The organism is Curtobacterium sp. C2H10 (assembly GCF_025407985.1).
Lineage (GTDB): Bacteria > Actinomycetota > Actinomycetes > Actinomycetales > Microbacteriaceae > Curtobacterium.
Window position 1 is genome coordinate 1 of sequence record NZ_JABXGF010000028.1, and the last position, 47,297, is coordinate 47,297.

A 47,297-nucleotide genomic window follows, 5' to 3' on the forward strand; every position below is an offset into this window, starting at 1 on the left:
CGGCGCCACCCGGGCACGCGAGGTCGCGCGATCTGCCGCTCCCGTCGCGCGCGTGCGGCGTGTCGTGCGACCTCGGCGAGCCGCACGTGGCGTGTTGCGCGACCCCGGCGACCCCGGCGACCCCGGCGGCCCTCGCCGCGCCCTCGGGTCAGGACGTCGGCGCCTCCGCGATGAACTCGTCCCGCGTCACCCGCACCAGCTCGCGCGCCGCAGCCGACGCGGCCCCGCCGTCGCCCGCGACGAGCGCCAGCCCGACGGCCTCGTGCCGTGCCGCCGCATCGCGGGTCCAGTGCGTGATGGTGTCCCGCGACTCCGAGGTGCGGGTCCGCAGCAGCGCCTCGACGGTACCGGCGAAGTGTGCGAAGACGGCGTTGCCGGAACCGGTCAGGAGCGCTCGGTGGAAGCGGACGTCGGCCTCGAGGTAGGCGCGGCTGTCCTCCCGACCGCAGGCGTCGATCATGTCGGTGGCGGCGGCGAGCACCGCTGCGGCACCCGGTGTCCCCGCCGTGAGCGATGCGGCGACGGGCTCGACGCCGAGGCGCAGCTCGAGCAGTTCCCGCTGCTGGGCGAAGTACCAGGGCGAGGCGCCGCGCCACCGGATCACGGTCGGCGCGAGCAGCTCCCACGACACGATGTCGAGCACCAGCGTGCCGACGCGCTGGCGGGGTTCGACGAGCCCGAGCGACTGCAGGACGCGCAGCGCCTCGCGGACGACCGACCTCGACACGCCGAACTCCGCCGCGACGGCCTCGGGCCGCACGACGGTGCCCGGGGCGAGCACGCCGTCGACGATCCGCTGCCCGAGCGTCTCGAGCACCTGGGCGTGCAGTCCGCGGCCGGTCGCCATCGTTCCTCCGTGCAGTACGCGGCACGCACGGCGCGTGACACGGTGTCCATCGAATCGGCAGACTGCCCCGGAGGGCGGGTGCCGCGCGGTGGATCGTCGTATAGTCTGATTAATCAGATTATTGATGGTCGACGCGCAGCACGCCAGACCGTCCTCGACACGAAGGCGACGGAGCCGCGCGGCAGCGGCTCCAGGAAGGGGCACCGATGCCTCACGCTCTCCCGGCCGATCCGGCCACGATCCACGCGGCCGCGACCCACGCGGTCACCGTCCTGGCGGCGGAACCAGCCGGCACCGAAGCCGTCGACCCGTCGGGGCCGGTCGCGCAGCTGATCATCGCGGCGATCATCGGCATCGTCGTGATCATCGCCCTCATCACCTGGCTGAAGGTGCACCCGTTCATCGCGCTGACGATCGGGGCGCTCGGCGTCGGGATCGGCGCGGGTCTCGCTCCGGACAAGGCGGTGACGAGCTTCGGCAACGGCTTCGGTGCGACGATGACGAGCGTCGGCATCCTCGTCGGCCTCGGGTCGATGTTCGGCAAGATGCTCGTCGACTCCGGGGCGGCCGACCGCGTGGTCGACACCCTCGTGCGGAGGTCGTCGAAGGCGGCGCTGCCGTGGACGATGGCCCTGATCGGCGCGCTCATCGGCCTGCCGATGTTCTTCGAGGTCGGCCTCGTCCTGCTCATCCCGATCATCGTCCTGGTGGCGAAGCGCAGCTCCGTCCCGATCATGAAGATCGCCGTGCCCGCCCTCGTCGGCCTCTCCACGATGCACGCGTTCGTGCCGCCGCACCCCGGCCCGCTCGTCGCCATCTCGACGGTCGGTGCGAACCTCGGCACGACGCTCGCGTTCGGCATCGTGCTCGCGATCCCCGTCATCGTCCTCGCCGGCCCGGTGTTCGCCCGCTTCGCGGCGCGCTGGGTCGACATCCCCGCGCCCGACATGTTCGGGTCGCGCGGTTCCGACGCGGGTCCCGTCGGCGACGACCCGGCACACGCGGGTCGGGAGGCGCGGCGCGGCCCCGCCACGCAGGACACCGCATCCCTGCCCCACGGCAAGAGCGACTTCACCCGCGTCATCAGCGAGCCACGCAGCCCGTCCTTCACGGTCGCGCTCGTCGGCATCCTGCTGCCCGTCGTCCTGATGCTCGCGCAGGCCATCCGCGAGGCCACCGTCCCGGACGCCTCGGGCTCGTGGGTCAGCCTGCTCGACTTCCTCGGGTCGCCGATGATCGCGATCGGCATCGCCGCCGTCTACGCGATGATCTTCTTCGCCATCGGCGGCGGCATGGACCGTTCCGCCGTGTCGAAGTCCCTCGAGAGCGCCCTGCCGCCGGTCGCGGGCGTCCTGCTCATCGTCGGCGCCGGCGGTGGCTTCAAGCAGGTGCTCATCGACACCGGGATCGGCGGGGTGATCGCCGACGCCGTGAAGGACTCCGGCATCTCGGTGCTGCTCGTCGCCTGGGTGGTGTCCGCCCTCGTGCGCGTCGCCACCGGGTCGGCCACGGTCGCCACCGTCACGGCCGCGGGCATCATGGCGCCGATCGCGCACGACCTGTCCTCACCGATGACCTCGCTGCTCGTGCTCGCGATCGGCGCCGGGTCGGTCTTCCTGTCGCACGTGAACGACGCCGGGTTCTGGCTCGTGAAGGGGTACCTCAACACCACGGTGGGGCAGACCTTCAAGACGTGGACGATGCTCGAGTGCCTCATCTCGGTGTTCGGCCTCGCCGGGGTCATGCTGGCGGGGGTGTTCATCCATTGAGCGACGACACCGCACTCGACTCCCGCGTCCTCGTCGTGATGGGGGTCTCCGGATCGGGCAAGTCGACCGTCGCCGCGATGGTCGCCGAGCAGCTCGGGTGGGACTTCGCCGAGGGCGACGCCATGCACCCGCAGGCGAACGTCGACAAGATGCACGCCGGCACCCCGCTGACCGACGAGGACCGCTGGCCCTGGCTCGACGTGATCGCGGCGTGGATCCGGTCGCACCTCGACGGTGGCACCCCCGGCGTGGTGACCTGCTCGGCGCTGAAGCGCTCCTACCGCGACGTCCTCCGGGCACCCGGTGTGGTGTTCGTGCACGTCGCCGGCGACGGGTCCCTCATCGAGGACCGGATGTCGAAGCGCTCCGGGCACTTCATGCCGACCTCGCTCCTGCAGTCCCAGCTCGCCACCCTCGAGCCGCCGGAGGACGACGAGGCCCACATCACCGTCGCGGCGGACCGGACCCCGCAGGAGGAGAGCGCCGAGGTCATCGAGCGGCTGGCGCTCCGCCGCTGACCATCGCGGCCGCGGCGGCGGCGAGCTGACGGTTCGACGTCGCCGCGGTCCCGTCCTCGAGCACGGACGTGTCCTCGAGGCCGGTGCGGATCGCGTGCCCGCGGGCGAGGGCACGTCGGCTGACCTGCCACGACGCCGCGCCGATGCCGTGGTGGAGCTGGGGGAGGGTGACACCGGCGGCGTCGAGCATCGACTCCAGCTCGGCGTCGAGCGCGAGGGCGTCGTCGACGTCCTCCACGAGGGGCTCGACGACCACCCGGACGAACCGATCGTGGCGACCGGCCCGGACGAACCGATCGGCGTCGGAGCCACTGAGCAGGCACGCCTCGATGCCGACGCCGCGCCGCGCGAGCACCTCGCTGACGTCGTCGATGCCCGCTTCGCCCTGGTTGGCCGCGACGAGGTCGGGCAGTTCGGTCCACGACGACACGAGGCCGAGGCGTTCCCGCGGGTCCGGCACGATCGCCGCGAACGTCGTGACGTTGACCGGGATGCCCGGACACGTCGCCCGCACCGCGCGCAGCATCCTGCCGACCGGACCGGCGGCGAGCGACTCGTCCCCGTCGTCGTCGAACGCGTGCAGGTGCAGCAGGGTGGCGCCGGCGGCGACGCAGGCCGCGGCGTCCCGGGCGATCTCGTCGGCGGTCCGGGGCATCGCCGGGTGGGTGGTGTCCCCGTTCAGCGCGAGTTGCAGGTCGACCATGGTCCGAGCCTACGGATCACGGGGGAGGCCGGGCGGGTCAGGCCTCGGTGACACGGCCGGCCTCGACGCGCCACTGTCGGTCGAGGCGGACGGTCTCGAGCATGCGGCGGTCGTGCGTGACGAGGAGCAGGGTGCCGTCGTACGAGTCGAGGGCCTGTTCGAGCTGCTCGATCGCGGCGAGGTCGAGGTGGTTCGTGGGCTCGTCGAGCACGAGCACGTTCACCCCGCGGGCCTGCAGGAGCGCGAGCCCGGCGCGTGTCCGCTCACCGGGGGAGAGCGCGTTCGCCGGACGGCCGACGTGGTCCGCCTTCAGCCCGAACTTCGCGAGCAGCGTCCGGACGTCGGCCGTCGTGTACTCGGGCACGATCGCCTCGAACGCGTCGGCCAGCGGCTGGTCACCCGTGAAGGCCGCGCGCGCCTGGTCGATCTCGCCGACCGCGACGCTGGAGCCGAGCGACGCCGTGCCCGTCGTCGGCGCCTGCTTGCCGAGCAGCGCCCGGAGGAGCGTGGACTTGCCGGCACCGTTCGGACCCGTGATGCCGATGCGGTCACCGCCGTCGACCTGCAGGGAGACCGGCCCGAGCGTGAAGTCGCCCTGGGTGAACGTCGCGTCGGACAGGGTCGCGACGACCGCCGAGGACCGGGGCGCGCTGCCGATCGTGAACTCGAGCTGCCACTCCTTGCGCGGCTCCTCGACCTCGTCCAGCCGGGCGATGCGGGACTCCATCTGCCGGACCTTCTGCGCCTGCTTCTCACTCGACTCGGAGGCGGCACGGCGGCGGATCTTGTCGTTGTCGGGACTCTTCCGCATCGCGTTCCGGACGCCCTGGCTCGACCACTCGCGCTGGGTCCGGGCGCGGGAGACGAGGTCGGCCCTGGTGGAGGCGTACTCCTCGTAGGCGTCGCGCTTGTGCTGCCGAGCGATCTCGCGCTCCTCGAGGTAGGAGTCGTAGCCGCCGCCGAAGAGCCGGTTGGTGGACTGCGCGAGGTCGAGCTCGAGGACGGCGGTCACCGAGCGCGCCAGGAACTCGCGGTCGTGGCTGACGAGCACGGCACCGCCGCGGAGGCCCCGGACGAAGCCCTCCAGTCGGTCGAGGCCGTCCAGGTCGAGGTCGTTCGTCGGCTCGTCGAGCAGCACGATGTCGAACCGCGAGAGCAGCAGTGCGGCGAGCCCGACGCGGGCCGCCTGCCCGCCGGACAACGCGGTCATGAGCGACTCCGGCCCGACGCCGTCCTCCTCGGACCCGACGGCCAGGCCGAGGTCGGCGAGCACGACGGGGATGCGGTCGTCGAGGTCGGCCGCGCCTGCCGCGAGCCAGCGGTCGAGCGCCGCCGAGTAGGCGTCCGCCGCGGCGTCACCGGCGTCGGGGTCGCCGAGCGCAGCGGCTGCGGCGTCCATCGTCGCGGTGGCCTCGGCGCACCCGGTCCGCCGGGCGATGTACGCGGCGACGGTCTCACCCGCGAGGCGTTCGTGCTCCTGCGGCAGGAAGCCGACGAACGCGTCCGTCGGTGCGAGCGACACGGTGCCGGCCAGCGGCTCGTCCACCCCGGCGAGGAGTCGGAGCAGGGTCGACTTGCCGGCGCCGTTCACCCCCACGACGCCGATGACGTCCCCCGGGGCGACGGTGAGGTCGAGGGAGTCGAAGAGCGTGCGTGCGGCGTACCCGCCGGAGAGTCCCTTGGCGACGAGCGTGGCGGTCATGCCCCAATCGTCCCATCCCCGCGGCGGACCATCGACCGGAGCGGGGCCGGGTCAGCGGTGTCGCGTCAGTCGAGCGTGATCGTCCGACCGAACCGACGGGTGACCGGCGGGGCGGCGACGACGGCGGCGAGGGCGTTCGCCGCGCCCTCCGGCGTGCCGCGCCAGGCGACGTAGGCGTCGTGGGCCTCAGGCGTCGTCCAGCGCTCGACGACGACGACCCGTGACGGGTCGGTGTCGTCGACGAGGACCTCGAGCGACTCGTTGCCGGCGAACGCGCCGGTCTGGGCGAGGGTCTCGCGGATCGCGGCCTCGGTGGTCTCGGTGGGGAGGTCGCTCCGGAGCTGGACCTCGAGCAGGACGGTCATCGACATGGTGCACCTTTCGTCGTCGTTGCCGGATGCAACCGCACCCGGCAGCGGGGTGTTCCGGACTCGCCGTCGACCGGTGCGGCGGGGTGGAACCGATCCGGGTGTCCCGGACACTGCAGGGTATGGACAGCGGGGACTGGGCGATGGCGCTCGAGGGTGACGGCGAGGCGTTCGGGCGGGTGTTCGACCGGCACCGCCACCGGGTGCAGCGACACTGCATGCGGCTCGTGCCGGTCGACACGGACGCGGCCGACTCGGTCGCGATCGTGTTCCTCGAGGCCTGGCGGAACCGGGCTCGGGTCCGCCTCGTCGACGGGTCGCTCCTGCCGTGGCTGCTCGTCACGGCCACGAACGTCGCCCGCAACCAGACCCGTGCGGCCCGGCGGTACCGGGCCGCGCTCGACCGGTTGCCGCCACCCGAACCCGTCCCCGACCACGCGGACCGGGACGATGACGGGGACGCCGTCCGGGCGCTCCGGCAGCTCGGGCACCGCGACCAGGAGATCATCACGCTGTCGGTCCTCGAGGGCTACAGCGAGCGGGAGATCGCCGCCGCACTCGGCATCGCGCCGGGAACGGTGAAGTCGCGCCTCTCCCGCGCACGGACCCGCCTCGCCGCGGCACTGACCGCGAGCGGGCCCACGACCCAGCCGGCCGTCGAACCGAACGGAGCACGATCATGAGCACCTCCACGAACAGGGACACCGACGACCGCGACCGGGCGCTGCGGGCGTTGCTCGTCGACACGGTCGAACACACACCTCGGCGGCGTCGACGGTGGCGGGCGGCGACGATCGCGGGAGCGGTGGTGTGCGTCCTCGGTGGCGCCGCCGCCGGTGGTGCGATCACCGCGGCGGCGAGTCCGGACCCGGCCGCCCTCGAGGCCCAGAGCCAGGCCGCGACGGTGGTCGGAGGGTCGGGCGCGACGTACCTGCGGGTCGTCGGCAGCCCGGTCGGGCGGGTCGGGTCGTCGGACGAGACGATCTCGGTCGGACGCGCTCCCGCCCGTGCCGACACGTTCACCTGGGTCGCCACGTGTCGCACCGGGAGCGGCGAGATCACCGAGCGCGGGTCCGGGGTCGACGGGGGCAAGGCGTCGTGCGCCGCCGGGTCGCACGTCACGGGCTCGTACGCGGCGTCGGAGATCGCCGGGCACCGGATCCGGCTCAGCGTGGACGGGGACCTGGGATGGACGCTGTCGTACGGCTGGCTGCGCACACCCCCGATGCCCGCGGCGAGCGCGGCGCAGGACCAGGCGACCGAGGACGGCGTCGTCACCCGGAGCGAGTACCTCGCGGCCTTCGACCGACTGCAGGGGTGCATGACCGCACGGGGAGAGTCGCTGGGCCGGATCCCGAGGTCGTCGTTGTTCGTGGCGCCGACGGCCCACGACGCCTACGTGCTCGACTGGTGCAGCGCATCGGAGTGGTCCGCGGTCGACACGCTCTGGCAGAACGAGCACCCCGCCCCGTCGTCGGACGACGACTCGTGGGGATGGCAGCCGTACGACCCCGCGGCCGATCCGGAGTACGCCGGCTGAGTCAGTCGAGGACGCGGAAGCGGACCGCGTCGCCCGGTCGGAGCTGGGCGGCGCGGTCGACCGACGCGGGGGTGAGCACCGCGACGACGGGGTAGCCGGCCGTGACGGGGTGGTCGGCGAGGAACAGGACGGGGTGCCCCGCCGGCGGGACCTGCAGCGACCCGGTCTCGGCGCCCTCGCTCGGCAGCTCGCGGGTCACGGCGCGGACGAGCGGCCGGGCAGCGGTGGTCCGCACGCCGACCCGGTCGCTGTCGGGGGTGACGTGGTGGACCTGGCCGGCCAGGACCGTCCGCCACTCCGGGGTGAACCAGTCGTCGCGGGGTCCGGCGGTGACGTCGAGCACGGCCGACCAGCGCGGCGGGGCGACGGCGTCGACGAGCGGCCAGGCATCCGCGGCGTCCCCGATCGGCAGGACGTCCCCGACCGTGACGGGAGGCGGACCGAGGCGCGCGAGGGAGTCCCACGAGCGGCTGCCGAGCACGGGTTCGACGGCGAGGCCTCCGCGGACCGCCAGGTACGTGCGCAGTCCCGCGGTGGCAGTACCCACCCGGAGCACGTCGCCCGGTGCGAGCGTGACGACCTCGAAGCAGGCCGCGCCGCGGACCCGGCCGTCCGCGGACTCGACCGTCACCGGGCAGGGTGCGCCGGTCAGGGACGCGACCACGTGCGCGTCCGAGCGGAGCGTGACGGAGCCGAGCAGCGCCTCCAGGACCGCCGCGTCGGGACGGTTGCCGACCAGCCGGTTGGCGAGTGCGGCTGCCCCGCGGTCGGCCGCACCCGCGGCGCCGAGGCCCGTGTCGCTGAACCCGGGCCGGCCGAGGTCCTGCGTCGACGTGCCGGGGCCGACCTGCAGGACGGTGAGGGTGCTCATGCGCGGCCGGCGTCGACGAACCGGATCCGGGTGCCGGCCGGCGCGAGCGCGGGCGGGTCGCGGTCGAGCGACCACATCGCCACGTCGCTGCGGCCGATGAGCTGCCAGCCGCCGGGCGACGCGCGCGGGTAGACGGCGCTGAACTCGCCGGCGAGGGCGACGCTGCCGGCGGGCACGGACGTGCGGGCGCTGGTGCGTCGGGGCAGGTCGAGCGACGGGGCGGAGCCGGTGAGGTAGCTGAAGCCGGGTGCGAAGCCGCAGAACGCGCTCGTCCAGGTCTGGCCGGTGTGCCAGGCGACGAGCTGGGCGGCTGTGGTGCCGACCAGTGCGGCGACGGTCTCGAGGTCCTCGCCGTCGTAGGTGACGGGGATCGTGGTCACCTCGGGGACGTCGGCTCGGGTGGGCACGACGGGTTCGACGGCCTGGAGGCGCGGTGCGAGTCGCGTGGGATCGGTGCGTTCCGGGTCGAAGCGGACGAGCAGCGTGCGGGCTCCGGACACGAGTTCGGTCACGCCCGGCACGGGTTCCGCCTCGAGTCCGGCGCGGAACGCGGTGACCTCGGCGAGCGTGCCGAAGGTCACGAGCACCGCGCGGGTACCCGCAGGACGCACGTCGAGGGCGGGGCCGGCGTGCTCGACCGGCGCGCTCACGGTGTGGGGGCGAACGGGGTGGTCGCGACCCCGTGCCGGTCGAGGAGCGCACGGATCGCCCGGGCCATCGCGACGGCGTCGGGGGAGTCGCCGTGCACGCACACCGAGTCCGCCCGGACCGGGACGACCGAGCCGTCCACCGCGGTCACGGTGCCGTCGGTGACCATCCGGAGGACCCGGTCTGCGACCGCTGTCGGGTCGTGCAGGACGGCGCCCGGACGGCTGCGCGGGACGAGGGACCCGTCGGGTTCGTACGCCCGGTCGGCGAAGACCTCGGACACGGCGCGGAGCCCGTGGGCGGTCGCTGCGCGGAGGAGCTCCGAGTCCGGCAGCGCGAGGACCGCGAGCGACGGGTCCACGTCGGCCGTGGCGCGGACGACGACCTCGGCCTGGACCGGGTCGGCGCAGGCGGTGTTGTACAGGGCGCCGTGGGGCTTCACGTACGTCACCGCGGTGCCGGCGACCCGGGCCGTGGCGAGCAGGGCGCCGAGCTGGTGGACGACGTCGGCGTAGAGCGCCTCGGGTGTGACCTCGACCGCGCGACGACCGAACCCGACGAGGTCGCGGTAGGCGACGTGCGCCCCGACCGCGACGCCCCGTTCGGCGGCGAGGCGGCAGGTGTCGAGCATGATCGCGGGGTCGCCGGCGTGGAATCCGCAGGCGACGTTCGCCGACGAGACCACGTCGAGCATCGCCCGGTCGTCGCCCATCGTCCAGGCGCCGAAGCCCTCGCCGAGGTCGCTGTTGAGGTCGATGGTCGTCACGCTGTCAACCTACCGGCGGGGTCCGTCACGAACGGTGGACCACCACCGGGCAGGACGCGTGCTGTGCGCACTCCTGGGTGACCGAGCCGACGAGCAGCCCGCGGAACCCACCGAGGCCACGACTGCCGAGCACGAGGAGTGCGGCGTCGCGGCTCGCGTCGAGCAGGACCTCGGCGGGGCGGCCCTCGACGAGGTCGGACGTGACGTCGACGTCGTCGTCGATGAGGTCCTCGGCGGCCTCGAGCGCGGGGGAGGCGGTCGCGAGGGCGTCCTGCTCGGGGGACCAGTGGTCGAACGGGGGTTCGTCGCGGTTGAGGGCCTCCGGCCACTGCCACGTCGTGATCGTCCGGACGGGGAGCCCGAGGCCGCGGGCCAGGGTGATCGCGAACCGCAGGGCGCGCCCGGACTCGGGGGAGCCGTCGACGCCCACCACGACGGCCCCGCCGGCACCGGGCGCACCGCCGTCGTCCGTCCCGGTCGCCGCTCGCCCCCGGTCCACGAGCACGGGGCACGTCGCGTGCTGGATGCAGGCAGCGCTCACCGAACCGAGCAGCAACCCCCGGAACCCCCCGCGTCCGCGGCTGCCGACGACGAGCAGCCCGGCGTCGGACGCGGCGTCGAGGAGCACCTCCGGCGTACCGCCCTCCGCCGAGCGGGTCGTGACCTCGACGGGGAGCGGGCCGTGTCGCTCGACGAGGTCGACGGCCTGCTGCCGGATCTCCTCGGCGTCGTGCAGCGGTGACCAGCTGTTCGCGACCGGCAGGGTGCTCCAGGTGATCGGCCACCGCCAGGACGTCACGACCTCGACCGGGCTGCCGAGTCGTGCGGCGAGGCCGAGGCTGCGCTCGAGCGCGGCGTCGGCCGGCTCCGATCCGTCGTACCCGACGACGATGCGTCCGATGGCTGCTGTGCTCATGTGCCCGTGCTCCCTGTGTTCCCGGTGTTCTCGGTGTTCCTCGTGCCGGGGATGTTCCCCCACGTGAAGGCGATGACGAGCTGGACGATGCCGGAGACGATGAGGACGCCGCCGACCACCGCGACGACGAACACCGCGCCGAGTGCCGGCAGCGTGATGAGGACGAGTCCGCTCACGAAGCTCAGTGCGGCCGCGACGACCGTGAGCGCTCGGTGGCCGGTGTCCGGCGCGTAGAGCAGGGTGATGCCCTCGAGCAGCCACGCGAACCCGATGGCGAAGGCCAGCCACCGAGCGCCGACGGGCGGGTGCACGATGGCGAAGACGCCCGCCACGACGACGAGCACGCCGACGACGACGAGCGCGACGCGTCGCCAGACCGGCGCCCCGCCCGGGACGGCGCGCACGAGGAGCGTTCCCCCGGCGACGACCAGGTAGATGCCGAACACCCAGACCACGGCGACGAGCGTCGCGTGCGGGAGCAGCAAGGCCGCGATCCCCGCTGCGAGCGCGACGGCTCCGAGGACCGCGACGGCAGTCCGCAACCGTCGGTGCGGAGCACGGTTTCCTGACATGGCGTCCACGGCGTCCACCGACCTTCCCTGCAAGGTGCTTCCTGGCCTACACCCCTCGACGGTGTGCCGGTCCGGGAACCGGCGACCGCGATCCGTCCCGGTACGGTCGAGGGCACGACCGACGACCACGACTGCGACTTCTGCGCCGCCCTCGCGGCCGACTCCTTCGAGGTCGTCGTCCGCGGCGACCTCGCCGCGCTCGACACCCGCGAGGTCACCGAGCTCGCCCTCGTCGCCCAGCGCGCCGACCGTGCACTGCGCCAGGTGCTCGGCGCGGCCGTCGAGGGGACGAACCTGGTGATGTCGAACGGCTCCGTGGCCGACCAGGGCGTCCCCCACGCACACCTGCACGTCATCCCGCGCGCCTCCGGGGACGGGTACGAGTTCCGCGAGGACACGAGTCGGTACCCGGTGGCGCCGCTCGACCCCGCCGACCGCGCGGCGATCGCGGCACACATGCGCGACGGCTGAGTCGCACGCGGCCGCCCCGGCAGGCTGTCGCTCGCGGCGGCCCCGTATCCTGCGACGGTGGAAACGACACAGCCGTCCGGCACGACCAAGCGTCGCGTGGAACTCGAGATCACCCGCCCGATGCTCACCTGGTTCGCCCGACCGACCGTGACGATCGACGGCGTCGGGCACCCGGCGCAGTGGGGGACCGGCACGTGGGCGGTCCCGGACGACGGCGGCACGGAGATCGGCGTCTACCTCTACAACCGCGTGTGGCGGTTCGGCGCAGCCACCAGGACCGTGACCGCGACCGACGTGTCGCTCGTGTACCGCGCCGGACCGCTGCCGGTCGGCGCCGGTCGGATGGCCCCCGCCTGAGCATGGCGGGCATCACCTACCCGAGGCCCCTGGTCGCCGGCGGGCGCGTCGAGGTCCCCGCGCCGTCGATGGGCGTCCCCGAGCACCTGCACGGCCGACTGCAGGACGGCGCGGACGCCCTGACGGCACGCGGACTCAGCGTGCACGTGCGGCCGCACGCCACCACCCCGGGGCTCGTCCCGGCCAGCGTCGCCGAACGCGTCGCCGACCTGCACGACGCGTTCCGGGACGCCGACGTCGTCCTCCCGCCGTGGGGTGGTGAGCTCGCGATCGAACTCGTCGGGTCGGTCGACTGGCACGCCCTCGCCGCCTCGCGCGGCTGGTTCGCCGGCTGGTCGGACATCTCGACCCTGCTCCTCCCGCTCACGACGCTGACGGGCCTCGCGACCCTGCACGGTGCGAACCTGATGGACGAGCCGTACGAGCTCCCCGCCGAGTTCGCCCGCTGGACCGACGTCGCAGCGCTCCCACCGGGCGGCACGGTCGAGCAGCACAGTGCCCCGCGTCGTCGCAGCCGCCCGTGGGGCGCCTGGGCCGACGAGGTCCTCGACCGCGACGGCGCCTACGACACCCCGACCCGCTGGCGCGCCCTCGACGGCGCGTCCGAGGTCGCGATCCGCGGACGGCTCATCGGCGGGTGCCTCGAGACCGTGTCACTGCTCGCCGGCACCCCCTACGGCGACGTCCCCGGCTTCGCCCGGCGGGACGCGCCGGAGGGCACGATCGTGTACCTCGAGGTCGCGGAGTCGAACGCGGTCACCGCGCTGCGGATGCTCACGTCGCTGCGGCTCGCCGGCTGGTTCGACGACGCGAACGGCGTCCTCATCGGGCGCACCGAGGGAGCGGCGGTGCCCCAGCTGGACCAGGACGAGGCCGTCCGGCACGCACTCGGCGACCTCGGCATCCCCGTGGTGCTCGACTTCGACACCGGCCACCAGCCGCCGCAGATGCCGCTGGTGAACGGCGCGCTCGCCGACGTCGTGCTCGACGGACCGGTCGGCAGCATCACCCAGCGCTTGGTCTGACGGACGGGAGGCGCGGTGCGGGCCCGACCCGCGCCTCCCGCCCGATGGTGCGTACGCCGACCGGACGACCGGAGCGCCGTGCGCTCCGCGACCCTCGACCGGTAGCACGCCCGGAGGTAGGCTGACGTCGGCTCCGGTGGCCAGCCCCTGCATCCGGTGAACACCGACGAACGATCCTCTTCCGGTCGATCTCGATCCTTCCGCGATCCCTGGCAACGCAGGAACCAGGCCCCATCGCGCGATTGGAACATCGTGATCACGATCGAAGAAGCCAAGCGACTCGCCCGCGAGCTCAGCACCGGTACCGACATCTCGCACTCGAAGGTGCTCGAAGCGGCCGCCCACGCAGCAGGCCTCCGTGACTGGAACACCCTGGCCGCGTTGCACCACCGGCAGGACTCGGAGAAGCACACCGCGCCGAGGGTCATCCCGGTGTTGCGCGTGTTCGACCACGCGGTCGCCCGAGCCTTCTACTGCGACTACCTCGGGTTCGAGTGGGAATGGCAACACCGCTTCGAACCGGACCTGCCCGTGTACGCGCAGGTGTCGCTCGACGGCAAGGTGCTGCACCTGACCGAGCACCACGGTGACGCCACACCGGGAGGGGCCGTCATGCTCGTCGTGGACGACGTCGCCGCCTACCGGGACGTCCTGCTCGCGCAGCGGCACCCGCGGTCCCGGCCCGGCCTGGACTCCGACGATTGGGGACGGACGATGCTCGTCATCGACCCGTTCGGCAACCGGCTCCAGTTCTGGGAACCGAACGCGTCGTCGCGGAGCTGAGCTGGACCAGGACGAGGCCGTGCTCGACGGACCGGGCGGCAGCATCGCCCAGCGGCTGGTCTGACGGACGGGAGGCGCGGTGCGGGCCCGACCCGCGCCTCCCGTCCGACGGTGCGCACGTCCTCACCGCGGGCGCGGCTCGAGCGTCACCCACTCCTCGTCGCGGACGTAGCCGAGGGCGGCGTTCGCCGCCGCGATCGCGGTGTTCTCCGCGGAACCGCCGGTGCGGAACCGGGTGGTGCCCGCGTCCGCCAACGCGAGCACCGACGCAGCCTTGACCGCCTGTCCGAGCCCGCGGCCGCGCAGGCCGGGGTGCACGACCGTGAAGTGGGTCTCGGCGTGGGGCCCGTCCGTGTCGACGAACGTCATCGCGACGAGTTCGCCGTCCGACGTGACCGTGCCGAACGCGGGCCGCGCCGATGAGGGGGTCGCTGCCCCGCGGTCGAGCGGTTCGTGCTGGGTCGCGACGCCGCCGGGGTAGTCGTGGGCCGTCAGCGCGTCGAGCCGCAGGACCGCGTCGACGTCGTCGGGACCGAGCGGCCGCGTCGCACCGATGTCGGCGGTGCGGTCCACGAGCGCCTGCAGTCGCTGCCGGTCGATCCGGTCGGCGTCGAGCTGGGCGCCGAACGACCGGGCGGTGACGCTCCACCCCTGCGCTTCGAGTTCCGCGACCTCGGGCGCGTCCGCTGGCAACACTCTCGTTTCCCCCACGGCTCCGATCCTCGCACGGCCGCTCCGGGAGTGGTCGGTCGAACGCCGGTCCGCGATGACGCCCCTGGTGCAGCCGACTCCGTCGTGGGAGCTTGGGACGATGCACCACAAGGACGTGACCCTGACCTGGCGCTCGAGCATCGGCGACGACGAGCTCGTGGACCTCACCGCGGCACACGGAGGGACGCCCGAGCCCGGTTGGTGGGATCGGGTCCGCCCGCACTCGCTCGGCTGGGTCGCAGCCCGGGACACGCACGGGGCCCTGGTCGGATTCGTGAACGTCGCGTGGGACGGTGCGGACCACGCGTTCCTCATCGACACGAAGACGCATCCGTCTCGTCAGCACCAGGGCCTCGGGACCACGGTCGTCCGCTTCGCGGTGGAAGCGGTCCGCGCTGCCGGCTGCGAGTGGTTGTTCGTCGACTACGGCGAGGACATGGTGCCGTTCTACGAGGGGGCCTGCGGCTTCCTCCCGACGCGCGCTGGACTCGTGCACCTGCGCTGATCCGGTGTCTCGGTCGTCTTGTGAAGTGCTCGTGGTGGGGCGTCATGGTCATCGCACTCGACAGCTGACTGCTCGGACGACCGACCTGGCTCGGTGGGAACTCCTCCGAAGAGGCGTTCCTTCAACCACGAAGGATGTGCACGAGCAGCGTCACTGCCACCGCCACAAACCGCACCCGATGAACCTCGACAACTCCGGGGTGAACTGACCTCCCCAGAACTCGCCTTGCACTTTCCGAGAGAACCGTGCGATCGGCTCGGGGAAGGTGAGCAGAACACTGCCCCAAGCAAGGCAGACCACGGCCGCCAGCCCGATCCAGAGAGCACCCACCAGGCCAACGCTACCCGCTGCGTCGTCGCGCAAGCGGATCGGTCGTCGAAAGTGCTGGAGTCAGCTGCTCGGCGGACCGCTACCGCTCGCCCGCGTGGCGAGCACGGAGCGCGACGACGGTCACGACGACCGCCGGTTCGCACAGATGCCCGCCGACAGGACCCAGAACGACTGCTCGCTGAGCGGCTGTAGGCTCCACGCGAGCCCGTCCAAGGCGCATCTACCCGGTACGGGTGCGTCCTGCCCGCAGCACGGCGAGGGTGGCTGCCCGTTCGAGCCGGGCCGGGTGCGTAGGCCTCACTTCGCTGCGGGCGATGTCGGAGGTCACCAGCAGCGTGGTCGCCGACCCGCGCGCCAGCGGACGGGGCAGCGATTGGTCGCCGACAGGCGTGGACGGCCTCGACCGATGATCCCGCTGTGGTTGACCTTCGGTAGCCGTTCGGCAGCCGGACGCCTCCACGCGGTACGTTGCGGTCGTGCAGGTCGTCGAAGGCGTTTGTGTTCGGTGGAGTGACGACGACGGCTGGGGCGCCCTCCGTTCGGAAGCGCTCGAGTCTGACGTCTTCGTGCACTTCTCCGTCCTGGATGGTCCCGGCTTCCTCTCGCTGCGGACCGGCCAGGCCGTGCGGTTCGCGGTGGAGCCCTACCCTGCCGGACAGGACGGATACTTCTTCCGAGCGCACAGCGTCACGGGCATCTGATCACTGACCGATGGTCGAAGGGACGGCCGTGCGCGAACCGAGCGGCCCCCGTTCACGGTGCTGTGCGGACGGTCGAGCGCCGCTAGTGTTCGGGGACATCGACGTGAGGGAGGGCGCGCATGGCGAGTACGGATGTGGTGACGGGCACGATCGACCCACGGTGGGCGAGGGTCCGTCCACTGGTGTTCCGGACGATCATCGGTGCCGTCGTCGCTGCCGGCCTGGTCGGCATCGTCGCGGTGCTCCTCGGAGACTTCGGCCGGGTCGCGGTGCAACTCCTGCTGACCGTCGTCGTGGTCGTCGTGTTCGCGCTCCTGTCCTGGTACGACGCGGACGTGTCGTCGCGGCGGTCCGGGAGGTTCGCTTTCGCGAGCATCGTCGTCTCGCTGTACTTGCTCGTGACCGGCTTGGCCAAGGTCTGGATCGTGCCGGTCGACCCGCTCGGCGGGGACGGGATCTGGCTCGTCGGCGAACGGTTCATGCAGTGGATCGGCATCGTGTTCGTCGCACGCTTCGCGCTGCTGCACGTGCACCTGCTCATCGTCATCCACCGGCGGTACCCGACCCCGCTGCTGCAGCTCGTCGCGAAGGCGACCGTCGGGGTGATCGCGCTCCTCGCCCTGCTGCTGTCGGTGCCCCTCCTCGCTCCCGACCTCGACCTCGCCAGCGGGTTCTGGCGACTGGTGTGGGTCGTGGTCATCCTCGACCTGCTCGGAACCGTCGTCGTGCCGCTGAGCAACGCGCTGTTCCGACCGCGTGACCACGACCGCGGGGGCCAGGGTGGGTCCTCCGAGCCGTCCGCAGCCGTGTGGCCACGACCGTCCTCGACGCCGGAAGGTGTGGCCTCCACCACGCCACCGGTGGTGGAGTCCACGGGGGTGTCGGGCTCGGAGAAGCACGCTGCAGCCGTTCCGCCCATCGGCGAGTGGACGAGCGTGCCCGGACCTGCCGTCCCTCCAGCGGCATCCGGGCGGCTCGTCGACCACGAGGTGCCTCCGGCTGAGGCAGCCCGGTCGGCCCGAGCGGACGGCGCTTCGACGACCCAGGAAACGGCGCTGACGGTCACGGGCAGCGACGGTCTGCTCTACGAACGTCGACCGGATGGTGCCCGCGCGCTCGCGTGGCCGCGCTACGTCGACGGGACGCCGGTGCCGGCGGCGCCGGACGGCTCCCCGGACTTCAGCGGCGTTGCTCGCCCCTGATCGGCCGGCTCCACACCAGGCGGCGAGACGCTCTCGGTGGAGCGCGAGCAGCCGACGGGTCAGACCTCTCCGAGCACCTTGCGCCAGACGGCCGTCAGCGTGGCGTACTCGTCATCCGAGACGAGGTCGCGTACCCCGCTCGCGAGCACCGCGGATCGGACTGCTTCCTCGGCGCCCGCACGATCCCGGAGGTGCGCCTCCGAGTGTCGCACCGCGCGTCCAGCCTCCTGCGCGGCCTCGATCTCCTCGACGCGTCCCGCTGCGCCAGCGGCCTCGAGCGCGTGCTGCCAAGCGGCCACGAGGTCGGCGTTCGTGACCATCCGCCCGTCAGCGCCTCCCTGGATCGCGAGGGAGGCACTCGGTTCCGGCAGCAGGATCGCCTCGTCGGCTTTCCACGCGATGTCGAGCGACTCTGCCTCGTCGGCGGTGATCTGCCCGGCTCGGTCGATCATTGCCTGCAGTCCGGCATCGCTGATGTCGTTCGTCACGGTGTCCTCTCCGACCGCCGCGCTCGCGTGGTCCGATCCATCTTGCTGGCCGTCCGCGTCTCGCGCTCAGCCGCCACCCAGAGGAGTGCGGGCGGACGACCGGTCGGCCCGCAGCTGCGGGCTCCATCCGCATCACAATGGGAGGGTGGACACCACCATGGTCGACGACGCCTGGCTCAACGCGGTGATGCGGAGCATCGGTGGAACGCCCACACGTCTCGAACCGCTCCCGGGCGGCACGGTCAACCACACGTTCCGCGTCGAACGCGCAGGAGGCAACCCCGTCGTTCTGCGGTACCCGGTCGATCCGCTCCGTGCCGATGAGTTCCCAGTCGAGGCCTGGGCGGCGGACGCTGCCGCCCGAACGGGCATCGCCACTGCGGAACCCCTCGCTCACGGAGTGGAGGGTGGGGTTCCGTTCTCGTTGTCGACCTACGTCGCCCCTGACGACCGCGCGGTCCTGCGGCCGTGGTCGTGGCTCGGCGCCTACGCCCGCACGGTCGCTAGGGTGCCCCTGCACGACGCCCCACTGTCCCTCTACTCCCGATTCGGGAAGGACCTCGACACCGCGTGGGCCGCGCACCTCGACTACAACCGCACTTCCCTCGGGCCGGATGATGTGCTCTTCGAAGACGGCGCCTACGAGCAACGAGCAGTCGTCGATCGCATGTTCGCCCACCTGGCCAGCGGGACCTACGAACACGGCCTGGCACACGGCGACCTCGCGCCCCGCAACCTCATCTCACGCGGCCCGGAGACACCGCCCGTCCTGATCGACTGGGGCGGCGCCGAGACCGGACCAACGCCTTGGACCGACGCTCGGCGGGTCTTCGAGTGGTGCTTCATCGACGAATCGGTCGATCGGCAGGACTACGACGACTTCGTGGAAGCCGCCGGTCTCGGCTCGGACCGGGCGCGGGATGAACTCGCGATGACGACCGCTCTGCACCTCGTCGACGTCACCCGCTGGGCGCTCGACAACCGTGCGGATCTGTACGCCGGGTACGTCCAGCGCTGCCGCGACGGCCTCGATGTGATCCAGGAGCTCATCCGGTAGCCGATCCGTCAGGGACCGGGCGCGAATTCCACTCGGTCGTGTCGCTCGGCGGCGTAGTGCCGGCCGGGGTACCTGAGCCCGCCGAAGTACATGTTCGTGTGGGCGATGATCTGCTCCCCACTGATGCGGACACCGTCGTGCTCTGCGTCCGTCGTCGTGTGTGCGTCGGACACGAGCGTCACGTCGAAGCCGCGCGCGGCCGCGGCCTGGGTCGTCGTCCGGATGCAGTAGTCGCTCTGCGCACCCGCGACGACGAGATGCCGCACGCCCAAGCGATCCAGGACCTCGTCGAGGTCCGTGTCCGAGAACGAGTCCCGGTACGCCTTCTTCACCAGTGGCTCGTTCGATCGCCGCTCCAGCGGCGCCGCCAGTTGCCAGTCTGCGGACCCCTCCGCGAAGTCGTCGTGATCCTGCACCCACACGACAGGCACATCGCTTGCTCGGGCACGATCAACGAGTCGGGCGGTCCGCGCGAGCACACCCTCCGCGTCGAAACAGTTCCTCATCACGCCCCGCTGCAGATCGATGACAAGAAGCGCATTCATGGTCGGCATGACCAGCATCCTGTCACCCATGTGCGATCCGGATGACTGGTCGGACAAGCGTCGGGCCCTGAGCAAGGTCTCGACATCTGATCGGCAACCGGTCGCCGCCACAGGCGCGTGGCTTCAGTACTCGAGCCGGGGCCACTCCTGCAATCGCGGGAAGCGCGGGCGCGGAGGCATCGACTCGTCGTCGTCCAAGATGCGGAGCTCGGTGATCACCGTGACCTGATCCACTCCGTACGAGCGGTAGGCGACTCCGTCACGTTCGTCGATGACAAGCGTCGTGCGTTGTGCGGGGTCGAGCTCGTGCTCGAACGTGAAGAGCAGCCAATGACCCCTGACGCGCTGGACGAGCACCGGGGCGTAGCTCGCGGGTGAGCCCCAGAGGAGGAGCAACTCAGGGGTGAGCAGGCGGACGGGAGAGGCAACCGTGCCGCTGCGAGCGAAGCTGACTTCCGAAGACCCGTCAACGGTGTGGAGGACGCCGTCCTGGTAGCGGTCGCGGTGCGCATACCCCTGCTGGTCGAACGTCCAGCTCTTGTTCCGCTCGTCGACGACGGTTTGAAACTGCGAGGGGCCTTTACGCCCGTCGCGTCGCGTGGTCACGCCTCGCGCCAGTCGACGTCCCGGGAGCCGGAGCGCAGCAACCTCAGCTCGGACGGTGGGGACGTCCGCCTCGGTCAGTACGGTATCGAGACGCACCCGACCAGTGTGGCCGATCCTCGTGGCTCTGACCACAGAGGGGCACGTAAGCCGATCCGCTACCGGCCACCTCCGGATAGCTTCACCAACACGACGACTCTTGGGCGATCAGGTCGACGCCTCCCGCTATGGACGTTGGTGCTCGTAGGGGTCGTTCTCCTGGGTGTCGCTGCGCTCCTGTTGTTCCGCGTCGACTCGATGATCGTGTTCCTGGCGATCTCTCCACTCACGATCAGTGGGCTGTACACGCTTGACTACGCTGGCGGCGAGTGGCGACAGCGAAGCGACGAACGGGACGTTCGATAGCCGATCGTTCAACGAGACGTCGGTGCCCCCGTTCCACGGGTCCATGACCGGTCCTCTCTGTCGGACCAGCGCTGCCGATGGCAAAGCGTTAGTTGCTCACAAGCTGTACAACGAGCGAGGTCGCCGCGAGAGCGAGGACGATCCCGAACACGACCCAGGTCCCCGGAGTGATGGGCTTCCGGGCTTTTCCCTCAACTCGATCACGAGCGGCATTGCCCCATCGAGTGGCGCGCACGACGATGAGCGCGAAACAAACCACCACCGCCAGGATCCCGAGAGCAACCGTCATCGGGCGACATTCGCGGTCGTTGCGACGCACGCGCGAGACAGTCGTGTTTGACGCTGAGTCATCGGAGACAATGCAAGCTTCGATCGGGGCACCGTTCCTACGCTACCGAGCAAGGCCGGGAGCAGTCGCGCACATCGCGCCCCGTTAGCCGATCCTCTCCCGCACGCGTGTTCGGTAGGCGGGGCGGGGCGTTCTGGTGATGAGTGTCACGCTGAGTTGCGCTACTCCGACCGGATTCGCATTCGAGGAACGCTGCGGTGTGGAGAAGCGAGAGCCCCAGCACCGATGGGTGTTGGGGCTCTCGTTGTCTCAACGGCGTGCTGACGTCTGCCGCTTGCGTCGAGCGATCAGGGCGTCCCCGGCGATGAGGGCGAGTGCCGAGGCGGCTCCGAGGATGGCGAGCAACCACCAACTGATGTCGGCGAGGAAACCGATCAAGCCGAGGATGATGATCGGGATCGGGATGAACTTCAGCAACATCGGTTGCACCTCAACTGCAGTTGTTCCGGGCGGTCTTCACGAAGGCCGTGCGTCGAAGTGCGTGTGTTCTCGTGTTCACGTTCGATTCCCTCATCGGTACGACGCGGCGCGCCGGTCGGAGCTTGACAGCTGCGCGAGATCCCGCGCATCCACCGAGAGGGGGAGCTGCTCCACCGGTCGGCCAGCCCGCGGTCCGCCTGGGCAGGTGGGCGTCTGACACTCGCCGTGACCAGCCACGGGCCTGCGAGCTCGGCTCGTCAGCCGATCGGCCACCGAGGCGGGCGACCGAGGGCTCGCTCGGGCCAGCCGTACCGCACGAGTCGGCGTCGCATCGCGGACCAGAACCTCCCCGAACCATCCGGTGACCAGTCGAACGCGACGGCGACGAGCGGGCGCGCAGCGACGAGATCCGACCCTTCCGGACGGCGACAGCGACGAGGGAGAACACTGGCCCCATGACGACCAAGATCACCCTCATCATCGACAACCCGGCCGACCCCGCGGCATTCGAGCAGGCGTACCCCGCACTCGAGGAAGCAGCCGGCGCCCTGCCGCAGCTCCGCCGCCTCGAGGCCGGCAAGGTCTGGCCGAAGGAGGACGGCACGCCCACCCCGGCGCACCGGACGCTCGACCTGTACTTCGACTCCTACGACGACGCCTCGGCAGCCGTCGCCGGCGAGGAAGCGGGCACGTTCTTCGGCCAGCTCGGCGCCACCGGAGCGACCTTCACCGGGCTCTTCTCCGACGTCGAGAAGGCGTGACCACCACCGTCCTCGTCGCCGGCGCGACCGGTGACCTCGGCGGACGCATCGTCCGGGCACTCCGCAGGCACGACACCCACGTCCGCGTCCTGACCCGCCCCGGGTCCACGGCGACGGCACCGACCGAGGACGACGACCACGTCGAGGTGGTCCGTGCCGACTACGACGACCACGCAGCGCTGACCTCGGCGCTCGCCGGGGCCGAGGTCGTGGTGTCCGCGGTGAGCGGCACGCGCTCGGTCATCGTCGACGCGCAGCGCGCCCTGCTCCGGGCAGCGGTGGACGCCGGCGTCGAACGGTTCATCCCGTCCGACTACGCCGCCGACTACCGGTCCATCACCCCGGGGACGAACCGGAACTTCGAGCTGCGCCGCGAGTTCGCCGCCGACCTCGACGCCGCACGCATCCGGGCCACGTCGGTGCTGAACGGCGCGTTCACCGACATGCTCACCGGGCAGGCGCCGCTCATCCTGTTCGACCGACAGCGGGTGCTCTACTGGTCCTCGGCCGACCAGGTGCTCGACTTCACCACGAAGGACGACGTCGCCCGCACCACCGCCCTCGTCGCGCTCGACCCGGGTGCACCGCGCTTCGTCGAGGTCGCGGGGGACCGGGTGACCTCGCGGAGCATCGCCGACACGATGTCCCGGCTCACCGGCACCCCCTTCCGACTGCAGTGGGCGGGGACCGCGTCGACGCTCTCGGCGATGGCCCGGGTGGGACGACGCCTGTCGAAGGCCGGCGACGACCAGCCGTTCCCGGCGTGGCAGGGCATGCAGTACTTCGTCAGCATGTTCAGCGGTGAGGCCACGCTGCGCCACGTCGACGACGAGCGGTACGGTGCAGAGGGGTGGACGACGGTGCGGGACGTGCTCGCAGAACACGTCCGAGCCTGAACCCACAACCGAGCCGGAGCCCTCGAACGGAAGCGCACCTGATGACCGACACCACCTGCCACATGTCGATCTCCCTCGACGGCTTCGTCGCCGGGCCCGACCAGCGCCTCGACCAACCCCTCGGACGCCGGGGCGGGGAACTCCACACCTGGCACATGCCCGGCGCCGACGTCGGCGAGGCGGACCGCACGGCAGCGGGCTGGCTCATGCGGCCCCGCGGCGCGTACCTGATGGGTCAGAACATGTTCGGGCCGCCCAGCACCGAGCGGCCCGACCACTGGACGGGCTGGTGGGGCGACGAACCGCCGTACCACGCACCCGTCTTCGTGCTCTCGCACACGGCGCACGACCCGATCGAACTCGACGGCGGCACGACCTTCCACTTCGTCACCGACGGCTTCGACGCCGCCTACGCCCGCGCGATCGAGGCGGCCGGAGACGCCGGGGTCGACATCGCCGGCGGCGCCTCGACGGTCCGCCAGGCGCTCGCCGCCGGGGTCGTCGACGAACTCACGCTCGACGTCGCGCCGGTGCTGCTCGGCTCCGGGGAGCGGATCTTCGAGGACGGCGCCGAGTCGTTCGACTTCGAGCCCGTCGAGGTCCTGCACTCGCCGCTGACGACCCACATCCGGTACCGCCGCCGCGCCTGACCATCGGCGCAGAACACGGCCACGAGCACGAACAGACGTACGAGCACGCGCCGAGACCGTCAGGACCCGTCCGGCACCGTCACGATCCGGTTCTGGTACGCCCACACCACGGCCTGCAGCCGCGACCGCACCCCGAGCTTCGGCAGCATCCGGGCGAGGTGCGACTTCACCGTGGAGACCTCGACGACGAGCGCGGCGGCGATCTCCTCGTTCGACATCCCCTGGGCGAGCAGCAGGAGCACGTCCCGCTCGCGAGCCGTGAGGACCTCGTCCGCCCGGTCGCCCGACACCGGCTGCAGGCTCCGCCGCGCGACGAACTCGCGCAGCACGCGACGGGTGAGCGCCTGGTCGATGGTGCCGTTCCCGGCGGCGACCTGCCGCACGGCCCCGACGATCACGTCGGGCTCGGCGTCCTTCAGGAGGAAGCCCGACGCACCCGCCTCGAGCGCACCGAACACGAGATCGTCGAGGTCGAACGTGGTGAGCACGAGCACCGGGACCGCGGGGTCGGCCCCGGGCGCGCAGAGTTCGCGCGTGACCTCGATGCCGTTCCGCACCGGCATCCGGATGTCGAGGCACGCGACGTCGGGCCGGGTGCTCCGGGCGAGCGCGAGGGCCTCGCCGCCGTCGGCGGCGACCCCGACGACCTCGATGTCGGGCTCTGCGGACAGCAGGGCGGAGACACCGGCGCGGACCAGCGGCTGGTCGTCCGCCACCAGCACGCGGATCACCCGGCCACCTCCGGCGCGTCGGCCGACGTGTCGGCGTCGGGTCGCGCCTCCCGAGCCGTCACCAGCTCGACCGTCCAGCCACCGTCACCGGTGGGTCCGACCTGGAGGCGCGCCCCGACCAGTTCTGCCCGCTCGCGCATGCCGCGCAGTCCGTTCCCACCCGACGGCGAGCTGCCGACGGACGGTGCGGTGGGCACCCCGTTCTCGACGCGGACCGTCAGGTGCTCGGGGTCGCGGTCGTCGACGGTCACCCGGCACGGGGCGCCGGCGGCGTGGAGCGCGACGTTGGCGAGGGCCTCCTGCACCGTGCGGTAGGCGACGAGCTGGGTGAGCGGACCGATGCCGTCCGCCAGCGGGTGGTCGCCCGGCTGCACGGAGAGCTCGACCGCGCTGCGCGTGCGGGCGGCCTCGACGAGGTCGACGATGCCGGCGACGGTCTCGACCACGGTCTCGGCGGGGGTGTCGTCGCGGAGGAGTCCGACGAGACGGCGGAGGTCCTCGAGGACGGCCGTGCTCTGCTCGCGCACCTGCCGGACACCTTCGTGCGCGCCGTCCGGGTCGGTGTCGATCTGGCGGTCGACGACGGCCGACATCAGGGCGATCCCGGACAGGTGGTGGGCTGCGATGTCGTGCAGCTCGCGGGCCATCGCGGCACGTTCGCGGGAGACGGCCGCCTCGACGCGGGCGTCCTGCTCCCGGGCGAGGGCGGCTGCCTCGGCGGTCCGGGCGTCGGCTGCCGCGGTGCGGGCGTCGGCTGCTGCGGTGCGGGCGTCCGACTCGGCCCGGCGTGCGGCACGGAGCTCGCGGCGGGACCGGACGATGAGCGTCACGACGAGGGGGAGTCCGACTGCACCGACGGCCTGCAGCACGCCCTGCCCGGCCGACGCGCCGAGCCCGGACACGACGCCGCTCCGCATCGCGCCGGAGCCGTGGGCCCACGTGGTCCCCGTGCCGACCGCCACGAGGACCGCCGATCCCGCGACGGCCGGCCAGAGGCGGGGGAGCGGGACCCGGAGCGTGGCGAGCACGACGGCCACGACGACGGGCAGCGCGGTGAGGCCGAACGCGGCGCTCGTCGACACGAGGGCCAGGAGGATCGGCAGCGCACCGACGGCGAGGAGCACGGAGCGGGGTGCCCGGCGGGCGCCGAGCAGCAGTGCCGACTGGGCGACCAGGGTGATCGCGAGGAGGGTCCACGCGGTCCCGCCGACATCGGGGAACCCGGGACCGGCGCCCATCGTGTCCGTGGTGTCCGGGTCCATGGCATCGAGTGGCGGCAGGCCGAGAAGGAGTCCGAGCGTGACCACGGCGGCGCCGGCGGCGACGAGCAGGTCGGTCCAGCGGCGTCGTCGGGTGGGCACGCCGCGTGTGTCGCGTCGGTCGGGCGCGTCAGCGGGTGCCATCGTTCGATCCTACGAGTCGGGGCGTGCCGACGGTGCGGCCGCTGCCGCCGCGTCCGCCGCCGGTGTAGCCGAGCCGCCCCCGTGTCACCACGAGCAGGACGAGGGCCGCGACGGTCGACACGATCGCGAGGCCGTGCATCATCGTGCCGGCGGTCATCCCCGGGTACATGTCGGCCCACAGGGTCGAGATGGTGTTGTTGACGCCGACGTGCAGGAGGAGGGCGACCGGCAGGCTCTCGCCGGTGCGGTTGAACACCCACGTCATCACGACGTTGAAGGTGATGGTGAACACGGCGAACACGACCGGCTCCGTCCAGTGCGCGTCCGGCCACCCGCCCCAGTCGCTGAGGTAGAGCGGCATGTGCCAGAGCGCCCACAGCGGGCCGAGGACGGCGGCTGCGCCCAGCGGGCCGAACCGCTCCTGCAGTCGCGGCAGGGCGAAGTCGCGCCAGCCGGGCTCCTCGGACAGCCCGGTGGAGAAGAGCTGCACCACGAGGCCGGGAACGAGGGCGAGCAGCGCGAGCGCACTCGGCGCCTGCACCTGGCCGCCGGCGAAGGGCAGCCCGGTGGCGACGATGATCGCGGGCACGCCGACGAGGGCGAGGGCGTACCAGTACCAGGCGACCCGCCAGCGCCAGAGCCGACCGACCCAGCGGCGGAGTCCGGGGCGGCCGTCGGCGATCGCCGTCACGAGGAAGGCACCGCCGAGGGGGCCGAGCAACGCTCCCGGCAGGACGCCGGTGAACTGCGCCGTGCCGAGGAACTCGGGGAAGTGGAGGTCCCAGACGCCGAGGCCGTGCGGCGACAGGATGTAGGGGATCCACGCCAGCCAGCTGAGGCCGAGGGCGAGGGTGGCGAAGGAGGCGAGCGGGTGCCGCGTGATGACCCCGCGGACCCCTGTCCGTCGGGGGGTGCCGGTGCCGGCGGTGTGCCGGTCTTCGGTGGTGATCGTCATGGCATCGACGCTACGAACGGGGCGTCCGACGGACGACCGGCGAAGGGACGCACTCCGCGGGGTTCCTCCGAAGGATGCAAGGACGTGGACGCGAGGACCACGGACTGGAGGCGCGGTGCCAGCTGGCACCGCGCCTCCAGTCCTTCACTCGGTCAGTCCCAGATCGAGACCCAGTCGATGTCGACGTGTCCACTCGCGGACGTCGGCACGGAGCCGCCGATGGCGGTCTCCGCCTGCAGCGTGACCCGCATCGGGTCCGTCGGGACCGCCTTGCGGGTGACCGACACGAGCGAGTTGTTCCAGTAGAACCGGACCACGCCGTGGTCCCACTCGGTGGTCGCCACGTGGTAGCCGCTGCTCTGGGCCGACTTGGTCGGCTTCTGCACGCTGCCGTCGAACGACATCATCCCGTTCCGCATCGATCCCGGGATCGCCGACGCGGGTCGAGCCGTGCTGCCGAGGTCACCCTCGGGCCAGTCGATCTCGCCCTTGTTCCAGTCGTCGTCCGTCGGCCACAGCATCCCGACGAACTTGTATCCCGGGGTGTCCGTCGTCTTGTAGCGGATGGACACCCGACCCGTGGTGTGTGCGCGGTAGTTGTCCGGCAGCACCGTGGCGACGAGTGGCTGCCCGTTCTCCGAGTGCACCCAGAAGTCGAGCTTGCCGTCCTTGACGCTCAGCACCTTGTCCGGTGCGTAGAGCCCGCGACCACTCGTGTCGCGGTAGCCGTCGTAGGCCCCGAGGCCCGGGTACTTGCTGAGGACGCTGCCGCGCGGTGCAGCGGTGGAGAAGTCCTCGGCGTACGTCTGCTTCCACGTCCGACCGTTCGACACCACCGTGCCCGTGGGCATCTTGGTCAGCGAGGTGGTCGCCGCTTCGGACGCGCTCGGTTGCTGCGCGAGTCCGATGACGACGGCACCGGCCGCGACGAGTGCCATCCCTGCGGCGACTCGCCTCCTGGTGCTGGTCCTGGTCGTGTGGTTCGTTTCCCTGTTGTCCATGTCCTTCTTCCGGGTGTCCCTGATCACCGTCTGCTCGCGTCCTCCTGCGGGTCGTGAGCGACGCGGAACCGTACCCCGTGCTCACTGCCCGCGCGCCGAGGAGTCCCCAGGGAAATCGGATGAGCAATGCTCTGGGACAGCCGCGGATCCGCCCCCCGAACGGGGGACGCGTCACTGAGTGGATGTTCAGGATTCTGGTCGCACCTAGGCTGAGGCGGTGTTCGAACTCCACCACCTCGCCGCGCAGGAACTCTGGGACTGGATCCGACGCGGTGAGGCGACCGCGCTCGAGGTGACCGACCACTACCTGGCGAGGATCGCCCGGCTCGATCCCGGTCTCGGCGCCTTCGTGACGGTGACCGCGGACGCCGCACGCGACCGAGCCGAGCACCTCGGCCACCGGGTGCCGACGTCGAGGCCGCTGTGGGGCCTCCCGTCCGCCGACAAGGACCTGTACGACCGCGCCGGCGTCGCCACGCGGAACGGGACCACGAGTCTGCCCGACCGCCCCGCGGCAGCCGACCACCCGCTCGTCGCGGCGCTCGACGCCGCCGGTGCGGTGAGCCTCGGGAAGACGGCGTCGCCCGAGTTCGGGATGTCCTCGTCGTCGGAGACCCGGTTCGGCGTGACCCGGAACCCGTACGACACGAGCCGCGCGCCCGGGGGATCGTCGAGCGGTGCGGCGGTCGCGGTCGCGGCCGGACTCCTCCCGGCCGCGGTGGGGTCGGACGGTGGGGGCTCCGTGCGGATCCCGGCGGCGGCGACCGGGTTGGTGGGGCTGAAGCCGAGCCGTGGTCGTGTGCCGTCGATGCCCGGGCGCTCGGGCGTCGGCGGGCTGTCTGTCGCGGGGCCGATCACGCGGAACGTCGCGGACGCGGGCATGCTGCTCGACGCGCTCGTGTCGCCGACCGGGCTCCCGGAGCCGCACCCGTACGCGCTGGTCACGCCCGACGTCGGCGAGGGGCCGTTCACCGCCGCGGCCGTCCGCGGTGAGGGGCGCTTCGTCGTCGGGCTGCTCGAGGGCTCCCCGTGGGACGACACCGTCGACGTGGTGGTCGACCCCGCGGCGCGCGCCGCCGTCGAGACCGCCGTCCGGGTGCTCGGCGAGGTCGGACACGGCGTCGAGGACGTCCGGATGCCCCGGGCGCCGTACGCCGACGCGTTCCGGGTGGCGTGGGAGTCGAGCGCCGCCCGGCTGCCGATGGTCCCCGGGATCGACCTGTCCGGGTTGACGCCGCTGGTGTCGTGGCTCGTCGACCGCGGCCGCACGCTGACCGGCACGCAGGTGCTCGACGCGATGACGGCGCTCGACACCTTCTCGGCGGCGCTCATCGGTGCGTTCGACCGGTTCGACGCCGTCCTCACGCCGACCCTCGCGCTCACGCCGCGGCCGCTCGGCTGGTACGGGTCCGACCCGGAGGAGGACTTCCGCCGCCAGTGCGCCTACTCGCCGTGGACGTCGATGGCGAACGTGGCCGGGCTGCCGGCGATCACGCTGCCCGTCGGTGTGACGGACGAGGAGCACCCGGACGGCGCGGGACTGCCGATGGGCGTGCAGCTCATCGGGCGTCCCGGTGGCGAACGGGTGCTCCTGGCGATCGGCGCGCAGCTCGAGCGACGGCTCCGCTGGCAGCGGCGGCACCCGGCGGCCTGGACCGCCTGACCGGGCGCTCGGTTTCGGAGCCCAGGGCTCAGCCCTGCTTCTCCATCGCCTCGCTGTACTCCTTGCGCATCTTGTCGCCTGCGGCAGCGGTCCACGTCTTCACCCCGGCCTTGACGGCGGCGAGGTTCGTCCGACCGAGCACGTAGTCGTTGCAGACGCTGTTGAACGCCTGGTTCGCCGACTGCGTGGACGTGGCTGAGGGGGAGTAGAAGCCGTCGACCGGGTTCTTCACGAGCATGTCCTGCGTGGCGACCTGCCACGCGTGCGACTGGCGGAGCTGCTCGTCGATCCGGACCGCGGTGTTGAGCACCTGCGGACCCGCCGCGAGCCGGTACAGCGAGCTGGCGTTGATCATCTGCTCGCCGGTCTTCGTGAGCACCGCATCCGGTCCGCTGCCGGTGTGGTGCACGTTCTTCTTGCCGTGGGTGAGCGTGAAGGCCTCGCGCGAGCCGAACGGTGCCGACAGGTAGTCGAGCAGCCGGAGCTGGGAGCGGATCCTCGCCGGGGTGGTCTTCTTCAGTGCGGCGAACGAGAAGCTCGACGTGCCCTGGTAGTTCGCGCCCTTCCCGCCGTCGGCTCCGAACGGCACGATGCCGCCGGTCACGATCCCCTTCGGCATGGTGACGTCGAGCAGCGCCGAGATGCCGTCGAGGTGCATGAGCACGGTGCCGTTGTTGATGTACGTCTTCGCCTTGGCGCTCTCGAGGCTCGGGGTGTCCGGGTGGTAGATCCCGAGGTTCCAGAGCTTCTTGATGTACGAGAGCATCTCGAGCCAGGCACCGGTCTCGTTCTTGTGCGTGAGCGTCCCGCCCGAGGACTGCTTCCACTGGTTCGGGACGCCGAAGGTCGCGCCGATGAAGTCGTACGACCAGTCGACGCCGCTCGACCCGCCGCCGCCGGCGATCGCGTACCGGCCGGCCTTGGTGTCCGTGACCGCCCTGCAGAGCTCGGTGAACTCGTCCTTGTCCTTCGGCGCGGGGGCTGCGCCGGTGAGCTGTTCGATGAGGTCGGGGCGGCAGACCATGACCGAGCCGAACGGCGGGCGGTGCTCCGGGACGCCGTAGATCTTCCCGTTGATGCGGGCACTCCGCCACGAGGCGGTGGGGATGTTCGCGAGGTTCGGGTAGTCCTTCACAGCGTCGCCGGACAGGTACTCCGACAGGTCCGAGAACTTCGCGTCGAGCAGCTGCGGGAACCGTGGTGGCATCGCGAAGGTCAGGAACTCGACGATGTCCGGGATGTCGTTGCCCGCCGTCATCGTGGCGAACTTCGTGTCGAACGAGTCGCCGGGGACGAACGTCAGGTCGTACTCGGTGTTCGTCAGACCACCGATGTAGTCGAGGAACGAGTTGTCGGCGGGCGGCGGCGCCGTGTACGTGACGACGAACCCGGACGTCTTCGACCCGTCGGCGACCTTCCCGCTCACCGAGGTGAAGAGTTCGCTGTCCTGGGGGTACGAGTAGTACACGGGCTGCACGACGTCGTTGCCGGGCAGGTCCGGCTTCGGACCCTTCGTGATCGGCACGTACGTCGGCAGCGCGGCGACCGTGTCGGAGATGGTCGCGGCGGTGCCGCCGGAGGAGCAGCCGGCGAGGCCGCCCGCCGCGCTGAACGCGACGAGGCCGAAGGCGGCGCCGGAGAGGAGGGTCCGTCGGCTGAGGCCGGCGGTGGTCGTGTCGGTCATGGCTTCTCCCTTGAAGCGTTCGGGTGGAGGGTGGTTCGGCGGGGCCGCGTCAGCCCTTGACGGCGCCGGTCAGGACGCCCTTGGTGAGGTGGCGCTGGACGAGCGGGTAGGCGGCGAGGATCGGGATGATCGCGATCATCACCACCGCCATCTGGATCGACTCCGCCGGCGGCTGCATGGTCGCGTCCGACCCGGCGCCGGACACCAGGCTCGATCCCTGCAGCACGTACGTCCGGAGCACCAGCTGGAGCGTCCACTTCGTCGAGTCCGACAGGTAGAGCAGGGCGTTGAAGAACGCGTTCCAGTACCCGACCGCGTAGAACAGCCCGACGACGGCGATCACCGCGCGCGACAGCGGCAGCACCATCTGCCAGAGGATGCGGAACTCGCCGGCGCCGTCGATCTTCGCGCTGTCGATGAGCTCCTGCGGGATGCTCATCATGAAGCCGCGGACGACGACCATGTTGAACACGCTGAACGCGCTCGGCAGGATCAGCGCCCAGTAGTTGTCGAGGAGCCCGAGCTGCTTGACCATCAGGTAGAGCGGGATCATCCCCGGCGCGAACAGGAACGTGATGAGGACGAACGTCAGCAGCGGCCGCTGGAAGAGCGATCCCTGCCGGCTGAGCGCCCAGGCGGCGAGGACGGTCGACGCGAGGCTGATCGCCGTGCCGACGATCGTCACCAGGAGCGTGACCACCACGGCGCGGGTGACGACCCCGCCGGACAGGATCTGCACGTAGGCGGAGAGGTCGAAGGACCGCGGCCAGACGACGTAGCCGCCGGCGGCCGTGACGTCGGCCTGGCTCGACACGCTCGTCGAGAAGACGATGAGGAACGGGAACAGCACCACCGCGAGGATCAGGACGATCGCGACGGCCTTCAGCGCGAGGACGACGGGCTTGGGCTTCCCGGCCCAGACCGGACGGACGATGGTGCTCATGATCGCGAATACACTCCCTGCTCACCGAGCATGTGGGCGGCCTTGTTCGCCGCCATGATGAGGACGAACCCGACGAGGCCCTTGATCAGGCCGACGGCGATGCCCGTGGACCAGTTGCCGTCGACGACGCCGTGGTAGTAGACGTAGGTGTCGAGCACTTCGGCGGCATCGGCCCCCACGGCGTTCCGTTGCAGGATGATCTGCTCGAAGCCGACGGACAGCGCCTCGCCGAGCCGCAGGATGAGCAGCAACACGATGATCGGCCGGATGCCGGGCAGCGTCACGTGCCAGAACCGGCTCCACGCACCCGAGCCGTCGATCGCGGCGGCCTCGTACAGGTTGTCATCGATCGCCGCGAGGGCCGCGAGGAAGATGATCGTCCCCCAGCCGGCGTCCTTCCAGATCACCTGGCTCGTCAGCAGCAGCTTGAACGTCGACGGGTCGCTCATCACGCTGATCGTGCCGGCGTCGAGTTGCCGGAGCGCGTGGTTCACGACACCGCCCGAGCCGAGCGACTGCTGGAAGAACCCGACGACGATGACCCAGGACAGGAAGTGCGGCAGGTAGAGGACCGACTGCACGGTCGCCCGCAGCCACGGCCACACCAGCGAGTGGATGAGCAGCGCGAGGGCGATCGGCACCGGGAAGAACAGCACCAGCTGGATGAACGTGATCTCCAGCGTGTTGAGCGTCGCGCGCCAGAAGTCCGGGTCCGCGAAGAGCACCTGGAAGTTCGACAACCCGACCCACGGGCTCTGGGCGATCGGGATGTACGGCTGGTAGTCCATGAACGCGATCACGTTCCCGAGCATCGGGACGTACACGAACAGCAGGAGCAGGACCACCGCCGGCGCGACCATGATCAGCAGCGGGTAGTCCCGTCGCAACCTCGCGGTGAACGGGACCTTGCGGGCCACCGGGACGCCGTCGGACCGTGGGGTCCGCGTCTCGGTGGCCGGGTCGACCATCGTCGCGCTCATGTGGCTCCTTTGCTCACGTGGCTGGGGTCCGCGGCCGGACCTCCGGTGGCGGTTTCGTCATCCTGGGACGTCCGTATGATGACGGTCAAGCGGGCGTATTCACCCGCACACGAAACGAACATGGGAGCGACGATGCACCCGACCAGACGGCAGGAACGGATCCTGGCCGAACTCCGTGTCCACGGCAGCCTGTCCGCCTCGGACTTCGCAGCGCGCGAAGGGATCTCGGCGATGACGGTGCGCCGCGACCTGTCCGAACTCGCCGACCGCGGACTCGTGCGACGTGTGCACGGCGGCGCGGTGTCGGTCGAGACACTGCCCACCGCCGGCGCACCGCACCGTCCGGCACCGCGACCCGAGCCGACCACGCGGACCGCGACCGAACCCGGCGCGCTGTTCACCCTCGGACTCGTCGTCCCCGACCCGGGCTACTACTTCCCGAAGATCGTCGCGGGCGTCGCCGAGCGCACCGAGGCCCTCGGCGGACGGGTCGTCCTCGGGGTGTCCCGCTACGACCCGGACCGCGAACGACAGCAGGTCGAACGGCTCATCGCCGCCGGGGTCGACGGACTCCTCGTGACGACCACCGTCGCGGACGCCGTCGACACCCTCGAGCTCCTCGACCGGGCACCGATGCCCGTGGTCGTCGTCGAGCGCTCCCTCACCGAGGCACCCGTCGGCACGCAGCTCGAGTCCGTCCGGAGCGACCACGAGGCCGGGGCCGGGATCGCCCTCCGCCACCTCGCCTCGCTCGGGCACTGGAAGATCGGCATGGCCGTGTTCGAGACCCCGACGACCCCGCAGCTCCGTACCGGCTACGAGCGCAGCGTCCGCCAGCTCGGCCTCGGCACCGACGCACCCGTCGAGGTGATCGACGAGACGCACGCGGTCGGCGAGGCCACACGGGCGTTCGTCCGACGCTGCATCGACACGGGCACCACCGCGGTGTTCGTGCACTCGGACCACTACGCCGTGGAGTTCGTCGAGACCGTCACCGAGATGGGCCTGACGATCCCGGGCGACCTCTCCGTGGTGGCCTACGACGACGAGGTCGCCGCGCTCGCCGGGGTCCCGCTCACCGCGGTGGCGCCACCGAAGAACGACGTCGGCCGGTTCGCGGCGACGATGTGCTTCGAGCGGATCTCGGCCACGGCGCAGACCGGGTTCGCCCGACGGCACATGACCCTGACGCCGACGCTGAGCGTGCGCGGGTCCTCGGTCGCGCCGGTGTTCGCTTCGTGATCGTTTGCGCGGCCGTTCTTGACATCGAACACCGCGCGGCGCTGGCATGGTGATCGCCGACCGCCTACGAGGAGCCGCCGACGATGACGTCACACCCCCGCACGCACCGCGCCGTACCGCGGGTGCCCGAACCCGTGCCCCCGCCCGGAACAGGCCGCGTACCCGTTGCGTTCGTGATGCCGGAGACGACCTTCGCGCGGGTGTTCGACCACGGGGACCTCGCCGCACTCCACGCCTCCGAGGCGGTCCGGCTCGTCGCCGACCGCCCGCTCGACCCGGACGACCCGCGTGACGCCGTGCTCCTCACCGAGGTCGAGGTCCTCGTGACCGGTTGGGGGAGTCCGGAGCTCGACGCGGGCCGCCTCGACCGGATGCCGCGGCTGCGCGCCGTGGCGCACTCCGCCGGGTCGGTGAAACCCGTGGTGGACGACGACGTCTGGTCCCGGGGCATCGCGGTGACCTCGAGCGCCGCTGCGAACGCCGTGCCGGTCGCCGAGTTCACGGTCGCGATGATCGTCCTCGCCGCCAAGCGCGCGTTCGCGACCGCCGCCGCCCTCGGGTCCGCCACCGGGCCCGTCGACGTCGAGGGGTCCTGGCCGGTCGTCGGTATGCACGGCATCACCGTCGGCGTGGTCGGTGCCTCCCGCGTCGGCCGTGCGGTGATCGAGCGGCTCCGGGCACACGACGTCCGAGTGCTCGTCAGCGACCCGTACCTCGACGACGACGAGGCCACGCTGCTCGGTGTCACCGTGGTCGACCTCGACACGCTCGCCGTCACGAGCGACATCGTCACGCTGCACGCGCCGCTGCTGCCGTCCACCCGGGGCATGATCGACCGGCACGTCATCGGCCTGCTCCGGCCGGGGACCACCGTCGTGAACACCGCCCGTGGCGCGATCCTCGACCAGGAAGCCCTCGCCGACCGACTCGACCGCGGTGACCTCGCCGCCGTGCTCGACGTCACCGAACCCGAGCTCCTGCCGCCGGACGCGCGCCTCCGCTCGACGCCGAACACCTTCATCACGCCCCACATCGCGGGCTCACTCGGCAACGAGCTCCGCCGGCTCGCCGAGAACGCGGTGCGCGAGACCATCGCCTTCGCCGCGACCGGCGCCTTCGCCGACCCCATCGTCCCCGACGGCTTCGCCGTCCAGGCCTGACCGCTGGAACCCCCATGACCGTCACCGTCGACGCACAGACCCTCACCGACCGCTTCACCGCGACCGCCCGCCGGGCGCTCCGACCGAGGACGTGGCGACCCGCGCCTCCCGTCACCGACCGCGCCGCGTGGGCCGACGTGGCGACGGCGGACCAGGAGGCGCTGCTCGCGGTGGCGAGGGATCGTCGCGACGCCGCCGCGGTCGCCTTCCCGACCCTCTCGCTCTGGGCGCGCTACAGCCGGGACGGCGACCGGCAGCCGTACGAGCGCGCGCAGCGGAACCTGCTCGAGTCGGCCGCTTCGGCCGCGCTCGCGCTCGCGGTGACCGACGAGGACGAGTGGGCGACGGTCCTCGCCGACCAGGTCTGGCGGATCTGCGAACTGCGCGCGTGGTGCCTGCCGTCGCACTACGCGCTGCCGGAGAGCGGTGAGCGGCCGTTCCTGCCGGTGCCGGGCCGGGACGTGCTCGACCTGTCGGACGCGTACGTCGGCGGCATGCTGGCGGCGATCGACGCGATCGCCGGTGAGCGGCTCGAACGCGACGCGCCGGGCATCCGCGCCCACGTGCACCACGAGGTCCGCCGCCGCGTCCTGGACCCGTGGGAACGCGAGGAGTACTTCTGGCACGGGGTCGACGGGCCGCCCAACAACTGGGCGCCGTGGATCGTGTCGAACGTGCTCGTCTGTGCTGCCGTGGTGGAGCCCGACGCCGGGCGACTCGGGGCGACGATCGACCGCGCGCTCGTCATCCTCGACCGGTTCCGGGCCGGGTACGACGCCGACGGCAGCTGCGACGAGGGCGCGACCTACTGGTGGTGGGCCGGTGCGACGCTGTTCGAGGCCCTCGACCTCGTCGAGCAGCTCACCCACGGGGCCTTCGACGGCTTCGTCGTGGAGCCGGTGGCCGCCACGGCACGGTTCCCGATGGGCATGCAGATCGACGCCCACCGCCAGGTCAACCACTCCGACGGGTCGCCGGTGCTGCCCGAGAACGCGAACTGGCACCTGTTGGCCCGGTTCGGTGCACGCGTCGGGGACGACGAGGTCGTGCAGCACGCCCGGTGGATGGGGCGCCGGCACGCGTTGCGGTTCGACGGGCAGCTCGCAGCGCTCTTCCGCCGCACCCTCGCCGAGCTCCGGGCACCGGGGTGGCAAGACGCCGGACCCGCAGCGCCGGGCATGCCCACGTCGCTGTACCTGCCCGGCACCGAGGTGGCCGTTGCCCGCTCCGACGCCTTCTTCCTGTCGGCGAAGGGCGGCCACAACGCCGTCAGCCACAACCACAACGACGCGGGGTCCGTCATCGTCTCGCTCGACGGCGAACCCGTCGTCGTGGACGCCGGTGTCGGGGTGTACCGCCGTGAGACGTTCATGCCCGAGCACCGGTACGGCATCTGGACCATGCGGTCGAGCTGGCACAGCGTGCCGTGGCCGAACGGGGTCGAGCAGCACGAGGGGGAGTCGTTCCGGGCCACGGGCACCGAGTTCGCCGACGACGGCGACCGAGCGACGCTGTCCACGGACCTGACCGCGGCGTACCCCGCGTCGTCCGGGCTGGTGCGAGCGGTGCGGATCGCCTCGCTCGACCGGGCCGCCGAGGTCGTCGAGCTGCAGGACGAGTGGGCGTTCGCGGAACCGGGTGTCATGACGCTCGTGCTGTTGACGCTCCACGAACCGGTGGTGACTCCCGGCGGTCTGGACGTCGGGCCGGCACACGTGGCGGTCGACGGCGCGCGCTTCGAGGTGCGCACGGAGCGACGCGAGCTCGACGACGAGAAGCTGCGGGCGGCCTGGGGCGCGGCGCTGCACCGGGTCCTGCTCGTCGAACGCGAGCCCGCCCGCGCGGGGTCGCACACCGTCCGCATCACCCGGGCCACCGCGTGAGTGCGGTGCTGCTCGGCGGGGTCGGACGGTGGACGGACCCCTGGCACCCCTTCGACGAGACGACCGCGGCGCTGACGGCGATCGCGGCCCAGGTGGGGATCGGGCTGTCGTCGTCGTCGGACGTCGACCGGACGCTCGAGTCCTTCGGGGTCGGCCCGCTGCCGTCGCTCGTGGTCGTGGACCTCGGCCTGCCGCGGGACGGCCTGCCGGTGCCGTTGCCCGCAGCGGAACCGGGGTTCCGTCGGCTGCTCGCGAGCCGCGTGCCGATGCTCGTCGTGCACGTGTCGTCGACGTCCTTCGCCGGAGACGACGACTGGGAACGGGCCCTCGGCGGCGTGTGGGTGCGCGGCACGACGATGCACCCGCCGTCCGGACCGTGCACCGTGCACGTGGTCGACGACCAGCACCCGGTCACGGCGGGCATCGGCGACTTCCCGCTCGACGACGAGCGGTACTCCCACCAGCGGGTCTCGGCGGCGGTCCGGGTCCTGGTCGACCACGAGCACGACGGTGTCCGACACCCGCTGGTCTGGGTGCACGAGCGTCCGGGCGGCGGCGTCACGGTCTACGACGGCCTCGGTCACGCCGGGGCGTCGTTCGCCTCGCCGGATCACCGCCGGCTGGTCGCACAGGCGCTGGGATTCCTGACCGAGTCCGGCTCGTGACCGTTCCGGTTCGCGATCGCGGGGGATCGCGAACCGGAACGGTCACGACGGCTCAGGAGACCGTGACGTCCCCGACGACGAGCCAGCCGTTCGTCGTCGTCCCCTGCGCCGCGAGCGCGATCGCCGGGGTGTCCGACCGGGTCGTGTCCACGATCGCGACGCCCCAGCGGTAGGAGCCGCGGGCGACGCCGGCGACCGACGGCGTGTACGAGTACGCGGTGGGCGTGCCCCGCAGCCAGTCCGAGGGCTCGGACGCCGCGTCCACGACGACCCGGACGGGCGTTCCGTCCGCCCCGAGCAGCGCGAGCGCGGCCTTGTACTTGTGCTTCCAGACCGGGAGGTTCGTCGGCAGGAAGCCCCACCCGAGGTTCGTCCACTCGTGGGTGATCGCAGCGGTACCGCCGGCACGGAGCGCGTCCGGGGCGACGACCTTCGACGGGTAGAGCCGGTACCCGCCCTCGGCGTCGAAGCGCTGCGTGAGCGGGGCGGTCTCGGCGGCGAACCACGAGAGTGTCTCGCCGTTCCGGAAGTCCATCATGTTGACGTGGGCCTCGACGGAGTCGTCGAACTCGCCCTGCCGCACGTCGGCGACCGTCTCGTAGCCGCGGGGGTCCTGCGTGACGTCGTGCTGGGCGGTGACCCACCCGCCCTCCATGATGACCGGGCGCCGGTACCGCCACTTCGCTGCCATCGACCTCTCCCAGTCGGAGTAGTAGGTGGTCATCCCGAAGGCGTCGTGGCGGAGGACGTACCCCTTCTCGTACGCGCCGTCGAGCATCCGTTCGCTCTCGGGGTCCGGCGCACCCCAGTCCTTCCCGCCGCCGATCATCCGGTGGTAGTTCAGCGCCAGCGGCACCGTGGTGAAGTGCCGCTGGTACAGGTCGATGATCCAGTCGAACACGGGCTCGCGGTTCGCGGCGTCCCGGTAGAGCATCGAGTGTCCCTCGCCCCACTTGCCGAGGCCGTACCCGTCGATGAAGTCCGTCGTCTCCGGGTCGTCGTACTGCGCGGCGAAGGCGGCGACGAACGCCGCGTACTTCGCCTGGAACACCGGGTCGTCCGGGTAGGGCGACCAGACCGTCTTGCTGCCGGTCTGCGTCTCGTACCCGGAGGCACCCGCGGCCCGCACCCAGTCGGGCGTGAAGTTCGACGCCTTGTCGCGGCTGTCGACCACCACGCGGAACGCCAGCCGGAGTCCCCGACGGCGGGCCTCGGCGAGGATGCCCGCGAAGGCAGCGTTCGTGTCCCATCCGTAGACGCCCTCTGACGGTTCGAGGATCGTCCACGACACCCGCATGTACAGCACCGAGGCGTGGTCGGACACGGTGATCGTGGTGCCGTCGGGCAGCGGGACGTCGTCGTACTGCGTCCAGTAGTCCGCCGCCGGGATGGACGAGCCGTACAGCGCCCATCCGTTGAGCGGGTTCTTCAGCAGCGTGGTCGTGTCGGCCGCGAACTCCTTCGTGACCGAGGCGGCGAGGTGTGGTCGGCCGTGCCCTGGTCCGAGGACCCCGCTCGCGGCCGATGCGGTGGCGACGATGCCGAGACCGAGTGCCGTCCGTCTGGTGATGTCGTTCGACGTGCTCATGCGTTCTCCCCTTCGAGAAGCGATCGATGCACGTCGATGCTCCCGAGGGTCCCGCACAGTGGGCAAGGAATCCCGCCCAGTCGAACAGGAGTCGCACATCGCCGGCGCTACGGCAGCGTCGGCGCAGCCTCCACCAGGGTCCGGGTCACCGGGTGCTCCGGCGCATCGAGCAGGGACACCGGCCCGTGCTCGACGATCCGCCCCGCGGACATCACCGCCACCGTGTCGCACAGCCGCTGGACCACGCCGATGTCGTGCGACACCAGCACCAGCGTCAGCCCGAGGTCGTCCGCGAGCGACCGGAACAGCTCGATCACGCGGGCCCGGACCACCACGTCGAGGGCGCTCATCGGCTCGTCCCCGAACAGGATCCGCGGCGAGTGCACGACGGCCCGGGCGATCGCGATGCGCTGCCGCTGGCCGCCGGAGAACTCGTGCGGGTACCGGTCGACGACGTCGGCGGGGAGGTCGACGCGCGCGAGGACGTCCCGGACGAGCGCGTCGTGCGAACCGTCGATCCGGAGCGCCCGCAGCGGTTCCGCGACGATCGCGCCCACGCGCATCCGCGGGTCGAGCGACGCGTACGGGTCCTGGAAGACCACCCCGGTCTCGCGACGGAACCAGCGCATCGCGGCCGCGGACCCGGACGCCACCACCGGACGACCGGAGGCGGTCACGGTGCCTGCGGAAGGCGCCTCCAGGCCGGCGAGCAGCCGCACCAGCGTCGACTTGCCCGATCCGGACTCGCCGACGATCCCCAGGCGTGCGCCGGGCGCGACCGTCAGGTCGACGCCGTCCACCGCGGTCCGGACGGGCCCGGGTTCGAACGGGCCGCGGCGGGGGAGTCGGTAGGTGCGGTGCAGGTCGCGGGCGTGCAGGACGTCGGTCATGCGGATCCTCCGGTCCGAGGGGCACGACGGGCGGTGGCGCGGGCGGCGTCGACGAGGGCGGCCGTCGCGGGGTGCTGCGGTGCCGCGAGGAGTCCTGCGACCGACCCGTGTTCGACGACGCTGCCGGCGTCGAGCACGACGGCCGTGTCCGCGATCCGGGCGAGCACCGCGAGGTCGTGCGTGACGAAGACCATGCCCGCGGTGAGGCCCTCGAACAGCTCGAGGATCCGCGCCTCGGTCGTGACGTCGAGCGCCGTGGTGGGTTCGTCGGCCACGAGGTAGGACGGCTGACCGGCCATCGCCATCGCGATGCAGATCCGCTGCCGCTGCCCACCCGAGAGCTGGTGCGGGTACTGCCGCAGCAGGGACTCGGGATCCGGCAGGCCCACGCTGACGGCGAGGTCGAGCGCGGCGGCCGCTGCTGCACGGCGGTCGAGCCCGCGGTGCAGTCGCAGCGGTTCGGCGATCTGCGCGCCGACCCGGCGGAGCGGGTCGAGCGCGGTGCCGGGTTCCTGGAAGACCATCCCGATGCCGGCGCCGCGGTGGCGGGCCCGCTCGCGGTCGGGTAGGCCGACGAGCTCGGTGCCGTCCAACCGGACGCTGCCGGTGACGGTCGCGCCGGTCGGCTCGAGTCCCATCAGGGCGAGCGAGGTCATCGACTTGCCGGACCCGGACGCGCCGATCACGCCGACGCGGCGGCCAGGAGGCACGGTGAACGCCACGTCGTCGAGGATCGTCCGACGGTCGATGCGGACCGTCAACCCCCGCACCTCGAGCCCGGAGGCTGCGGTGCCCGGAGTGGTCGCGTCGCTCATGCGGTCACCCCCGTGCTCGTCGTGGCCGGGTCGTCCGGCGTGCGGGGCGCGGGTCCGCCACCGGCCGCGCGGTCGTTCGTCGTCAGGCGCGGGTCCGTCGCGTCGCGGACGGCGTCGCCGAGCAGCGACAGTGCCGCGACGACCAGGGCGATGGCCGCACCGGGCCAGGTGGCGCTCCACGGGTGCACGCCGATGTACGTCTGCAGGTCGGCGAGCATGCTGCCCCACGAGGCCGTGTTCGAGCCGGCGCCGTACCCGAGGTACGAGAGCCCGGCCTCGGCGAGGACCGCGGTCGCCATCGCGAGCGAGAGCTGCACGGTGAACAGCGGCGCCGCGTTCGGCACGAGGTGGCGGAACAGCACCCCGGCACCGCCCACGCCCGACGCCCGCGCGGCGGTGACGTAGTCGCTGCGGGCGATGCGGCGGATCTCCCCGCGGGCCACCCGGGCGATCGTGACGCCGAAGGACAGGCCGACGCTGACGATCACGACGCCGAGCGACCCGCCGGCGATCGCGGTGAGCAGCATCGCGGTGAGGAGGGTCGGGAACGCCACGAGGATGTCGAGCAGGACGGCCGTGCCCTCGCGGACCCAGCGCGCGGTGAGCGAGCCGATCGCGGTGAGGACCATGCCGACGACGCTCGCGATGACGCCGGAGCCCACCGCGACGAGCACGGTCGTGCGGGTGCCGGCGAGCAGGTAGCTCGCGATGTCCCGGCCGGAGGCGTCGGTGCCGAACCAGTGCGCGGGGCTCGGTGGCTCCCACTGGTGGAAGGGGTCGGCGCGGAAGGGGTCCTGCGGCGTCCACACGAGCGACACCACGGCGAGGACGACGAGCAGGCCGAGGACGACCACGGCGAAGACCCCGGTCGGCCGGGCGAGGAGGCGGCGGATCACTCGGACACCTCGCGCTGTCGGGGGTCCAGCGTGCGGTGCACGACGTCGACCGCGAAGCCCACGAGCAGCACGAGTCCGGTGAGCACGAGCAGCTCGGACTGCACCTTCGTGATGTCACGGCGCCCCACGTCGGTGACGAGCATGCGTCCGACGCCGGGGAGCGAGAAGAGCTGTTCCACGACGACGGCCCCGACCAGGAGCCCGGCGATCTGCACGCCCAGCACGGCCAGCACGGTCAGCGCCACCGACGGGAGCCCGTGCTTGACGAGCGCCTGCGTCCGGGTGAGGCCGATCGCCGCCGCCGTGCGGACGTGGTCGGCGTCGAGCACCCCGAGTGTCGCCGACCTGGTGAAGCGCAGGATCACCGCACCCTCGACGGCGCCGATCGTCAGCGCGGGCAGCACGAGCGCGGCGAACGCCCGACCGGGTTCGTCCCAACCGTCGAGCGGGAAGCCCTGCGTCGGCAGCCAGTGCAGCGTGACGGCGAACAGCGCCACGAGGAGCATGCCGGCCCAGACGATCGGGATCGCCGCGACCGCCTGCGCCGCGAAGGCGATGACGGCCCCGCCCGGGCGACGCCGCAGCACCGCCGCGAGCACGCCGAGCGGCACCCCGATGACGAGCGCGGCGACGAGCGACATGGCCGCGAGCGGCAGCGTGACGCTGAGCTTCTGGGCGATCTCGGGTGCGACCCGTCCGTCGGTGACGAGTGACCGCCCGAGGTCGCCGCGGAACAGCCCGCCGATCCAGTCGAGGTACTGCACGACGACCGGTCGGTCGAGCCCGAGCTGCTGGCGCAGTTCGGCCACCTGCGCCGGCGACGCCTGGGTGCCCGCGACGATCTGCGCCACGTCGCCGGGCAGCACCCGGAGCGTCGCGAAGATGATCACGCTGGCCACGAGCAGGCCGACGACGAGCAGGAGCACCCGCCCGATGAGGAACCGGGTCACGACACCGATGCTACGGGAGCCGTGGTCCGTGCCCGCCTCACTTGACGGCGAGCTTCGACAGGTCGAGGCGCGAGTTCGTGCCGTCGTACGGGAAGCCCGTGACGCCCTTCCGTACCGCCGCGATCGACGTCGCCGTGTAGAGCCACTCGCCGGCGGCGTCCTCGCTGACGATCCGCGCCGCCTTCTGCAGGTCGTCGACCTTGGCGGCTTCGTCCGTCGCGGCGACCGAGTCGGCGTAGAGCGACTGCACCTCGGCGTTGTCGTAGCCGAAGTAGTACTCCGGGTTCGCCCAGTTGCCGAAGTCGCGCGCCTCGACGTGGTTCACCATCGACAGGTCGAAGTCGCGCGTGCCGCTCTTCGGCGCCTCGAACACCTGCGACAGCCAGGTGGCGAAGTCGACGCGCTTGACCGTCAGGGTGATGCCGACGTCGGCGAGTTGCGACTTCAGCACGTCGCCGATCGTCGCCGAGTAGATGTTCGCGTACGTCAGCGTGAGGTTGAGCTTCGGGTGGCCGGCCTCGGCGAGGAGCTTCTTCGCGTTCGCGGGGTCGTACGCGTCGATGTCGGTGAGGTCCTGGTAGCCCGGGTCGAGCTCGGGGATCGGCCCCCCCTGCTCGACGCCGGTGCCGCCGATCGCCTTGATGATCGCCTTCGCGTCGATCGCCTGCCGGATCGCCTGGCGCACCCGCTTGTCGGTGAAGGGCGCCTTCTGGTCGTTGAACGCGAGCGTGTACTTGTCGGTCGTCTTGCCGGTGTGCAGCGAGATGTCCGAGCTGTTCTGCAGCTGGCTCTTGAGCGTGCCGTCGACGGCGGTCTGCACGTCGAGGTCGCCGTTCGCCATCGCGTTCACCGCGGTGGACGGCTGCGTGATGTAGCGGAAGACGACCTTGGCGACCTTCGCCTTCGTGCCCCAGTAGTCGGCGTTCCGCTCGAAGGTGAGGGAGTCGCCCTGCTTCCAGCTCGACACCTCGTACGGGCCGGTGCCGTTGGCGGTGTCCGACAGGTCGTTCTTCGCCGCCTTCTCGAGCACGAGGCCGGCGCGCCCCGTGAGGTTCCAGAGCAGGTCGGAGTCGGGCTTCGCCAGCTTGAGCTCCACCACACCGGAGGACGGCGAGGTGATCGACGTCACGTTGGCGAGCTGCGCGGAGTCGACGTACGAATCGTTCGACTTGACCTGCTGCAGCGACCAGACGACGTCGGCCGCGGTGACGTCCTTGCCGTCCTGGAACGTGGTGCCGTCGCGCAGCGTGAACGTGTACGTCAGACCGTCGTCCGACACCGCGTGCTTCGACGCCAGCACGTCGCGGACGTCACCGTCCGCGGTGCGGCCGACGAGCCCCTGGTAGACGTTGTCGATGAGCACCTGGTCGAGTGCTGCACCGGACTGCGTGCGGATGTCGAGGCTCGTCGGTTCGAGGACGAGACCGACGCGGACGGTGGCGTCGGTGCCGCCGTCCTCGTTCGAGGATCCGGAGCAGCCGGTCAGCACGAGGGCCGAGGCGACGGCCACCGCGGTGGCGGCGAGGGCCGCGCGGCCGAGGCGGGAGGTGCTGCGGGCGGGGAGCGGACTCATGGGTGGTGGGTTCCTTCCGGCGCGGTGGCGACGGTCGTCGCGCGCGCTTGCACGAGGTTAGCGGCGGCCGGGGTGCTCCGGCGACGGTTCTTCGATCCGGTGCAACAAACCGTTACGTTCCGCCCATGCCCGGATCGCCGTGGCCAGTTCGAGGGGGGCCTGGTTCTGCACGGCGTGCCGGGCCTCGACCGTGACGATCTCGGCGTCGGGCAGGCGCTCGGCGAACTGCGCGTGCAGCTTCGGTGACACGTAGCCGCGGTCGCCGCGGACGAGCAGGATCGGGACGTCGAGGGCCTCGAGGTCCGGCCACGCGTCCGCGAACCGCCCCACCGACGAGGTGCGCCCGGCGGGGAGGTGCGGGAAGTGGTGGCGCCGCACGAGCCGCCCGTCGGCCCCGAGCCGTGTGGTGTGCCGGGCCTCGCGCAGGAGCACCGCGCGGTCGTCGCCGACGCGGGCCTCCACGGCGCGGTCGACGACCTGTTCGAGCGACGTGAACGGCTCCTCGGCCTCGAGCGCGCGGGCGATCCGGTCGACGGCTCGCTGGGCGAAGTCCGGTGACATGTCGACGAGCACGAGTCCGGTGACGCGTTCCGGCGCGGTCGCTGCGAGCCGGGCGGCGAGGATCGCGCCGAGGGAGTGCCCCACGACGATCCCCGGCCGGACCCCGAGCGCGTCGAGGGCAGCGAGCACGCTCGGTGCCGTCGCGCCGGCCCCGTAGTCCGCGTCGTCGCGCCACCCGGATCGGCCGTGGCCGGGCAGGTCCACGGCGACCGCCGGCTCGCCGACGGCGAGCGCGGTCTGGTCGAAGCTGTGGGCGTCGATGCCGAGCCCGTGCAGGTAGGTGATCCGCGCCTCCTGGCCGTCCGCCGTGTCCCAGCGGATCGCGGCGATCTCCTGTCCGTCGGTGGTGCGGACCACCTGCCTGGAGGCGCGCATCGGCGCCGTCACGCCGCTCGCGTGGGCGAGGTCGGCCAGGTCTGCGAATTCGTCGTCGGCATCGGGCACGGGGACGATCCTCGCACCGTGCGGACCCTTGGGTCTCTTAGGTAAGGCATGCCATACTTGCCGTCGTGGCAGCCCGGTACCGTGTCTTCTCCGTCCGCGTGGCAGCCGTCACGTCCCTCACCCCGCACTTCGTCCGGGTGACCCTGACGGGCGACGACCTCGCCGAGTTCTCGTCCGTCGGCCTCGACCAGCGCATCAAGATCGTGCTGCCGATCCCCGGGCACGGCTTCACGGACCTGCCCGACGGCGAGGACTGGTACGGCGCCTGGCGTGCCCTGCCCGACGCGGTCCGGAACCCGCTCCGCACTTACACGGTCCGCTCCTTCCGACCGGACGCCCGTGAGCTCGACATTGACTTCGTCGCGCACGGCGACACCGGACCCGCCTCGCGCTGGGTGTCGGAGTGCCGGGTCGGCGACGAACTGCGCATCGTCGGGCCGGCGGTGCCGTCGTCGCCCGCGGAGCTCCCGACCGGTGCGGCCGAGTTCGACCCCGGCGCCGCGAACCGGATCCTGCTCGCCGGCGACGAGACCGCCGCCCCCGCCATCTGCGCCATCCTCGAGGCACTCGACGTCGCCACGGTCGGCCACGTCTTCATCGAGGTCCCGACCGACGCCGACCGGCTGCCCGTGTCCGCGCCCGCCGGGGTCGAGGTCCGCTGGATCGCGCGGAACGGCGCCTCGCACGGCGTCCGGATGACCGACCAGGTGCACGCCTGGGCGTCGACCGTCGCGGCGGGGCCGGCGTGCGGCGACGCGGGGGAGCTCGCGGACATCGACGTCGACGAGCAGGTGCTCTGGGACATCCCGGCCGGCGACGAGCCGCGGCCCGTCTACGCCTGGATCGCTGGCGAGGCCGGCTGCGTCAAGGAACTCCGCCGGCACCTCGTGCGCGGTGTCGGGCTCGACCGGAAGCAGGTCGCGTTCATGGGGTACTGGCGGCACGGCAAGGCCGAGAATTGACCGGATCCGTCGGCGGTGCCGGGGCTGCGTCGACTGTGCCGGCGACCGCGCTCGGGGCCCGGGGGCTGACGCTCGCGTACGACGACCGGGTCGTGGTGTCCGCGCTCGACGTCGACATCCCGGACGGTGAACTCACCGTCATCGTCGGGCCGAACGCGTGCGGCAAGTCGACGCTGCTGAAGTCGTTCGCGCGGACGCTCAAGCCGACCGCCGGCACCGTGTACCTCGACGGGTCGCCGATCTCGTCCCTCCGCCCGAAGGCCGTCGCGCGCCGTGTCGGGATGCTCCCGCAGACCCCGATCGCGCCGGACGGCATCACCGTGCGCGACCTGGTGTCCCGGGGGCGGTTCCCGCACCAGGACCTGCTGCACCCCTCGTCGGGGTCGGACCGGCGGGCCGTGCAGGCCGCGCTCGAGCAGACGTCGACCGTGTCGCTCGCCGACCGCAGCGTGGACGAGCTGTCCGGCGGGCAGCGACAGCGGGTGTGGATCGCGATGGTGCTCGCGCAGGAGACCGACATCGTCCTGCTCGACGAGCCCACCACGTTCCTGGACATCGCGCACCAGTACGACGTGCTCGAGCTGGCCTCGGCGTTGCACGCGGCCGGTCGCACGGTCGTCGCGGTGCTGCACGACCTCAACCAGGCGGCGCGGTACGCCACGCACGTGATCGCGATGCGTGACGGGTCGATCGTGGCGTCGGGGCCGCCGGCGTCGGTGGTGACGGCCGACCTCGTCGAGGACGTGTTCGGGCTGCCGTGCGTCGTCGTCGCCGACCCCGAGGCGGGCACGCCCCTCGTGGTGCCGCGGCGCCCCGCGGCCTGACGGGC

The 47,297-nt window shown here is 71.9% G+C and carries 50 protein-coding genes; 22 read left to right on the top strand and 28 right to left on the bottom strand.

Features of this window, described 5'->3' with window-relative positions:
• Positions 1-148 precede the first annotated feature (148 nt).
• Positions 149-847, bottom strand: coding sequence for a FadR/GntR family transcriptional regulator (locus HWD93_RS11415; RefSeq protein WP_071302563.1), 699 nt, complete (start codon positions 845-847; stop codon positions 149-151).
• 206 nt (positions 848-1,053) lie between these two features.
• Between HWD93_RS11415 and HWD93_RS11420 the strand changes: the two genes are divergently transcribed.
• A complete protein-coding gene (locus tag HWD93_RS11420; RefSeq protein ID WP_254791807.1) occupies positions 1,054-2,616 on the top strand; it encodes a GntP family permease in 1,563 nt (520 codons plus the stop codon).
• Positions 2,617-2,654: 38 nt separating this feature from the next.
• Positions 2,655-3,134, top strand: a complete 480-nt coding sequence (locus HWD93_RS11425; protein WP_083413889.1) for a gluconokinase — start codon at positions 2,655-2,657, stop codon at positions 3,132-3,134.
• On the opposite strand, the gene HWD93_RS11430 is transcribed toward HWD93_RS11425, so the two are convergent.
• The 3 genes from HWD93_RS11430 to HWD93_RS11440 form a co-directional block, all read right to left on the bottom strand.
• Positions 3,106-3,837: a 3-keto-5-aminohexanoate cleavage protein gene (locus HWD93_RS11430; protein ID WP_071302561.1), complete on the bottom strand. Its 732-nt coding sequence runs from the start codon at positions 3,835-3,837 to the stop codon at positions 3,106-3,108. The two genes, HWD93_RS11425 and HWD93_RS11430, sit on opposite strands and share 29 nt — an antisense overlap.
• Before the next feature lie 37 nt (positions 3,838-3,874).
• A complete protein-coding gene (locus tag HWD93_RS11435) occupies positions 3,875-5,539 on the bottom strand; it encodes an ABC-F family ATP-binding cassette domain-containing protein (RefSeq protein WP_071302560.1) in 1,665 nt (554 codons plus the stop codon).
• A 65-nt stretch (positions 5,540-5,604) separates the two neighbouring features.
• Positions 5,605-5,910: a putative quinol monooxygenase gene (locus HWD93_RS11440; protein ID WP_070416347.1), complete on the bottom strand. Its 306-nt coding sequence runs from the start codon at positions 5,908-5,910 to the stop codon at positions 5,605-5,607.
• A gap of 119 nt (positions 5,911-6,029) precedes the next feature.
• Between HWD93_RS11440 and HWD93_RS11445 the strand changes: the two genes are divergently transcribed.
• Together HWD93_RS11445 and HWD93_RS11450 are read left to right on the top strand one after the other, a co-directional pair.
• Entirely contained in the window at positions 6,030-6,590 is a 561-nt protein-coding gene (locus HWD93_RS11445) for an RNA polymerase sigma factor (protein WP_261646886.1), read from the top strand.
• Positions 6,587-7,447, top strand: a complete 861-nt coding sequence (locus HWD93_RS11450) for a hypothetical protein (RefSeq protein WP_261646887.1) — start codon at positions 6,587-6,589, stop codon at positions 7,445-7,447. Before HWD93_RS11445 ends, HWD93_RS11450 begins: the two co-directional genes overlap by 4 nt.
• A gap of 1 nt (position 7,448) precedes the next feature.
• Here the strand turns inward: HWD93_RS11450 and HWD93_RS11455 are convergent, their stop codons facing one another.
• From HWD93_RS11455 to HWD93_RS11475, 5 genes are read right to left on the bottom strand one after another with little or no spacing between them, the layout of a single operon-like run.
• A complete protein-coding gene (locus tag HWD93_RS11455; protein WP_261646888.1) occupies positions 7,449-8,318 on the bottom strand; it encodes a biotin-dependent carboxyltransferase family protein in 870 nt (289 codons plus the stop codon).
• Positions 8,315-8,968, bottom strand: a complete 654-nt coding sequence (locus HWD93_RS11460) for an allophanate hydrolase subunit 1 (RefSeq protein WP_261646889.1) — start codon at positions 8,966-8,968, stop codon at positions 8,315-8,317. Before HWD93_RS11460 ends, HWD93_RS11455 begins: the two co-directional genes overlap by 4 nt.
• A complete protein-coding gene (locus tag HWD93_RS11465) occupies positions 8,965-9,732 on the bottom strand; it encodes a 5-oxoprolinase subunit PxpA (protein ID WP_261646890.1) in 768 nt (255 codons plus the stop codon). The genes HWD93_RS11460 and HWD93_RS11465 overlap by 4 nt, the downstream gene beginning before the upstream one ends.
• Before the next feature lie 25 nt (positions 9,733-9,757).
• The gene (locus tag HWD93_RS11470) at positions 9,758-10,648 is read right to left on the bottom strand and encodes a universal stress protein (RefSeq protein WP_092386830.1); all 891 of its coding nucleotides are present in this window, start codon (positions 10,646-10,648) and stop codon (positions 9,758-9,760) included.
• A complete protein-coding gene (locus tag HWD93_RS11475) occupies positions 10,645-11,190 on the bottom strand; it encodes a DUF308 domain-containing protein (protein WP_261646891.1) in 546 nt (181 codons plus the stop codon). Before HWD93_RS11475 ends, HWD93_RS11470 begins: the two co-directional genes overlap by 4 nt.
• 93 nt (positions 11,191-11,283) lie before the next feature.
• Here HWD93_RS11475 and HWD93_RS11480 point away from each other — a divergent pair, with 93 nt between their 5' ends.
• From HWD93_RS11480 to HWD93_RS11495, 4 genes are all read left to right on the top strand, one after another.
• Positions 11,284-11,691 carry an HIT family protein gene (locus tag HWD93_RS11480; protein WP_261646892.1) on the top strand — a complete coding sequence of 136 codons (408 nt, stop codon included), beginning with the start codon at positions 11,284-11,286 and terminating at the stop codon, positions 11,689-11,691.
• 57 nt (positions 11,692-11,748) lie between these two features.
• Positions 11,749-12,048, top strand: coding sequence for a hypothetical protein (locus tag HWD93_RS11485; protein WP_229085629.1), 300 nt, complete (start codon positions 11,749-11,751; stop codon positions 12,046-12,048).
• Positions 12,049-12,050: 2 nt separating this feature from the next.
• Positions 12,051-13,073 carry a S66 peptidase family protein gene (locus HWD93_RS11490; RefSeq protein WP_261646893.1) on the top strand — a complete coding sequence of 341 codons (1,023 nt, stop codon included), beginning with the start codon at positions 12,051-12,053 and terminating at the stop codon, positions 13,071-13,073.
• A gap of 252 nt (positions 13,074-13,325) precedes the next feature.
• The gene (locus tag HWD93_RS11495) at positions 13,326-13,856 is read left to right on the top strand and encodes a VOC family protein (protein WP_261646894.1); all 531 of its coding nucleotides are present in this window, start codon (positions 13,326-13,328) and stop codon (positions 13,854-13,856) included.
• A gap of 123 nt (positions 13,857-13,979) precedes the next feature.
• Here the strand turns inward: HWD93_RS11495 and HWD93_RS11500 are convergent, their stop codons facing one another.
• Entirely contained in the window at positions 13,980-14,567 is a 588-nt protein-coding gene (locus tag HWD93_RS11500) for a GNAT family N-acetyltransferase (protein ID WP_261646895.1), read from the bottom strand.
• Between the two features lie 100 nt (positions 14,568-14,667).
• Between HWD93_RS11500 and HWD93_RS11505 the strand changes: the two genes are divergently transcribed.
• From HWD93_RS11505 to HWD93_RS11515, 3 genes are all read left to right on the top strand, one after another.
• Positions 14,668-15,072: a GNAT family N-acetyltransferase gene (locus HWD93_RS11505; protein ID WP_071302580.1), complete on the top strand. Its 405-nt coding sequence runs from the start codon at positions 14,668-14,670 to the stop codon at positions 15,070-15,072.
• Positions 15,073-15,878: 806 nt separating this feature from the next.
• The gene (locus HWD93_RS11510; protein WP_071296203.1) at positions 15,879-16,103 is read left to right on the top strand and encodes a cold-shock protein; all 225 of its coding nucleotides are present in this window, start codon (positions 15,879-15,881) and stop codon (positions 16,101-16,103) included.
• A gap of 119 nt (positions 16,104-16,222) precedes the next feature.
• Positions 16,223-17,305, top strand: a complete 1,083-nt coding sequence (locus tag HWD93_RS11515; protein ID WP_261646896.1) for a hypothetical protein — start codon at positions 16,223-16,225, stop codon at positions 17,303-17,305.
• A 59-nt stretch (positions 17,306-17,364) separates the two neighbouring features.
• Here HWD93_RS11515 and HWD93_RS11520 read toward each other — a convergent pair whose 3' ends face one another.
• Positions 17,365-17,793: a hypothetical protein gene (locus tag HWD93_RS11520; RefSeq protein WP_175473673.1), complete on the bottom strand. Its 429-nt coding sequence runs from the start codon at positions 17,791-17,793 to the stop codon at positions 17,365-17,367.
• Positions 17,794-17,938: 145 nt separating this feature from the next.
• On the opposite strand from HWD93_RS11520, the gene HWD93_RS11525 reads away from it, so the two are divergent.
• Entirely contained in the window at positions 17,939-18,850 is a 912-nt protein-coding gene (locus tag HWD93_RS11525) for a phosphotransferase (protein WP_217637397.1), read from the top strand.
• An 8-nt stretch (positions 18,851-18,858) separates the two neighbouring features.
• Here the strand turns inward: HWD93_RS11525 and HWD93_RS11530 are convergent, their stop codons facing one another.
• From HWD93_RS11530 to HWD93_RS11540, 3 genes are all read right to left on the bottom strand, one after another.
• Positions 18,859-19,404 (bottom strand): cysteine hydrolase family protein, encoded by a 546-nt coding sequence (locus HWD93_RS11530; protein WP_071296348.1) that lies wholly within the window; start codon positions 19,402-19,404, stop codon positions 18,859-18,861.
• Positions 19,405-19,518: 114 nt separating this feature from the next.
• Positions 19,519-20,097 carry a hypothetical protein gene (locus tag HWD93_RS11535; RefSeq protein ID WP_139202001.1) on the bottom strand — a complete coding sequence of 193 codons (579 nt, stop codon included), beginning with the start codon at positions 20,095-20,097 and terminating at the stop codon, positions 19,519-19,521.
• 904 nt (positions 20,098-21,001) lie between these two features.
• Positions 21,002-21,172 (bottom strand): hypothetical protein, encoded by a 171-nt coding sequence (locus HWD93_RS11540; RefSeq protein ID WP_175475883.1) that lies wholly within the window; start codon positions 21,170-21,172, stop codon positions 21,002-21,004.
• A 455-nt stretch (positions 21,173-21,627) separates the two neighbouring features.
• On the opposite strand from HWD93_RS11540, the gene HWD93_RS11545 reads away from it, so the two are divergent.
• The 3 genes from HWD93_RS11545 to HWD93_RS11555 are packed head-to-tail and all read left to right on the top strand — an operon-like array spanning position 21,628 to position 23,479.
• A complete protein-coding gene (locus tag HWD93_RS11545) occupies positions 21,628-21,933 on the top strand; it encodes a hypothetical protein (RefSeq protein WP_071296209.1) in 306 nt (101 codons plus the stop codon).
• Positions 21,930-22,829, top strand: a complete 900-nt coding sequence (locus HWD93_RS11550) for an NmrA family NAD(P)-binding protein (protein WP_071296210.1) — start codon at positions 21,930-21,932, stop codon at positions 22,827-22,829. Before HWD93_RS11545 ends, HWD93_RS11550 begins: the two co-directional genes overlap by 4 nt.
• Positions 22,830-22,870: 41 nt before the next feature.
• Positions 22,871-23,479, top strand: coding sequence for a dihydrofolate reductase family protein (locus tag HWD93_RS11555; RefSeq protein ID WP_071296211.1), 609 nt, complete (start codon positions 22,871-22,873; stop codon positions 23,477-23,479).
• A gap of 59 nt (positions 23,480-23,538) precedes the next feature.
• On the opposite strand, the gene HWD93_RS11560 is transcribed toward HWD93_RS11555, so the two are convergent.
• The 4 genes from HWD93_RS11560 to HWD93_RS11575 all read right to left on the bottom strand — a co-directional run bounded on the left by HWD93_RS11560 (position 23,539) and on the right by HWD93_RS11575 (position 27,506).
• Positions 23,539-24,210, bottom strand: a complete 672-nt coding sequence (locus HWD93_RS11560) for a response regulator transcription factor (RefSeq protein WP_261646897.1) — start codon at positions 24,208-24,210, stop codon at positions 23,539-23,541.
• Positions 24,207-25,613, bottom strand: coding sequence for a sensor histidine kinase (locus tag HWD93_RS11565; protein ID WP_261646898.1), 1,407 nt, complete (start codon positions 25,611-25,613; stop codon positions 24,207-24,209). The genes HWD93_RS11560 and HWD93_RS11565 overlap by 4 nt, the downstream gene beginning before the upstream one ends.
• Positions 25,600-26,568, bottom strand: a complete 969-nt coding sequence (locus HWD93_RS11570; RefSeq protein ID WP_261646899.1) for a CPBP family intramembrane glutamic endopeptidase — start codon at positions 26,566-26,568, stop codon at positions 25,600-25,602. Before HWD93_RS11570 ends, HWD93_RS11565 begins: the two co-directional genes overlap by 14 nt.
• A 152-nt stretch (positions 26,569-26,720) precedes the next feature.
• Positions 26,721-27,506, bottom strand: a complete 786-nt coding sequence (locus HWD93_RS11575) for a glycoside hydrolase family 16 protein (RefSeq protein ID WP_261646900.1) — start codon at positions 27,504-27,506, stop codon at positions 26,721-26,723.
• Positions 27,507-27,786: 280 nt separating this feature from the next.
• On the opposite strand from HWD93_RS11575, the gene HWD93_RS11580 reads away from it, so the two are divergent.
• Positions 27,787-29,232 carry an amidase gene (locus HWD93_RS11580; RefSeq protein WP_261646901.1) on the top strand — a complete coding sequence of 482 codons (1,446 nt, stop codon included), beginning with the start codon at positions 27,787-27,789 and terminating at the stop codon, positions 29,230-29,232.
• 28 nt (positions 29,233-29,260) lie between these two features.
• Here HWD93_RS11580 and HWD93_RS11585 read toward each other — a convergent pair whose 3' ends face one another.
• Genes HWD93_RS11585 through HWD93_RS11595 form a run of 3 tightly spaced genes read right to left on the bottom strand, consistent with a single transcriptional unit; the run spans position 29,261 to position 32,839 of the window.
• Complete coding sequence (locus HWD93_RS11585) at positions 29,261-30,916, bottom strand: extracellular solute-binding protein (protein WP_071296217.1); 1,656 nt, start codon at positions 30,914-30,916, stop codon at positions 29,261-29,263.
• Between the two features lie 49 nt (positions 30,917-30,965).
• Positions 30,966-31,859: a carbohydrate ABC transporter permease gene (locus tag HWD93_RS11590; protein WP_071296218.1), complete on the bottom strand. Its 894-nt coding sequence runs from the start codon at positions 31,857-31,859 to the stop codon at positions 30,966-30,968.
• Positions 31,856-32,839, bottom strand: coding sequence for a sugar ABC transporter permease (locus HWD93_RS11595; protein WP_229085653.1), 984 nt, complete (start codon positions 32,837-32,839; stop codon positions 31,856-31,858). Before HWD93_RS11595 ends, HWD93_RS11590 begins: the two co-directional genes overlap by 4 nt.
• A 132-nt stretch (positions 32,840-32,971) precedes the next feature.
• Here HWD93_RS11595 and HWD93_RS11600 point away from each other — a divergent pair, with 132 nt between their 5' ends.
• The 4 genes from HWD93_RS11600 to HWD93_RS11615 all read left to right on the top strand — a co-directional run bounded on the left by HWD93_RS11600 (position 32,972) and on the right by HWD93_RS11615 (position 37,789).
• Complete coding sequence (locus HWD93_RS11600; RefSeq protein ID WP_261646902.1) at positions 32,972-34,081, top strand: substrate-binding domain-containing protein; 1,110 nt, start codon at positions 32,972-32,974, stop codon at positions 34,079-34,081.
• A gap of 176 nt (positions 34,082-34,257) precedes the next feature.
• Positions 34,258-35,241 (top strand): hydroxyacid dehydrogenase, encoded by a 984-nt coding sequence (locus HWD93_RS11605; RefSeq protein WP_261646903.1) that lies wholly within the window; start codon positions 34,258-34,260, stop codon positions 35,239-35,241.
• A 14-nt stretch (positions 35,242-35,255) separates the two neighbouring features.
• A complete protein-coding gene (locus HWD93_RS11610; RefSeq protein ID WP_261646904.1) occupies positions 35,256-37,124 on the top strand; it encodes a heparinase II/III-family protein in 1,869 nt (622 codons plus the stop codon).
• A complete protein-coding gene (locus HWD93_RS11615) occupies positions 37,121-37,789 on the top strand; it encodes a ThuA domain-containing protein (RefSeq protein ID WP_261646905.1) in 669 nt (222 codons plus the stop codon). Before HWD93_RS11610 ends, HWD93_RS11615 begins: the two co-directional genes overlap by 4 nt.
• A gap of 52 nt (positions 37,790-37,841) precedes the next feature.
• Here HWD93_RS11615 and HWD93_RS11620 read toward each other — a convergent pair whose 3' ends face one another.
• The 7 genes from HWD93_RS11620 to HWD93_RS11650 form a co-directional block, all read right to left on the bottom strand.
• Positions 37,842-39,377, bottom strand: a complete 1,536-nt coding sequence (locus tag HWD93_RS11620; RefSeq protein ID WP_261646906.1) for a DUF4832 domain-containing protein — start codon at positions 39,375-39,377, stop codon at positions 37,842-37,844.
• A gap of 107 nt (positions 39,378-39,484) precedes the next feature.
• A complete protein-coding gene (locus HWD93_RS11625) occupies positions 39,485-40,267 on the bottom strand; it encodes an ABC transporter ATP-binding protein (RefSeq protein WP_229085664.1) in 783 nt (260 codons plus the stop codon).
• On the bottom strand, positions 40,264-41,082 hold the full coding sequence (locus HWD93_RS11630) for an ABC transporter ATP-binding protein (RefSeq protein ID WP_261646907.1): 819 nt from the start codon (positions 41,080-41,082) through the stop codon (positions 40,264-40,266). The genes HWD93_RS11625 and HWD93_RS11630 overlap by 4 nt, the downstream gene beginning before the upstream one ends.
• Positions 41,079-41,978: an ABC transporter permease gene (locus tag HWD93_RS11635; protein WP_071296223.1), complete on the bottom strand. Its 900-nt coding sequence runs from the start codon at positions 41,976-41,978 to the stop codon at positions 41,079-41,081. The genes HWD93_RS11630 and HWD93_RS11635 overlap by 4 nt, the downstream gene beginning before the upstream one ends.
• Positions 41,975-42,928: an ABC transporter permease gene (locus HWD93_RS11640; protein ID WP_092386920.1), complete on the bottom strand. Its 954-nt coding sequence runs from the start codon at positions 42,926-42,928 to the stop codon at positions 41,975-41,977. The genes HWD93_RS11635 and HWD93_RS11640 overlap by 4 nt, the downstream gene beginning before the upstream one ends.
• A gap of 37 nt (positions 42,929-42,965) precedes the next feature.
• Complete coding sequence (locus HWD93_RS11645) at positions 42,966-44,501, bottom strand: ABC transporter substrate-binding protein (protein WP_261646908.1); 1,536 nt, start codon at positions 44,499-44,501, stop codon at positions 42,966-42,968.
• A 57-nt stretch (positions 44,502-44,558) separates the two neighbouring features.
• Positions 44,559-45,506 carry an alpha/beta fold hydrolase gene (locus HWD93_RS11650; RefSeq protein WP_092386924.1) on the bottom strand — a complete coding sequence of 316 codons (948 nt, stop codon included), beginning with the start codon at positions 45,504-45,506 and terminating at the stop codon, positions 44,559-44,561.
• Positions 45,507-45,571: 65 nt separating this feature from the next.
• Here HWD93_RS11650 and HWD93_RS19510 point away from each other — a divergent pair, with 65 nt between their 5' ends.
• Together HWD93_RS19510 and HWD93_RS11660 are read left to right on the top strand one after the other, a co-directional pair.
• Complete coding sequence (locus HWD93_RS19510) at positions 45,572-46,468, top strand: siderophore-interacting protein (RefSeq protein WP_261646909.1); 897 nt, start codon at positions 45,572-45,574, stop codon at positions 46,466-46,468.
• Positions 46,465-47,292 (top strand): ABC transporter ATP-binding protein, encoded by an 828-nt coding sequence (locus HWD93_RS11660; RefSeq protein ID WP_261646910.1) that lies wholly within the window; start codon positions 46,465-46,467, stop codon positions 47,290-47,292. Before HWD93_RS19510 ends, HWD93_RS11660 begins: the two co-directional genes overlap by 4 nt.
• Positions 47,293-47,297 lie beyond the last annotated feature (5 nt).

Coding starts and splice junctions, on each gene's coding strand:
- HWD93_RS11415 (WP_071302563.1), bottom strand. CDS start 847: ATGGCGACCGGCCGCGGACTGCACGCCCAGGTGCTCGAGACGCTCGGG.
- HWD93_RS11420 (WP_254791807.1), top strand. CDS start 1,054: ATGCCTCACGCTCTCCCGGCCGATCCGGCCACGATCCACGCGGCCGCG.
- HWD93_RS11425 (WP_083413889.1), top strand. CDS start 2,655: ATGGGGGTCTCCGGATCGGGCAAGTCGACCGTCGCCGCGATGGTCGCC.
- HWD93_RS11430 (WP_071302561.1), bottom strand. CDS start 3,837: ATGGTCGACCTGCAACTCGCGCTGAACGGGGACACCACCCACCCGGCG.
- HWD93_RS11435 (WP_071302560.1), bottom strand. CDS start 5,539: ATGACCGCCACGCTCGTCGCCAAGGGACTCTCCGGCGGGTACGCCGCA.
- HWD93_RS11440 (WP_070416347.1), bottom strand. CDS start 5,910: ATGTCGATGACCGTCCTGCTCGAGGTCCAGCTCCGGAGCGACCTCCCC.
- HWD93_RS11445 (WP_261646886.1), top strand. CDS start 6,030: ATGGACAGCGGGGACTGGGCGATGGCGCTCGAGGGTGACGGCGAGGCG.
- HWD93_RS11450 (WP_261646887.1), top strand. CDS start 6,587: ATGAGCACCTCCACGAACAGGGACACCGACGACCGCGACCGGGCGCTG.
- HWD93_RS11455 (WP_261646888.1), bottom strand. CDS start 8,318: ATGAGCACCCTCACCGTCCTGCAGGTCGGCCCCGGCACGTCGACGCAG.
- HWD93_RS11470 (WP_092386830.1), bottom strand. CDS start 10,648: ATGAGCACAGCAGCCATCGGACGCATCGTCGTCGGGTACGACGGATCG.
- HWD93_RS11490 (WP_261646893.1), top strand. CDS start 12,051: ATGGCGGGCATCACCTACCCGAGGCCCCTGGTCGCCGGCGGGCGCGTC.
- HWD93_RS11505 (WP_071302580.1), top strand. CDS start 14,668: ATGCACCACAAGGACGTGACCCTGACCTGGCGCTCGAGCATCGGCGAC.
- HWD93_RS11515 (WP_261646896.1), top strand. CDS start 16,223: ATGGCGAGTACGGATGTGGTGACGGGCACGATCGACCCACGGTGGGCG.
- HWD93_RS11530 (WP_071296348.1), bottom strand. CDS start 19,404: ATGCCGACCATGAATGCGCTTCTTGTCATCGATCTGCAGCGGGGCGTG.
- HWD93_RS11540 (WP_175475883.1), bottom strand. CDS start 21,172: ATGTTGCTGAAGTTCATCCCGATCCCGATCATCATCCTCGGCTTGATC.
- HWD93_RS11545 (WP_071296209.1), top strand. CDS start 21,628: ATGACGACCAAGATCACCCTCATCATCGACAACCCGGCCGACCCCGCG.
- HWD93_RS11555 (WP_071296211.1), top strand. CDS start 22,871: ATGACCGACACCACCTGCCACATGTCGATCTCCCTCGACGGCTTCGTC.
- HWD93_RS11565 (WP_261646898.1), bottom strand. CDS start 25,613: ATGGCACCCGCTGACGCGCCCGACCGACGCGACACACGCGGCGTGCCC.
- HWD93_RS11570 (WP_261646899.1), bottom strand. CDS start 26,568: ATGACGATCACCACCGAAGACCGGCACACCGCCGGCACCGGCACCCCC.
- HWD93_RS11575 (WP_261646900.1), bottom strand. CDS start 27,506: ATGGCACTCGTCGCGGCCGGTGCCGTCGTCATCGGACTCGCGCAGCAA.
- HWD93_RS11585 (WP_071296217.1), bottom strand. CDS start 30,916: ATGACCGACACGACCACCGCCGGCCTCAGCCGACGGACCCTCCTCTCC.
- HWD93_RS11590 (WP_071296218.1), bottom strand. CDS start 31,859: ATGAGCACCATCGTCCGTCCGGTCTGGGCCGGGAAGCCCAAGCCCGTC.
- HWD93_RS11595 (WP_229085653.1), bottom strand. CDS start 32,839: ATGAGCGCGACGATGGTCGACCCGGCCACCGAGACGCGGACCCCACGG.
- HWD93_RS11600 (WP_261646902.1), top strand. CDS start 32,972: ATGCACCCGACCAGACGGCAGGAACGGATCCTGGCCGAACTCCGTGTC.
- HWD93_RS11605 (WP_261646903.1), top strand. CDS start 34,258: ATGCCGGAGACGACCTTCGCGCGGGTGTTCGACCACGGGGACCTCGCC.
- HWD93_RS11610 (WP_261646904.1), top strand. CDS start 35,256: ATGACCGTCACCGTCGACGCACAGACCCTCACCGACCGCTTCACCGCG.
- HWD93_RS11620 (WP_261646906.1), bottom strand. CDS start 39,377: ATGAGCACGTCGAACGACATCACCAGACGGACGGCACTCGGTCTCGGC.
- HWD93_RS11625 (WP_229085664.1), bottom strand. CDS start 40,267: ATGACCGACGTCCTGCACGCCCGCGACCTGCACCGCACCTACCGACTC.
- HWD93_RS11630 (WP_261646907.1), bottom strand. CDS start 41,082: ATGAGCGACGCGACCACTCCGGGCACCGCAGCCTCCGGGCTCGAGGTG.
- HWD93_RS11645 (WP_261646908.1), bottom strand. CDS start 44,501: ATGAGTCCGCTCCCCGCCCGCAGCACCTCCCGCCTCGGCCGCGCGGCC.